Source organism: Paraburkholderia sp. BL25I1N1 (assembly GCF_003002025.1).
Taxonomy (GTDB): domain Bacteria; phylum Pseudomonadota; class Gammaproteobacteria; order Burkholderiales; family Burkholderiaceae; genus Paraburkholderia.
Genome location: NZ_PVZB01000011.1, coordinates 1 through 57,671, shown reverse-complemented (window position 1 = coordinate 57,671; position 57,671 = coordinate 1). Strand labels below are relative to the sequence as shown.

General features: G+C 58.4%; 47 protein-coding genes and 1 pseudogene (1 of these 48 running past the window's edge). 25 read left to right on the top strand and 23 right to left on the bottom strand.

Going from position 1 to position 57,671, the window contains the following annotated elements; genetic code table 11:
* The 5 genes from leuB to B0G73_RS17635 all read right to left on the bottom strand — a co-directional run.
* A protein-coding gene (gene leuB, locus B0G73_RS17655; RefSeq protein WP_106282610.1) for a 3-isopropylmalate dehydrogenase crosses the window boundary here: on the bottom strand, positions 1–89 show its 5' portion. 979 nt of this gene lie to the left of the window's left edge; 89 of the gene's 1,068 nt are visible here — the first part of the coding sequence; it begins with the start codon at positions 87–89; its stop codon lies off the left edge, out of view.
* A gap of 158 nt (positions 90–247) precedes the next feature.
* Positions 248–901: a 3-isopropylmalate dehydratase small subunit gene (gene leuD, locus B0G73_RS17650; RefSeq protein WP_106282609.1), complete on the bottom strand. Its 654-nt coding sequence runs from the start codon at positions 899–901 to the stop codon at positions 248–250.
* An 87-nt stretch (positions 902–988) separates the two neighbouring features.
* A complete protein-coding gene (locus tag B0G73_RS17645) occupies positions 989–1,147 on the bottom strand; it encodes an entericidin A/B family lipoprotein (RefSeq protein ID WP_028196115.1) in 159 nt (52 codons plus the stop codon).
* Between the two features lie 6 nt (positions 1,148–1,153).
* Positions 1,154–2,563 (bottom strand): 3-isopropylmalate dehydratase large subunit, encoded by a 1,410-nt coding sequence (gene leuC, locus B0G73_RS17640; RefSeq protein ID WP_106282608.1) that lies wholly within the window; start codon positions 2,561–2,563, stop codon positions 1,154–1,156.
* Positions 2,564–2,835: 272 nt separating this feature from the next.
* Positions 2,836–3,540 carry a Crp/Fnr family transcriptional regulator gene (locus B0G73_RS17635; protein WP_106282607.1) on the bottom strand — a complete coding sequence of 235 codons (705 nt, stop codon included), beginning with the start codon at positions 3,538–3,540 and terminating at the stop codon, positions 2,836–2,838.
* Between the two features lie 199 nt (positions 3,541–3,739).
* Between B0G73_RS17635 and B0G73_RS17630 the strand changes: the two genes are divergently transcribed.
* From B0G73_RS17630 to B0G73_RS41895, 3 genes are all read left to right on the top strand, one after another.
* Positions 3,740–4,630 carry a hypothetical protein gene (locus B0G73_RS17630; RefSeq protein WP_106282606.1) on the top strand — a complete coding sequence of 297 codons (891 nt, stop codon included), beginning with the start codon at positions 3,740–3,742 and terminating at the stop codon, positions 4,628–4,630.
* A gap of 122 nt (positions 4,631–4,752) precedes the next feature.
* Complete coding sequence (locus B0G73_RS40050) at positions 4,753–5,169, top strand: hypothetical protein (protein ID WP_146144195.1); 417 nt, start codon at positions 4,753–4,755, stop codon at positions 5,167–5,169.
* Positions 5,170–5,422: 253 nt separating this feature from the next.
* A complete protein-coding gene (locus B0G73_RS41895; protein WP_106282604.1) occupies positions 5,423–5,830 on the top strand; it encodes a PleD family two-component system response regulator in 408 nt (135 codons plus the stop codon).
* Between the two features lie 301 nt (positions 5,831–6,131).
* Here B0G73_RS41895 and B0G73_RS17615 read toward each other — a convergent pair whose 3' ends face one another.
* Entirely contained in the window at positions 6,132–6,587 is a 456-nt protein-coding gene (locus tag B0G73_RS17615; protein ID WP_106282603.1) for a helix-turn-helix domain-containing protein, read from the bottom strand.
* 239 nt (positions 6,588–6,826) lie between these two features.
* On the opposite strand from B0G73_RS17615, the gene B0G73_RS17610 reads away from it, so the two are divergent.
* Complete coding sequence (locus B0G73_RS17610) at positions 6,827–7,765, top strand: SDR family oxidoreductase (RefSeq protein ID WP_106282602.1); 939 nt, start codon at positions 6,827–6,829, stop codon at positions 7,763–7,765.
* A 200-nt stretch (positions 7,766–7,965) separates the two neighbouring features.
* Positions 7,966–8,586, top strand: coding sequence for an NADPH-dependent F420 reductase (locus B0G73_RS17605; protein WP_106282601.1), 621 nt, complete (start codon positions 7,966–7,968; stop codon positions 8,584–8,586).
* A gap of 51 nt (positions 8,587–8,637) precedes the next feature.
* On the opposite strand, the gene B0G73_RS17600 is transcribed toward B0G73_RS17605, so the two are convergent.
* A complete protein-coding gene (locus tag B0G73_RS17600; protein WP_106282600.1) occupies positions 8,638–9,006 on the bottom strand; it encodes a helix-turn-helix domain-containing protein in 369 nt (122 codons plus the stop codon).
* A gap of 111 nt (positions 9,007–9,117) precedes the next feature.
* Between B0G73_RS17600 and B0G73_RS17595 the strand changes: the two genes are divergently transcribed.
* From B0G73_RS17595 to B0G73_RS17585, 3 genes are all read left to right on the top strand, one after another.
* Positions 9,118–9,852, top strand: a complete 735-nt coding sequence (locus B0G73_RS17595) for an SDR family NAD(P)-dependent oxidoreductase (protein ID WP_106282599.1) — start codon at positions 9,118–9,120, stop codon at positions 9,850–9,852.
* A 67-nt stretch (positions 9,853–9,919) separates the two neighbouring features.
* Positions 9,920–10,522, top strand: a complete 603-nt coding sequence (locus B0G73_RS17590; protein ID WP_106282598.1) for an NADPH-dependent F420 reductase — start codon at positions 9,920–9,922, stop codon at positions 10,520–10,522.
* 220 nt (positions 10,523–10,742) lie between these two features.
* Positions 10,743–11,144, top strand: a complete 402-nt coding sequence (locus B0G73_RS17585; protein ID WP_106282597.1) for a nuclear transport factor 2 family protein — start codon at positions 10,743–10,745, stop codon at positions 11,142–11,144.
* A gap of 225 nt (positions 11,145–11,369) precedes the next feature.
* Here the strand turns inward: B0G73_RS17585 and B0G73_RS17580 are convergent, their stop codons facing one another.
* From B0G73_RS17580 to B0G73_RS17565, 4 genes are all read right to left on the bottom strand, one after another.
* Positions 11,370–12,176 (bottom strand): oxidoreductase, encoded by an 807-nt coding sequence (locus B0G73_RS17580; protein WP_106282596.1) that lies wholly within the window; start codon positions 12,174–12,176, stop codon positions 11,370–11,372.
* 35 nt (positions 12,177–12,211) lie between these two features.
* A complete protein-coding gene (locus tag B0G73_RS17575) occupies positions 12,212–15,352 on the bottom strand; it encodes an efflux RND transporter permease subunit (RefSeq protein ID WP_106282595.1) in 3,141 nt (1,046 codons plus the stop codon).
* Positions 15,349–16,464 (bottom strand): efflux RND transporter periplasmic adaptor subunit, encoded by a 1,116-nt coding sequence (locus B0G73_RS17570; RefSeq protein WP_106282594.1) that lies wholly within the window; start codon positions 16,462–16,464, stop codon positions 15,349–15,351. Before B0G73_RS17570 ends, B0G73_RS17575 begins: the two co-directional genes overlap by 4 nt.
* An 84-nt stretch (positions 16,465–16,548) precedes the next feature.
* Complete coding sequence (locus tag B0G73_RS17565; protein ID WP_106282593.1) at positions 16,549–17,166, bottom strand: TetR/AcrR family transcriptional regulator; 618 nt, start codon at positions 17,164–17,166, stop codon at positions 16,549–16,551.
* A gap of 75 nt (positions 17,167–17,241) precedes the next feature.
* Here B0G73_RS17565 and B0G73_RS17560 point away from each other — a divergent pair, with 75 nt between their 5' ends.
* Both B0G73_RS17560 and B0G73_RS17555 read left to right on the top strand, forming a co-directional pair.
* Positions 17,242–18,702, top strand: coding sequence for an efflux transporter outer membrane subunit (locus tag B0G73_RS17560; RefSeq protein ID WP_106282592.1), 1,461 nt, complete (start codon positions 17,242–17,244; stop codon positions 18,700–18,702).
* Between the two features lie 76 nt (positions 18,703–18,778).
* Positions 18,779–19,363: a TetR/AcrR family transcriptional regulator gene (locus B0G73_RS17555; protein WP_106282591.1), complete on the top strand. Its 585-nt coding sequence runs from the start codon at positions 18,779–18,781 to the stop codon at positions 19,361–19,363.
* Positions 19,364–19,676: 313 nt separating this feature from the next.
* Here B0G73_RS17555 and gltA read toward each other — a convergent pair whose 3' ends face one another.
* The 7 genes from gltA to B0G73_RS17520 all read right to left on the bottom strand — a co-directional run bounded on the left by gltA (position 19,677) and on the right by B0G73_RS17520 (position 25,599).
* On the bottom strand, positions 19,677–20,978 hold the full coding sequence (gltA, locus tag B0G73_RS17550) for a citrate synthase (RefSeq protein ID WP_012428642.1): 1,302 nt from the start codon (positions 20,976–20,978) through the stop codon (positions 19,677–19,679).
* A 91-nt stretch (positions 20,979–21,069) separates the two neighbouring features.
* A complete protein-coding gene (locus B0G73_RS17545; RefSeq protein ID WP_106282590.1) occupies positions 21,070–21,342 on the bottom strand; it encodes a succinate dehydrogenase assembly factor 2 in 273 nt (90 codons plus the stop codon).
* 1 nt (position 21,343) lies between these two features.
* On the bottom strand, positions 21,344–22,048 hold the full coding sequence (locus B0G73_RS17540) for a succinate dehydrogenase iron-sulfur subunit (RefSeq protein WP_012428644.1): 705 nt from the start codon (positions 22,046–22,048) through the stop codon (positions 21,344–21,346).
* 24 nt (positions 22,049–22,072) lie between these two features.
* Complete coding sequence (sdhA, locus tag B0G73_RS17535) at positions 22,073–23,848, bottom strand: succinate dehydrogenase flavoprotein subunit (protein WP_106282589.1); 1,776 nt, start codon at positions 23,846–23,848, stop codon at positions 22,073–22,075.
* A 4-nt stretch (positions 23,849–23,852) separates the two neighbouring features.
* Positions 23,853–24,221 (bottom strand): succinate dehydrogenase, hydrophobic membrane anchor protein, encoded by a 369-nt coding sequence (gene sdhD, locus B0G73_RS17530; RefSeq protein ID WP_106282588.1) that lies wholly within the window; start codon positions 24,219–24,221, stop codon positions 23,853–23,855.
* Between the two features lie 3 nt (positions 24,222–24,224).
* The gene (gene sdhC / locus B0G73_RS17525) at positions 24,225–24,641 is read right to left on the bottom strand and encodes a succinate dehydrogenase, cytochrome b556 subunit (protein ID WP_106282587.1); all 417 of its coding nucleotides are present in this window, start codon (positions 24,639–24,641) and stop codon (positions 24,225–24,227) included.
* A 157-nt stretch (positions 24,642–24,798) separates the two neighbouring features.
* Positions 24,799–25,599 (bottom strand): GntR family transcriptional regulator, encoded by an 801-nt coding sequence (locus B0G73_RS17520; RefSeq protein WP_106282586.1) that lies wholly within the window; start codon positions 25,597–25,599, stop codon positions 24,799–24,801.
* A gap of 494 nt (positions 25,600–26,093) precedes the next feature.
* Here B0G73_RS17520 and B0G73_RS17515 point away from each other — a divergent pair, with 494 nt between their 5' ends.
* The 6 genes from B0G73_RS17515 (at position 26,094) to acnA (ending at position 34,533) form a co-directional block, all read left to right on the top strand.
* Positions 26,094–27,077, top strand: a complete 984-nt coding sequence (locus B0G73_RS17515) for a malate dehydrogenase (protein ID WP_106282585.1) — start codon at positions 26,094–26,096, stop codon at positions 27,075–27,077.
* 246 nt (positions 27,078–27,323) lie between these two features.
* The gene (locus tag B0G73_RS17510; RefSeq protein WP_106282584.1) at positions 27,324–28,340 is read left to right on the top strand and encodes a CoA ester lyase; all 1,017 of its coding nucleotides are present in this window, start codon (positions 27,324–27,326) and stop codon (positions 28,338–28,340) included.
* A 160-nt stretch (positions 28,341–28,500) separates the two neighbouring features.
* Positions 28,501–29,688 (top strand): 2-methylcitrate synthase, encoded by a 1,188-nt coding sequence (prpC, locus tag B0G73_RS17505; RefSeq protein ID WP_106282583.1) that lies wholly within the window; start codon positions 28,501–28,503, stop codon positions 29,686–29,688.
* Positions 29,689–29,791: 103 nt separating this feature from the next.
* Complete coding sequence (locus tag B0G73_RS17500) at positions 29,792–30,298, top strand: hypothetical protein (protein WP_106282582.1); 507 nt, start codon at positions 29,792–29,794, stop codon at positions 30,296–30,298.
* A 25-nt stretch (positions 30,299–30,323) separates the two neighbouring features.
* Entirely contained in the window at positions 30,324–31,775 is a 1,452-nt protein-coding gene (locus B0G73_RS17495; RefSeq protein WP_106282581.1) for a bifunctional 2-methylcitrate dehydratase/aconitate hydratase, read from the top strand.
* Positions 31,776–31,815: 40 nt separating this feature from the next.
* Positions 31,816–34,533: an aconitate hydratase AcnA gene (gene acnA, locus B0G73_RS17490; protein WP_106282580.1), complete on the top strand. Its 2,718-nt coding sequence runs from the start codon at positions 31,816–31,818 to the stop codon at positions 34,531–34,533.
* A 111-nt stretch (positions 34,534–34,644) separates the two neighbouring features.
* Here the strand turns inward: acnA and B0G73_RS41245 are convergent, their stop codons facing one another.
* The 4 genes and pseudogenes from B0G73_RS41245 to B0G73_RS17470 all read right to left on the bottom strand — a co-directional run bounded on the left by B0G73_RS41245 (position 34,645) and on the right by B0G73_RS17470 (position 37,360).
* Positions 34,645–35,010, bottom strand: a complete 366-nt coding sequence (locus B0G73_RS41245; RefSeq protein WP_258193348.1) for a hypothetical protein — start codon at positions 35,008–35,010, stop codon at positions 34,645–34,647.
* Between the two features lie 722 nt (positions 35,011–35,732).
* Entirely contained in the window at positions 35,733–36,149 is a 417-nt protein-coding gene (locus B0G73_RS17480; RefSeq protein WP_106282578.1) for a hypothetical protein, read from the bottom strand.
* A 185-nt stretch (positions 36,150–36,334) separates the two neighbouring features.
* Positions 36,335–36,850: pseudogene (locus B0G73_RS17475) on the bottom strand (LuxR C-terminal-related transcriptional regulator); the annotation flags it as partial.
* Between the two features lie 258 nt (positions 36,851–37,108).
* Positions 37,109–37,360 carry a helix-turn-helix transcriptional regulator gene (locus B0G73_RS17470; protein ID WP_106282576.1) on the bottom strand — a complete coding sequence of 84 codons (252 nt, stop codon included), beginning with the start codon at positions 37,358–37,360 and terminating at the stop codon, positions 37,109–37,111.
* A 192-nt stretch (positions 37,361–37,552) separates the two neighbouring features.
* Between B0G73_RS17470 and B0G73_RS17465 the strand changes: the two genes are divergently transcribed.
* From B0G73_RS17465 to B0G73_RS40040, 4 genes are read left to right on the top strand one after another with little or no spacing between them, the layout of a single operon-like run.
* Positions 37,553–39,616 carry a hypothetical protein gene (locus B0G73_RS17465; protein WP_146144194.1) on the top strand — a complete coding sequence of 688 codons (2,064 nt, stop codon included), beginning with the start codon at positions 37,553–37,555 and terminating at the stop codon, positions 39,614–39,616.
* A 59-nt stretch (positions 39,617–39,675) separates the two neighbouring features.
* Positions 39,676–41,721, top strand: a complete 2,046-nt coding sequence (locus tag B0G73_RS17460) for a hypothetical protein (RefSeq protein WP_146144193.1) — start codon at positions 39,676–39,678, stop codon at positions 41,719–41,721.
* Entirely contained in the window at positions 41,718–42,242 is a 525-nt protein-coding gene (locus B0G73_RS40045) for a hypothetical protein (RefSeq protein WP_146144192.1), read from the top strand. Before B0G73_RS17460 ends, B0G73_RS40045 begins: the two co-directional genes overlap by 4 nt.
* Positions 42,243–43,439, top strand: coding sequence for a tyrosine-type recombinase/integrase (locus B0G73_RS40040; RefSeq protein WP_146144191.1), 1,197 nt, complete (start codon positions 42,243–42,245; stop codon positions 43,437–43,439).
* Positions 43,440–44,042: 603 nt separating this feature from the next.
* On the opposite strand, the gene B0G73_RS17445 is transcribed toward B0G73_RS40040, so the two are convergent.
* Positions 44,043–44,522, bottom strand: coding sequence for a hypothetical protein (locus tag B0G73_RS17445; RefSeq protein WP_106282571.1), 480 nt, complete (start codon positions 44,520–44,522; stop codon positions 44,043–44,045).
* A gap of 1,185 nt (positions 44,523–45,707) precedes the next feature.
* On the opposite strand from B0G73_RS17445, the gene B0G73_RS40510 reads away from it, so the two are divergent.
* The 5 genes from B0G73_RS40510 to B0G73_RS17410 all read left to right on the top strand — a co-directional run bounded on the left by B0G73_RS40510 (position 45,708) and on the right by B0G73_RS17410 (position 57,612).
* The gene (locus B0G73_RS40510; RefSeq protein WP_181196571.1) at positions 45,708–45,866 is read left to right on the top strand and encodes a hypothetical protein; all 159 of its coding nucleotides are present in this window, start codon (positions 45,708–45,710) and stop codon (positions 45,864–45,866) included.
* Positions 45,867–46,603: 737 nt separating this feature from the next.
* Positions 46,604–47,800, top strand: a complete 1,197-nt coding sequence (locus B0G73_RS17430) for a Druantia anti-phage system protein DruA (protein WP_106282568.1) — start codon at positions 46,604–46,606, stop codon at positions 47,798–47,800.
* 571 nt (positions 47,801–48,371) lie between these two features.
* Positions 48,372–49,508: a hypothetical protein gene (locus tag B0G73_RS17425; protein ID WP_146144190.1), complete on the top strand. Its 1,137-nt coding sequence runs from the start codon at positions 48,372–48,374 to the stop codon at positions 49,506–49,508.
* Positions 49,505–51,427 carry a hypothetical protein gene (locus B0G73_RS17420; RefSeq protein WP_106282566.1) on the top strand — a complete coding sequence of 641 codons (1,923 nt, stop codon included), beginning with the start codon at positions 49,505–49,507 and terminating at the stop codon, positions 51,425–51,427. The genes B0G73_RS17425 and B0G73_RS17420 overlap by 4 nt, the downstream gene beginning before the upstream one ends.
* A gap of 1,064 nt (positions 51,428–52,491) precedes the next feature.
* Entirely contained in the window at positions 52,492–57,612 is a 5,121-nt protein-coding gene (locus B0G73_RS17410; protein WP_106282564.1) for a DEAD/DEAH box helicase, read from the top strand.
* Positions 57,613–57,671: the final 59 nt, after the last annotated feature.

The window sequence follows — 57,671 nt, the reverse complement described above, 5'->3', positions numbered from 1 at the left end:
AACTTTTCGCCGAGCACGTTCAGAACCTTGACGGCTTCCTTGACGATTTCGGGACCGATGCCGTCGCCCGGCAACACTGCGATTTTCATGCGAATTCCTTGAGGTTTGCTTCGAGACTGTTGAGTGCCCCTGGACCCGTCGCTTCGCGCCAACCAGCCGCGCGGGACAAGAAAAGTCGGAGCGGCCTTGGCGTTTTTCTGGGAACTTGAATCAGCGGGCGGGCCTGGTTAGGCCCCGACGACCGCCCTTATCCGACGATGCGGTGATTCAGCCAGGGCTGCTTCGCAATACGCTCCGCTTCGAACTGGCGAATCTTGTCCGCGTGACGCAGCGTGAGGCCGATGTCGTCGAAGCCGTTCAGCAGGCAGTACTTGCGGAACGCCGCGACTTCGAACGGATATTCGGTGCCGCCGTCCGACGTGCGCACGACTTGCGCCTCGAGATCGACCGTCAGCTTGAAACCGTTGAACGCATACGTCTCGTTGAACAGGTGATCCACTTGCTGTTCGGTCAGCACGATCGGCAACACGCCGTTCTTGAAGCAGTTGTTATAGAAAATGTCGGCGAAACTCGGCGCGATCAGCGCGCGAAAGCCGTATTGCTCCAACGCCCAGGGCGCGTGCTCGCGCGAGCTGCCGCAACCGAAATTCTTGCGCGCCAGCAGCACCGAAGCGCCCTGGTAGCGCGGCTGGTTCAACACGAAATCCGGATTCAGCGGACGCTTCGAATTGTCCTGACCCGGCTCGCCGTGGTCGAGGTAGCGCCATTCGTCGAACGCGTTCGGGCCGAAACCGGTGCGCTTGATCGACTTCAGGAATTGCTTCGGAATGATCGCGTCCGTGTCGACGTTCTCGCGATCGAGCGGCGCCACGACGCCGGTGTGTACGATGAATTTATCCATGACGCTTGCGCCTGTTTCAAGACCGGGCAATGCGCGCGGCGGCCGGAAAGCCGCTCGGCGCATAGCCGGCAAAAAATCAAAAACCGCTTATTTATCAGCGTGGTTGCTGATCGAATTGCCGAGGTGCGACATGTCCTCGCCGAATCCGTGCACCGTGTTGCAACCGGCCAGACCGAGCAATAGCCCAGCCAGCGTACCGAGAGCGAAGCGGCGCAATAGAGTGGTGCGATTCATGTTCTTCATCATGCGTGTTTATCCAAGCTTGCGAATATCGACGAAATGCCCTTCGATGGCCGCAGCCGCGGCCATTGCGGGGCTCACGAGGTGGGTACGGCCACCGGCGCCCTGACGACCTTCGAAATTCCGATTCGACGTGGACGCGCAACGCTCGCCCGGATCCAGCCTGTCGGCGTTCATGGCGAGACACATCGAGCAACCCGGTTCACGCCATTCGAAACCGGCATCGGTAAAGACCTTGTCCAGGCCTTCACGTTCCGCCTGCGCCTTCACGAGACCCGAACCCGGCACCACCATGGCCAGACGAATGTTCGGCGCCACGCGGCGGCCCAGCTTCTTCACGACGTAAGCCGCGGCGCGAATGTCCTCAATGCGCGCGTTGGTGCACGACCCGATGAAGATTTTATCCGGCTTGATCGATTCGATCGGCGCATTCGGTTCGAGCGCCATGTATTTCAGCGCGCGCTCGATGGCGTCGCGCTTGACCGGGTCTTTCTCGCGATCCGGGTCCGGCACGTAGCCGTCCACGGCCGTGACCATTTCCGGCGACGTGCCCCACGTGACTTGCGGCACGATCTCGGCCGCGTTCAGTTCGACCACGCGATCGAATTGCGCGCCTTCGTCCGACTTGAACTGCTTCCAGTACTCGACCGCGTGATCCCACTCCACGCCTTCCGGCGAGAACGGGCGGCCTTTCAGATATTCGATAGTGGTGTCGTCGACCGCGACCATGCCGGCGCGCGCGCCTGCTTCGATCGCCATGTTGCAGACCGTCATGCGGCCTTCCATGGAGAGCGCGCGAATGGTCGAACCGCCGAACTCGATCGCGTAACCGGTGCCGCCTGCCGTGCCGATCTTGCCGATGATGGCCAGCACGATGTCTTTCGCGGTGCAGCCGCGCGGCAACGCGCCTTCGACCTTCACCAGCATATTCTTGCTCTTCTTCTGCAAGAGCGTTTGCGTGGCCAGCACGTGCTCGACTTCCGACGTGCCGATGCCATGCGCCAGCGCGCCGAATGCGCCGTGCGTGGACGTGTGCGAGTCGCCGCAGACGATCGTCATGCCCGGCAGCGTAGCGCCCTGCTCCGGCCCGATGATGTGCACGATGCCCTGACGCAGATCGTTCATCTTGAACTGCGTGATGCCGTAGGCGTCGCAGTTCGAATCGAGCGTATCGACTTGCAGCTTGGAAACCGGATCGGCAATGCCGTGGCTGCGGTCGGTGGTCGGCACGTTATGGTCCGAGACCGCCAGGTTCGCGCTAATACGCCACACCGGACGCTTGGCCAGCTTCAGGCCTTCGAACGCCTGAGGGCTGGTGACTTCGTGCAGCAGGTGACGGTCGATATAGAGAATCGTCGTGCCGTCTTCTTCCGTGTGGACCACGTGTGTGTTCCACAATTTGTCGTAGAGAGTCTGTGCCATGGTATGCGGGATAGTAATGACTTCGGGCTGACTGTGTCGGTCGATTATGCCACGCAGAACCTCGCTCCGGGCTGCTGAATTTCGCGAAAAACCGATAAAAAACAGGGAGTTGGGTGGTAGTGACGATACCTGTATCGGCGTTACCCGGCAAGGGCGCACGCGTAAGCCCGTTGCTTTCAAACGAAATCTGTTCCGGTGCGAACACACCTGTTCGTTGGAAATGGAACAAAGAAAGCTGTTCTGGCGGCAAGGATCCGTCTCTGACTTGCGCCTCAAGGACCGGGAGTTTCGATACTGGCAGCGTGCAGGCGATCAAAATCAAGAATAACGATTTCCCCGAATTTCAGATCGACGATACCCTGACTCTCGAGGTTCTTGAGCAGCTGGTTCGTCGTCTGCCGTGTAAGCGAAACCATTGAAGCCAAGGTGTCTTGCGAAAGCTTTATCCTGCTCCGTTCGGCATTAATCCCGCCGTAGCCACCGGCGATCAGCAATAAGCGACTTGCCAAGCGTTGAGCGGCCGGCAACAGTGTCATGGCTTCGTTGTTTTCGAAGGAGATTCGGATTTTTTGCGCCATCAACAAGCCAAAATTCCGCCAGTAAGCAGGGTTAGCCTTAAGCAGGCTTTCCAACGGTGCACCGGGTACGTGAAGCACGAGAGTGTCACTTATCGCTGAGGCATCGTGCGGACGAGGCAGCCCGTCGAACATCGAGATTTCCCCGATCCAGGCGGTTGGCCCAAGTACGGCGAGCAGAGCCTCTTTTCCATCCGCGCCGACAGTACCGATCGACAATGCGCCGTCGAGAACCGCGTACAGGCCGAACGACTTGTCGCCGCGCCGATAAAGCTGTTGCCCCTTCTTTAGCCGGAGCAGGTCAGATTGAGCGACAAGATAGTCCTGAAGCTCGATCGGTAAATCCTTGAACCACGGTGTTGTTGCCAGTTGTGGCCTATAGCTTTGTACATGGGAATTCATTTGGCGCCAATCTGTCGGGTAGCTGATAGATATTAGCCGGTTTCGACGACATGATCGGGGCTCATGTCTGACGGCGCGGAGAGGTTATCGCGGGCGTCGGCCCTGTTCGAGTGGCACGAGTGGCAGCAATGGCAAAATGCCTGGGGCATGCCGCACCACGCGAGTCGAACGAATCTCTTCCTTTACGAGGTACGCAGTCGTGGAACATAAACATATTCCGGGTCTTGTCGATGTCATCAAGGTAGATCAGCCTGCCAGCATCCTTCAAATCGCGCGTGACGGCACGCTCGACCGCGCCTTTGGGTCAGGCAAGCCATTGCTCAACAGTCTGTTGGTCCGCCGCATACTCGGGGTGCTGTCGTACAAAGGTCATCGATTCCCGACGATGAGCGCGAGAAAGGCAACTGGACGCGAGATCCAGCAGGACGCGTTGTGGCACAAACTCAACGCCGCCGCACCGGATATCCGCGCGGCCCCCGCCGACCTGGAGCCATTGGCAGCGTGGGTTCGCGGCACAAACACTGACGTTGCAGTCGGGCCGCTTGTGCAGCAGGTCATAGGTCGTTTATTCAGTCCCACCTTCGAAGCTGGCGAGGCCACCTGGGCCGCTGCGCAAGTGCTTGCTGCATCGCTCGCGCCGGGTAATGCGCTGCGTAATCTGGCTTGGAAAGTAACCGGCAAGGTGACGCGCGCCAAGGCGTTACTCGTTTCGATGGTCGGTGGAGACCTTGCGGGCGTCCACGCCGTCAGCGTAGCAATACACAATGTCGTAAAAGGCCTGAATCACATGCGTGGTCTTTATCTCGACGCCTCGGTGCGACAGACACTCACGGCCGAGGTGGCCAGCCATCGCTGCCTTTTCGCCCCAGGCGTGGTCCTTCGTCAAGCGACATCGAGTGGATCGGTCGGCGGCTGCCCTTACTCCGCGGGTACGCTGCTCTTGTTGGAGCTGGAGAAGGCTCGGCAGACGAGTGGCGACGAATCGATGATTTTCCTTGCCGACACCTGGAGTCGCTGCCCGGCCGAGCAATGGGTACCTGCGATGCTGGAAGGCGTATGGAGGCGAGCCACAAGCGCTCGCGAACAGTAAGATCCGCTTCGTTTGCACCGTAGCCGGTGTGTAGGCGTCGAGCAAGCATATCGGCAGTCGAGACATTCTCATGGTCATTCGGCCGCCGGTCTTCGTGAAGGCACCTGCTAGACTTTCTCTCCATGGACACTCTCGAACGAAACCGCCCGTTGTCTGCATCCGAGATGTCGCTCGCTCGTTGGATGCTTGAGCATGGCGAGCCAAAGGCGCAAGAGTTTCTCGAACAGCTCGCAGCGGCCGAGGTAACGCCTTCGCGCTGTCCTTGCGGCTGTGGGTCCATCAATTTCCAGATCAAGGGCCGCGAACCTGCACCACCGGGCGTACACATCCTCGGGGACTTCATTTTCGGCCCAGTCAATGCGCTGGCCGGAATATTCATATTCGAGAGCGGCGGTTTGTTGAGCGGCATTGAGGTCTACGGGCTGGCGACCGACGCTCCTGCACAGTTGCCCCGAGAAGAGACGCTTCGGCATTTCCCTACCGGTGGCGGTGTCATCGAAGGTCCAACCCCGCGATCGTCGAAATCGAGAAGCAGTTGACTCTGCAATCGATCTCAGTCGACCAGCTCGACGCCGCACTGCCCGCCGCCAAAATAGCAGGCAATCGATGCAAGCCGCGCCCGTCACATGCCCAGTGCGCCGCGATCCTGGCCTGGCACGCATGTCGAACTGGCTTATGCCTTTGGCGGCAGATCTCGCGTTTCGACACGGCAACTGAGGGCTGTCAGTTTGTAAGCGTCGTACGAGTTGGCACAGTCGTTGCGCGAAGGCAGAGACTAATAGGGCTCTTGCTATGTCTGTCATCCTGATCGTTGACGACGACTCGGATTCGTTATGGCTACTCCAGGTTGTTTTAGAGGGGCGCGGCCACCACGTCGTACTCGCTGACGATGGCCATCCGGCGTTGGAGATTGCAAGTCGTTACCTTCCCGATGTAATTGTCACTGACTGGAACATGCCATGCATGGACGGGGACGTCCTGTGCGAGCGGCTCAGGTGTTATCCGGCGCTGGCCCTGATTCCGATCATCATGACCTCGGCGCAATCTGCGCCATCAGATAGAACTGGGCTATGGAACATTTTTTTCCGCAAGCCTGTCGATATCGAGCTGCTTGCGACAACCGTCGACTCCCTGGCGGCGAAGCGCTTGGAAAACAGGTCAATCCGACCCCACTGCGGAGCCACGCCACTATGTAGGTGACCTGCGGAAGCTCTGAAGTACTGGGCATAGCAGCGTCGCATTTGAGGCGGCAGGCAGCAGTGACTTTCCAAGGATTGTCCTGCGTTTTCCAGCGGCGCTCGACCATCTCTTACACGATGGCAGCCCAGCAAACGAAAATCGGTGCCGCGTTCCGAGCAGGAGGAGTAAAGGACACGGGCAACTCGACATCGAGTGTCGTTCGCTATCCAAGGCGTGAGGCCGGTAATTCACCAAAGACACCGTCCACCTGTCAGCTCGACCACCGCGCAAAATCTACAAAGAATGACCAAGTGCGTCTTGCTCATTCCTTGCTCTCAGGAAAGAGACATCCGCCATTGCGGACCAGCGCCTTTATCTCTTCGCCCACCTGCAACGGGCTTCCGCGTAAACGAGCAACGAAATCCTTGCGACGCCGCACATACGACTTCGAATCATGCTTCGCGCTCCAAAGGACGATGGCAAGGACGATGGGAATGAGATCCAGGCCCTTCTCGGTTAGCGTGTAAAAGTCCTTGCGCCTGTCGTCGGGGTTGGGCGCCCTCGAGAGAATGCCTTGCTCGTCAAGAAAGGCAAGGCGCGAAGCAAGCACATTGGTCGCGATCCCTTCTTCCGATTTCAGGAACTCGCCATACGTCTTCTTGCCGACGAAAACGATATCGCGAATGATCAGCAGCGACCACCGGTCGCCGAAGATCTCCACGCCGTAGTTCACCGCGCAATGGGACCGAACGTCTTCTTTGGATGTCGTCGTCTTCATGGCTGGATTTTAACATCACTTGCGTAACGCAAGTAAATTCCGTTGTTTACTTGTTTTTTGCAAGTAATGTGGCTAGCATGGTCGTTCGGGGTACGGGCACCGCTTACCTCACCAGGAGACTGCGTGACCACTATCAGCATCATCGGCGCAGGCGGCATGGCCGCGGCGATCGGCGGCCCTCGGCTTAGTGCGCCCGTACCACCACTTCTCGCATCACATCGCCTACAAGGAGCAATAACATGCACGTTTTCGTCACCGGCGGCACCGGTCATATCGGTCCGTACATCATCTCCGAGCTCATCGCCGCCGGCCACGAGGTCACCGGCTTAGCCAGGTCGGACAAGTCCGCTGCGGCGGTGTCCGCGCTCGGCGCCAAGGTGCGTCGCGGGGATATCTCAGACCTCGATGGGCTCAAGGCGGCTGCGGCGCAGGCCGACGGCGTCATCCACATCGCGCATAGGCAAGACCTGCTTCCCTCCGGCGGGCTTGACGCCGTGGCCGCTGCGGAACTCCAGATCATGCTCGCGTATGGCGAGGCACTGGCCGGAAGCGGAAAGCCGCTGGTCGTGTCGGCAAGCATCGGCTCCCCCGGGTGGGAAAACCTGGGCCGGCCAGCCACCGAGCAGGACCCGGCCCTTCCCGGCGGCGATGCGTACAAGGGGACTCTGCGAGTTCGCAATGTCGTGGAGCTCACCGTAGTCGGTCTCGCGGAGCGGGGCGTGCGGTCTTCGGTCGTGCGCATTCCTCCTATTGCACACAGCGCGACCGATACCGGCTTCCTCCCGCTGCTGATCGGGCTCGCGAAGGAGAAGGGCGTCGTCGGCTACCCCGGGGACGGCGCGAACCGGTGGCCTGCCGTGCACAGCCGCGATCTCGCTTCCTTGTTCCGCCTGGCGCTGGAGAAGGGTCCGGCTGGCAAAAGCTGGCACGGAATTGAGGGCGAGGGCATCCGGTTCCGCGAGATCGCCGAGGCCATTGGCAGCCGTCTGGGCCTGCCGGCGGTGAGTATTCCCGAGGACGTACTGATGTTGCCGGGATACTTTGGATTCCTCGCTAATCTGGTTACGCTGGACCTTCCGGCGTCCAACCTCATCACGCGCCAGACCCTCGGCTGGGAGCCTGCTCAGCCCGGCCTGCTAAAGGACCTCGACAATGGCCACTACTTCCCGGCCCTCTGAGTTGAGCTGAGGCAGGAAGCCGAGTCGCAACGAGCCCGGCGGGCAGCAATGTCGCGACGCCGTGATTCATCCGCGAAGACTCTGCCGACCCAAGGATGGCATGAGGGACGGCCAACGCGGCTCGGCGCACACAAAACATTCACCGGGGGATGCCCCGTTTTGAAAGTACGAGCACCGCTTAACTGACCAGGAGACTGCACATGAGCACTATCAGCATCATCGGCACAGGTGGCATGGCCACGGCGATCGGCGACCGCATCGCCAAGGCTGGACACACCGTCGAGGTGATATCCCGCGACGCTGCCAGGGCGCGGGCGCTGGCCGACAAGCTCGCAGCTGGGGCGACCACAGGGACGTACGGCGTCGCGCCGGCGGGCGACATCGTCATCCTCGCCGTGCCGTACGGCAATGCGGCGGCGGTGGTGACCGAGTTCGGCGAGGCGCTCAGCGGCAAGGTGATTCTCGACATCACCAACCCGATCGCCCCCGACCTCACGGGCCTCGTCACCCCCCACGGCAGTTCTGGTGCGCAGGAGATCGCCAGGAGCGCCCCCGCCAGCGCGCATGTCGTGAAGGCGCTCAACACCCTCTTCGGCCCGGTACTTGCGCGGCGTGGACGCCTCGACGCGTTCATCGCCGCTGACGATCCGGAGGCCAAGGCGCGGGTTTCTGCCTTCCTGGAAAGTCTCGGGCTGCGCCCGTTCGATGTCGGCGGCCTGCACATGGCCTCGACGCTCGAGTCGCTCGGCCTGATGCTCATCGGCCTGGCCAAAAACGGCGCCGGTACCTTCGACATCGCCTTGAACGTCGATGTCGGCTGAATCAACGCCAACGCGGAGGGCCGTCCAACTCCACGGTTCTTCAGCATCCCGCTAAAGCAACCGGTCCCGCTCGGCAAGCATGCTCACCATTTCCGCCATGTTCTCGGTGCCCCAGGTACACAGCGGGACAATCTTGTCGGCCAGACTGCGGCCGAGCGGGGTCAGCGCGTAGTCCACGCGCGGTGGCACCTCCTTGTAGTCGGTCCGCGCCAGCACATGATCGGCCTCCAGTTCCTTCAATTGCTGGATCAGCACCTTGGCGCTCACGCCGTGGACGTTGCGCTTGAGCTCGCCGTAGCGCTTCGGGCCGTCGAGCAGGAAGTACAGGATCAGCGGCTTCCACTTGCCCGAGATGATGCTGAGGGTGGCGGCCAGCCCGTAGGAGTAGCGCCCGCCGCAGTTTTGAGAACAGTCAGTCATTTTCGTGGTTACCAAAAGGTGCATACTTGTTCTTAGGTTATCAGAACTGCATACTCGTCTCAAGTAAGCAGTTCCCCTGCTTCCGTACAACTCCAAGGAAGGATGCACCTCATGACCAGGTTGAATGGAAAGACCGCAGTGATCACCGGCGGCGCTACCGGCATCGGCCGCGCCGCAGCAAAGCGCTTTATCGAGGAAGGCGCCTTCGTCTTCATCTTCGGCCGCCGGCAGGAAGCGCTCGACGCCGCTCTGGCCGAGCTCGGGCCTAATGCCCGCGCGGTGAAGGGCTCGGTCTCGGAAGAGGCCGACCTCGCCCGACTCTACGCGGCGGTGAAGACCGAGCGCGCAAGCTTGGACATCGTCTTCGCCAATGCCGGGGCAGGAAGCCAGCTTGCGCTCGGCAAGATCACCGCCGAGCACATCGACGAAACCTTCGACACCAATGTGAAAGGCACGATCTTCACGGTCCAGCAGGCGCTGCCGCTGATGGGCGAAGGCGGTTCGATAATCCTGACCGGATCGAGCGCCGGCACCACGGGCGCCCCGGCAATGAGCGCCTACAGCGCGAGCAAGGCGGCCGTGCGCAACCTCGCCCGGACTTGGGCAGAGGAACTGAAGGGCACCGGCATCCGCGTGAACGTGCTGTCGCCCGGGGCAACGGCGACCGAACTCGCGAAGGAAGCGCTAGGCGAGGAAGGCCAGAAGGTCTTCGCCTCGATGACTCCGCTCCAGCGCATGGCCGATCCGGCGGAGATCGCAGCGGTGGCCGCCTTCCTCGCGTCGCCGGACAGCAGCTTCATGACCGCCAGCGAGGTCGCCGTCGACGGCGGCCTGGCGCAAATCTGACGCTACGCCCTACGGCGCTCCACTCGATCCGGAGCGCCGTAGGGCTCGGTAAACCAAAGGAAAATCTATGAGCTACGCAATCATCGGCTTCGGCAAGATCGGCCAGGCCTTGGCCAAGGCGTTTGCCCGCAACGGCATGGAAGTATCCGTTGCGACCACTCGCGACCCGGAAAGCTTTGCATCCGCTGCGGCCGCAATCGGACCTGAGATCATTCCCAAAAAGCTGGCGGAAGCCGTCAAGGCGGACGTCATCTTTTTGGCTGTCCGTTTCGAGTCGCACCCGGATGTCGCGAAAGCGCTGCCCACCTGGCAGGGGAAGACCATCGTCGATGTGACCAATGCCTACGGCGTGCCTCCTGAGGAACTGGGAGGACAGCCCTCTTCCAGGGTCGTCGCGCACGCCTTCACTGGCGCAAGACTGGTCAAGGGTTTCAATCATCTGGGCGCTGCTGTACTTGAACAGGATCCGGCCGTGCATGGTGGCAGGAGAGTCGTGTTCCTCGCGAGCGACGATGACGGCGCCGCAGCGGAGATCGGTGCGCTTGCGGAAAATCTCGGTTTCTCGCCGATCAAACTTGGTGGGCTTTCCGAAGGTGGACTGCTTGTGCAGGCGCGCGGAAATAGCTGGGGTCAACTGATCTTCAAGGACCTGGTCAAGTTCGACCGATAAATCGTTATCGCGAATCTTTATGCGATCCTGGCTCGCGGACAAACGGCGGCCACCGCCTTATTGAGGGGCACACGTCTCTCACGTCGTTCAACCCGGAAAACCTGTCGCGGGTCGAGGGAATAGAGACTGTCCGACTTCAGGGACGCGATCGTTCCCTCGCTTGCTTCAGTCGCGGGTCTATTTCGATCGTATCCGATGCAACAGTAATGGAGAGAGTTCGATGAGCACGCAAGAGAATGTCCAGATTGTGAAGGATTTTTTTGCAGCAATGGGCCGCGGCGATAAGCAAGGTCTGCTGGCGATTTCTGCCGAAAACATTGAGTGGATCATTCCGGGCGAGTGGCCGCTGGCCGGTACGCATCGCAGACACGCCGGATTGGCGGATTTGCTTCAGAAAGCTTCGGAAACGGTGGAAACGTCATACCCAAAGCCCCCTGAATTTGTAGCGCAGGACGACAGGGTTCTGGCCGTCGGCTTCGCCACGGGCAGAATCAAAGCCACGAACAGGAGTTTTGAAGACCATTGGGTCTTCGCCATCACCATTCAGAATGGCAAAGTAAGGAAGATCCGGGAGTACATCGACACACTTGCACTGGCGCGGGCCTCCGAACCTAAAAGCTGAAGCTGGCGATGAATCCAACAACAATAACAACAGCCAATCGGTTGGGTCAAACTGAGTACGCCGATATCGCGGGCAGGCGCGTTAGTGCGGTTACTTACCTCGTTGAGACGCGAACCCATCGAGCTTCACGTGTGTGATTCACACTGATCGTTTTAACTAAAATGGGGCGTTCAAAAACAGGGGCTCGTCGAACCCTGGTCACCGTGTGACGCGCGGACGAGCGCTTCAACCAAGTCCGAACGTTTTTCTCAAGCTTGAATCGACGGGACCAGCGGGCATGAAGCGGCGCAACTTGCTCAGCAACGACGCCTGTCCGGCAGGCGTGCGACGCATCCGCCAGACGCCAAGCGCCGCTTCGACAATGGTGTTTGCCACGCCCTCGGGCTCGGGCGCACCTTTGACACTGTTCACGACTGCGCTCGATGCAAGGGCACGCTCGCGGTCATAGTCGGCGATTTTCGAACCCGCCTGGGGCGCATTGATGTCGAGATTGGTTCTGGTAAAGGACGGCTCGACCACCGTTGCGCGTATGCCGAACTGACGCACTTCATGATCCAGGGTTTCGGTCAGCCCCTCGACGGCATGCTTGGACGCCGAATAAAGACCCATATACGGAGCCGGTAAAAAGCCGAGCACCGAACTGACATTGACGATCCTTCCGCCACGTTGTGCCCGCATGTGGGGAAGTACCGCGCGTATTGTGCGCAGGATGCTGAATACATTGGTGTCGAACAGCGCCGCAGCCTCGGTAACCGAGGCCTCCTCCACCGCACCGATCAGACTCGTTCCCGCATTGTTGACGAGTACATCGATACGCCCCGCGCGATCGAAGATGATCTGGAGTCCGGATTGAACAGAGGCATCGTCGCGAACATCCATCTCGACAAGCTCGACGCCGGAGATAGGCGTCGCTTTTGCGATGCTTCGCACGGTGCCGAACACGCGGCAACCGCGGCTGGCAAACTTCTCGGCGGTGGCGCGTCCGATACCGGATGACACACCGGTCACGACGACAACGGTAGAGTTCGACATTGCAATTTCCTTCGATACAGTGAATTGATTGTGTTTTAGCCGCGCACGTCGAGCGCATCCTGTGGCAACTGTTCGGAAGGCGATGTCCGCTCATGCCGGCCTTGTTGCGAACCTGCGGCATGGTCGGGCCTGATCCTGAACCAGATCGAATACATGGCCGGCAGGAAGACCAGGGTCAGAATCGTTCCTGCAAAAGTGCCGCCGATCAGCGTGTACGCAAGGGTTCCCCAGAACACCGAATGCGTCAGCGGAATGAACGCAAGAACCGCCGCCATGGCGGTCAGGATCACCGGGCGGGCACGCTGCACGGTGGCTTCGACAACGGCATGGAACGGATCCAGTCCGGCGTGCTCATTCTGGTGAATCTGCCCAATCAGGATCAGCGTGTTTCGCATCAGAATCCCCGACAGCGCGATGAGTCCGACCAACGCGTTGATGCCGAACGGCTGCCGGAACAGAATCAGCGTCGGCACCACGCCGATCAAACCGAGCGGGCTCGTGAGGAACACCATCACCATTGCGGAGATCGAGCGCACCTGGAAAATGATGATGATGAGCGTAACTGCCAGCATGATGGGGAAGAGCGGCAACATCGCTTTCGTCGCTTTAGCCGATTCCTCGATGGAGCCCGCCTCTTCGATACGGTAGCCGGGCGGAAGCCTGGCGATGACAGGTTGCAACTGCCTAGTGATTGCAGTCGATACGTCCGGCGGCTGCAGATTGTCGGCAATGTCGCCGCGTACCGTGATCGTCGGCACACGATCGCGCCAGCGCATGATCGGCTCCTCCATGCGCACGTCCACCTTGCCCACCTGCGATAGCGGAATGCGTTGCCCGTTCGCGCCGGCCAGCGTGAAGTCGCCGAGCCGTGCCGGGTCGAGACGCACATCGCCGGCCGAACGCGCGACGACTTGCACCGTTCGAATATCCTCACGCACGGCGGTGACAGGCACGCCGGTAAGGAGGAATTGCAGTTGCTGCGCCACGGTGCTGGACGTCAGCCCCACCGCCTGCAAACGATCCTGCTGCAACGTGAAGTGCAGCGTGGGCGAGCGCGTACCCCAGTCAGCGTTGACCGTGCGCATCATCGGGCTGGCCTCCATGCCCTGCTCAACTTCTCCCGCAATACCGCGCAGCTTGTCCGGGTCGGGACCGGAGATACGGTAGGCGACCGGGTATGGCGAATACGGACCGAATACGAGTTGCGTGACCCGCACGCGCGCCTCGGAGGCTAGACCGTTGGCGACTGCTTGACGCAGTCGCTGCTTCAATGCGTCGCGTTCATCCTGGCTGTCCGTTCGCACTACGATCTTGGCAAACGACGGATCGGGCAGTTCCGGTCCCATCGCCAGGTAAAAGCGGGGCGCGCCTTGCCCGACGTACGCGGTGACGATCCTGGCTTCCTTCTGCTTCGCTAGCCACGCTTCGACCTTCGTCGTGGCGGCGCTGGTTTGCGAGATCGACGTGCCATAGGGCATCTGCACTTCGACCAGCACTTCCGGACGGTCGGAGATCGGGAAAAACTGTTTTTTGACCACGCCCATGCCGAGGATGGCCAGGACGAAGAGGCCCACGACCGAACCGGCAACCAACCATTTGCGCGCGATGACGCGCGTGAGCAACTGACGGAAGCGGTTGTAGCGCGGCGTGTCGTAGATCGCGTCGTGACCGCCTTCGACCTTTTTGAAGTCGGGCAGCATCTTCACACCCAGATAGGGCGTGAAGACCACCGCGACGACCCACGATGCGATCAACGCAATGCCGACGATCCAGAACATATTGCTGGTGTATTCGCCGGCCGTGGAGCGCGCGAAGCCGTTGGGCATGAAACCGACGGCGGTCACCAGCGTGCCCGCCAGCATCGGGGCGGCCGTATGACTCCACGCGTAGGCGGAGGCGGCGATGCGGCTGTAGCCTTCCTCCATCTTCACCACCATCATTTCAATCGCGATGATCGCGTCGTCCACCAGCAGGCCGAGCGCCAGGATCAGGCACCCCAACGTGATGCGGTCAAAGTTTTTGCCGGTTGCCGCCATCACGACGAACACGACCGCGAGTGTCAGCGGTACGGCCGCGGCAACGACCAGGCCGACACGCCAGCCCATGCTGACAAAGCTCACCAGCATGACCACCAGCAGCGCGACGAAAAACTTCACCATGAACTCGTCGACCGCCGAATGAATGTTGACGGCCTGATCGGTGACTTTGGTCAGGCTCATGCCCAGCGGCAGCCCGGCGTTGACGGCGCCGACCTCGCCGTCCAGCGCCTTGCCGAGATCGAGCCCGTTCCAGCCTTCGCGCATGACGATGCCCAGCAGCAGTGCGGGTTCGCCGTCGTTGCGGATCATGAACGTCGCCGGATCTTCATAACCACGCGTAACCGTGGCAATGTCCGACAGCTTCAACGTGCGGCCCTGCGCGACGACCGGCGTGTCGCGGATTTTCTGCAGGTTGTCAAAGGCACCGTCCAGGCGAATGAACACCTCCGGACCTTTGGTCTCCACGGAGCCGGCCGGCGTCAGGGCGTTCTGACCGTTGAGTGCGGCGAATACGTCCTGGGGGCTCACGCCCAGCGTGGCCAGCCGGTCATGTGAGAGCTGGATATAGATCCGCTCCGACTGCTCGCCGATGATGTCGACCTTCTTCACGCCCGGCACATGCAGCAACCGTTGGCGCAGCGTCTCGGCATCGCGCACGAGCAGGCGCTGCGGCTCGCCCTTCGCCTTCAACGCGAACAGCGCGAAGGTGACATCGGCATATTCGTCGTTGACCAGCGGTCCGATCACGCCAGACGGAAGGTTGGCCGCCTCGTCGCTAATTTTTTTCCGGGCCTGGTAGAACTGCTCCTGCACTTCCGAAGGCGGCGTGCTGTCGAGCAAGGTCAAGGTCGTAAAGGCCAGCCCAGGCCGTGTGTAGGTTTCGGTCCGGTCGTACCAGCGCAGCTCCTGCATGCGCTTTTCGATCTTCTCGGCGACCTGATCGTGCATTTCCTGCGCCGTGGCTCCCGGCCAGGCGGTGATGATGGTCATCACCTTGACCGTGAACGCGGGGTCTTCCGCCCGGCCCAGCTTGAAGAACGAAACGAGGCCCGCCAGCGAGATCAGGCAGATCAGGAACAGGGTAATGGAGCGCTCGCGGACAGCGAGCGCCGACAGGTTGAAACGGCCTTCGCTCACGGACGGACTCCCTCGGAAGCGACGGCGACGGCTTGACTCGTCACCCGGACCTGCTCCCCTTCGCGCAGCAGTTGCGCGCCGAGCGCGACGATCCGGTCGCCTTGCGTGATCTTGCCGGCGACGCGGGCGCTATCGTCGTCAAGATGTTCGACAGTAACCGGCCGCCAGAAAACCTTTGCAGGTTCGCCGTTGATGACCCACACCCCTGGTCCCTTGCCCGCGTCGAACAGCGCGCCGATCGGCACCTGTAAACCGCCTGGGACCGCGGAACGCGCATCCGGAATCTGGACCGTCACCGTGGCGCCCAGTGGGGCGTCGGCCAGTTCTCCTTGCAGCACATACCGCGCTTCGAAGGTCCGGGTACGTGCATCCGCCGCCTCCGAGAGCTGGCGCAGCGTCGCCGGTACGCTCGCGCCGCCGTTGCCGAACAGCGTGGCCTGGGCGACCGAACCGACGGCGGGGCGCAAGGTTTCGGGTAACTGGATCACAGCCTCGCGGCGCCCGGCGTGAGCCAGGCGCACCACGGGCTGTCCGGCGCTGACGACCTGGCCCGGTTCCGCCAGCGTTTCCATCACGACGCCATCGCCGTCCGCTACCAGCCCGGCATAACCCGTCGCATTGCGCGCGACGCCGGCGTCCGCTTCGGCCGCACTGAGCTGAGCTTTGGCGGCATCGGCCGCCGCCTTGATCTGGTCATAGGCCGATGCCGATATCGCGCCGGTGCCGCGCAGGTCGCGGTAGCGCTCTTCGTCCTGCGAGGTCTGCTGCGCCCGGGCTCGCGCGGCGGTGACCGCGTCCTGCCGGGCCTGCGCGGCAAGCCTTAGATCGATGGGATCGATGCGCATCAGCGGCTGACCACGCTTGACGGTTTGCCCGGCATCCACCAGCCGCTCCAGCACCTTGCCGGAGACGCGAAATCCGAGATCGCTCTGCACGCGCGCGGCGACGGTTCCGGTAAACGAACGGGAGGCGGGGATCGCCGCCTGAGCGATGGCGGTGCGCACCAGGGGCGCCTCGGTGCGCGGATCGGACGGTGCTTTTGCGCCGCAGGCGACTAGCGCAAGTGGCACTGCACAGACGACTGTAGAGGTAGCAAGGCGACGCCGGAGCATGAAAGACCCATAGACGGAGTGATCGGGGCTTTCATTGTGGTTCTTGTGACCAAATTAGTCAATGGTCACAATGGAGAATTTCCGTCAAGGCGACAGACTGCGGAGCACAAGACTGGACAGTTGCGCAGGGGCGACCTTGGTGTAATCGAAGCTGTACTGCAGTAGCAATGGGTTGAGGTAGGGGCGCATCACCAGATAGATCGCCATCGCGGTCTCATCGAGAGGCGTTTTGCGCTCGAAGTCTCCGTTTTGTCTGCCCTCTTGCAGGACGTCCTGAAGCAGCTTCTGGATGCGCGCCTCGTACGAAACTACCGCCTGCCAGTTCTCCGTGGCAGCCGATGCGGCAATCTCGTAGAGCTTACGGTCCTGGAAAAAAAGCCGAAGGCTCGCGTCGGTGAATACGCTGAACATCCGCCGCAGCTTTTCTGGCGGCAGATCGGTCTGTGCGACGGCCGCCCTGACCTCGGTTTCGATCTCGTTCAGGCAGTTCGCGCAGATCATCTCGCCGATGGCCTGCTTGGACTCGAAGAACTTGTAGATGTAGGCCTTCGAAAAACCGATGGCTTTCGCGAGGTCGGAGACCGTCGTTTTCTCGTAGCCATACCGGCTGAAGTGCTCCGTGGCGGCGCCGACGATCTGGTCCCGCACTTCGTGGTCCGCTGGGCCGCGCGATGGGGTGGGAGGAGTGGTGGTGTTTTTCATGGGTATAGCATACAGGAGTAGACAACTAGTGACCATTTGGTATTATAGTCACATCTGGACCTCGCGAAGACGCTCATGCTACGTGTACACATCCTTGCCGCCGTCATGGCCGCCGGCCTCTCGGCAGGCTGCGCAGTAGGCCCCGATTATGTCCGGCCCAAGGTTGCCATGCCGGACCATTTCCAGGGCCAGGCCGCGGTGGATTACCGGCAAGCGGCGGCCAGTGCCGACCTTGTCACGTGGTGGACCGGCTTCGGCGATCCGCAACTTACACGATTCGTTACGCTCGCGCTGGAACAAAACCTGGACCTTGCGCAGGCCGCCGCTCGCGTCGCTCAGGCGCGCGCGGGCCTCGGGGCGGCGACTGCCGCGTTGCTGCCCTCCGGTAACGTCAGCGGCCAGGCGGCGAGAGTCTATCAATCTGTAGAGACCCCCTTGGGGCGGGTCCTGAATTCGACGCCCAATTTCGACCGTTACGGTAACGACTATGAGGCCAATTTCAACGCGAGCTGGGAACTGGACGTGTTCGGGGGACTGCGCCGCGGCCGGGAAGCGTCACTTGCCGAATATCAGGCTTCGGAAGCGGGCGCGGCGGCCACGCGCCTGGCTGTGGCGGCGGAGACTGCCGATATCTACATCACGATTCGTGGCTTGCAGGCTCGTCTGACGGTCGCCCGACGGCAGGTGCAGACGCAGCAGAATCTGCTTTCGACCATCAACCTCCTGTATAGCAAAGGATTGGCGGCCGACCTTCAGGTGAGCCAGGCTGAAGGTGCGCTATCGCAGGTTCAGGCATCCGTCCCGGTCCTCGAGGCGGGTCTGGATGCAGCGATGAACGCGCTGGATGTAATGCTGGGTTCACAGCCCGGCACGCATCGAGCCGAACTGGTCGACACTGGCGACATCCCGGTCGCCCCGCGCATCGCGGACACAGGATCCCCGGGAGAGCTGCTCAGGCGCCGGCCCGACCTGATCGTGGCCGAGCGTCGCCTGGCTGCATCGAACGCGCGCATCGGCGTGGCCGTCGCCGAGTATTACCCCAAGGTGTCGCTCAGTGGACTGCTCGGCAGCGCCACCTCGGTGGCCAGCGGCAACCTGTTCAGCACCGGCGCCAATCAGGCCGCCGGCGTGCTGGGGCTGCGCTGGCGTCTGTTCGATTTCGGCCGCATCAATGCGCAGGTCGAGCAGGCCAAGGGGCAGCAGGGGGAAATGCTGGCCGCGTATCGGCTCGCCGCGCTTCATGCAACCGAAGACGTCGAGAACTCGTTCTCGGCACTCGTCAAGCGGGAAGAAGAGGCCACGGTACTCGCGCAGGGAGTGAACTCGCTCGGCCGGGCGCGAGCCGCCTCCTTCGCGGCCTATCAAAAAGGCGTCGTCAGCCTGATCGAAGTCTTGCAGGCCGACGACAACCTGCTGCGCGCCTCCGATGAGCGGGTGCAGGCGCAAACGGAATCGGCACGCGCAGCGGTTGCCGCCTTCAAGGCGCTCGGCGGCGGATGGCAACCTCGCGAATCCGAAGCGGTCGCCGTCAAATAGCAACCCTACGCGCCCCACGATTTGCCGGTAGCGTGGATTCTGGCCATCGTTCTTTGCTATATGAGCGCTTTGCCGCATGCCACACAAACGAACGACGCGAGCCGAAAGTCGCGGGCGAACCCGGCGGCGCTTGCTCGACGCAGGAGCGTTGAGTATCACCGAAAAAGGGTTTGCCGCCACTAGCGTGGAGGATATCGCAGCCCAGGCCGGCTATAGCCGCGGCGCGTTCTACTCGAATTTCAGCAGCAAGAGCGAGCTATTCGTTGAACTGCTCCGGCTCGATCACCAGAACATGCAAGAAAGCTTGCAGAAGCTGCGAGACGCCGCACCGCCCGGCGAAAACCTGCAAGCACAGCTCACCTTGTTGTACGCGCAGTGCTATCGCGACAACAACAGCTGCATCATCTGGGCTGAGGCACGTTTGCATGCCATGCGTGATGCGAAATTCCGCCGACATGTGAACGCCCTATACCTGCAAAAGCACGAGATGGTCGCGTGCTTCCTTGAGCAGTTATGCAACCGCCTCAACATACAGTTGCCGGGTCCTTTCGCCGACCAGGCGCTCGGTGTTATCGCATTGATCGACGGCATCCTCTGCTTCAACATGACCATGCCCGATGGTCTGTTGGACGCTTCGGCCGAAGCAGAATCGCAGTGGTGATCCGACCGCGTCGCGAGACTCCGTGCTCGACCCATTTTCTGCGAGTTGAAACGTTGAAGGCCGCTGCAGATGTCAACGGCAATTGCGAGCAGCGATGGAGGCAACCTGCCGAGCGCCAGAGCAGATTTGGTTTGCAAAGAACCACCGCCGCCTGCTGCACCGCCGTGCAAATGCAGGCTCAGTGCGCGGGACAGGAAGCTGAAAACAAAACAAAACGCCCCGACGAAAAACCCGTCGGGGCGTCTTTATCAGCAGCCTCCGCCCTCACTCGCAGCGCACGCAGCCACTACGAATCAAGCGGACTCAAACCCGATCAACGCTGCGCGATCGGCTTCGCTTCACGCTGCGTGTCGCCGATGAACAACTGACGCGGACGGCCAATCTTCTGTTCCGGATCTGCAATCATTTCGTTCCACTGTGCAATCCAGCCGACCGTACGTGCCATCGCGAAGATACACGTGAACATCGACGTCGGGATGCCCAGCGCGCGCTGCACGATACCCGAGTAGAAATCGACGTTCGGGTACAGCTTGCGCGACACGAAGTATTCGTCTTCGAGCGCGATCTTTTCCAGCGCCATGGCCAGCTTGAACAGCGGGTCGTCGTGCAGACCCAGCTCTTCCAGCACTTCGTGGCAGGTTTCGCGCATCAGCTTCGCACGCGGGTCGTAGTTCTTGTAGACGCGGTGCCCGAAGCCCATCAGCTTCACGCCCGAGTTCTTGTCCTTCACCTGCTTGATGAACTCAGGAATGTTGTCGACCGAGCCGATTTCTTCCAGCATGTTCAATGCGGCTTCGTTCGCACCGCCGTGCGCCGGGCCCCACAGACACGCGATACCCGCTGCGATACACGCGAACGGGTTCGCGCCCGACGAACCGGCGAGACGCACGGTCGAGGTCGATGCATTCTGCTCGTGATCCGCGTGCAGGATCAGGATACGGTCCAGTGCGCGCACCAGCACGTCGTTGACCTTGTACTCTTCGCACGGGTTCGAGAACATCATGTGCATGAAGTTCGCGCTGTACGACAGGTCGTTCTTCGGGTACGCAAACGGCTGGCCGATGCTGTACTTGTACGCCATGGCGACCAGCGTCGGCAGCTTCGCGATCATGCGAATGGCCGACACTTCACGGTGACGCGGGTTGTTGATGTCGAGCGAGTCGTGATAGAACGCCGACAATGCGCCGACCGCGGCGACCAGAATCGCCATGGGGTGCGCGTCGCGACGGAAACCACGGAAGAAGAAGTGCATTTGCTCATGCACCATCGTGTGGTTCGTCACCGTCTTCACGAATTCGGCGTTCTGCTCCGCGTTCGGCAATTCGCCCTTCAGCAGCAGGTAGCAGGTTTCGAGGAAGTCGGCGTTCTGCGCCAGATTGTCGATCGGATAACCGCGATACAGCAGCTCGCCCTTGTCGCCGTCGATGTAGGTGATCGCCGAATTGCAAGCCGCCGTCGACATGAAGCCCGGGTCGTACGTGAACTTGCCGGTCTGGCCGTACAGTTTGCGGATGTCGATCACGTCCGGGCCGAGAGTGCCCTTGTAAATCGGCATTTCAACGCTCGGCGAATTGTCGCTGAACGATAGCGTGGCTTTAACATCTGACGGGGTCATAGCACATCCTCAATCGAAGTATGGAAACAGGGTTTCGATAATTGCACGCCTGGAACAACGGACAAGCTGCACTCAGAGCCGGTTATGCCGGTCAGGCATTCCGCAGCAGCTCCAGCACCCGGATTACATCCGGGTCGGCAAGGTCGCCTTCCGGTTCCTTGCGTACGAGCAGCAAGTCCATCAGGTCGTTATCGCTCAGCTCGAGCAGGCGCGTGAGGGCGCCCACATCTGCATCGCTGAGGTCATGCTCATATCGGCTGAAAAAACGCTCAAAGATCAGATCGTTTTCCAGCAGGCCCCGCCGCGCGCGCCAGCGAAGACGCGCGCGGCGGAGAGGGTCGGACTGATGCGATGTTGATTCCATCTCAGACAGCGCGGCGAACCATCAATTCCTTGATCTTGCCAATCGCCTTGGTCGGGTTCAGGCCCTTCGGGCAAACGTCGACACAGTTCATGATGGTATGGCAACGGAACAGACGGTACGGATCTTCCAGGTTGTCGAGCCGTTCGCCCGTCGCTTCGTCGCGGCTGTCCGCGATGAAACGATAGGCTTGCAGCAGGCCAGCCGGGCCGACGAACTTGTCCGGATTCCACCAGAAGCTCGGGCACGAAGTCGAGCAGCTAGCGCACAGAATACATTCGTACAGGCCGTCAAGCTCGTCGCGCTCTTCCGGCGACTGCAGACGCTCCTTCTCCGGCGGCGGCGTGTCGTTGATCAGGTACGGCTTGATCGAATGATACTGGTTGAAGAACTGCGTCATGTCGACGATCAGGTCGCGAATGACCGGCAGTCCCGGCAGCGGACGCAGCACGATCTTTTGCGGCAGATCGTTCATGTTCTGCAGGCAGGCCAGACCGTTCTTGCCGTTGATGTTCATGGCGTCCGAACCGCACACGCCTTCGCGGCACGAACGGCGGAACGACAGCGTCTCGTCAACTGCCTTCAACTTCAGCAGCGCGTCGAGCAGCATGCGTTCGTGCGAGTCGATCTCGATCTCGTACGTTTGCATGCGCGGCGCTGCGTCCTTGTCCGGGTCGTAGCGGTAAATTTCAAATGTACGCTTTGCCATTTCTGAATTCCTTTGACTTGTGCCTTAGAAGGTCCGCGCTTTCGGCGGAACCGATTCGACCGTCAGCGGTTGCATGTGAACCGGCTTGTAGTCGAGGCGATCGCCTTCGCTGAACCACAGCGTATGGCGCATCCAGTTTTCGTCGTCGCGGTGTTCGAAGTCGTTCTGCGCATGCGCGCCACGGCTTTCCTTACGCGCTTCGGCGGAAACCATCGTGGCGCGGGCCACTTCGATCAGGTTCGCCACTTCCAGCGCCTCGACGCGCGCCGTGTTGAACACCTTCGACTTGTCTTTCAGGTGGATGCTGTCGACGCGGTCAGCCACTTCGCGGATGCGCTCGACGCCCTCGGCCAGCAACGCCGAGGTGCGGAACACGCCGGCGTGTTTCTGCATCGTGCCGCGGATGTCGTTGGCAACCGATTGTGCGTACTCGCCCGAGGACGAGCTATCGAGCTTCGCCAGACGCGACAGCGCGAAATCAGCGGCGTCGGCCGGCAGCGGCTTGTGCTCCTTGATTTCCTTCACGTGCTTGACGATGTGGTTGCCGGCTGCGCGGCCGAACACCACCAGGTCGAGCAGCGAGTTCGTGCCGAGGCGGTTCGCGCCGTGCACCGACACGCACGAGCATTCGCCCACTGCGTAGAAACCGTTGACCGGCACTTCGTGACCCTTCGACGTGCCCACGACCTGGCCATGGATGTTCGTCGGAATACCACCCATCTGATAGTGGATGGTCGGCACGACCGGGATCGGCTCTTTAATGCAATCGACGTTCGCGAACTTCAGCGCGATTTCGCGGATCGACGGCAGACGCTTCATGATCGTCTCGGCGCCGATGTGCGACAGGTCGAGCAACACGTGATCCTTGTTCGGACCCACGCCGCGGCCTTCCTTGATTTCCTGGTCCATCGAGCGCGACACGAAGTCACGCGGCGCCAGATCCTTCAACGTAGGCGCGTAGCGTTCCATGAAACGCTCGCCGTTCGAGTTGCGCAGAATGCCGCCTTCGCCGCGCACGCCTTCGGTAATCAGCACGCCCGCGCCGGCCACGCCGGTGGGGTGGAACTGCCAGAATTCCATGTCTTGCAGCGCGATGCCCGAACGCGCCGCCATGCCCAGGCCGTCGCCGGTGTTGATGAACGCGTTGGTCGATGCCGCGAAGATCCGGCCCGCGCCGCCCGTGGCGAACAGCGTGGTCTTGCCTTCGAGAATGTAGACGTCGCCGGTTTCCATTTCCAGCGCGGTCACGCCGAGCACGTCGCCTTCGGCGTCGCGGATCAGATCCAGCGCCATCCATTCGACGAAGAACTGCGTCTTGGCCTCGACGTTTTGCTGATACAGCGTGTGCAGCAGCGCGTGACCGGTACGGTCAGCTGCGGCGCAAGCGCGTTGCACCGGCTTTTCACCGTAGTTCGCGGTGTGGCCGCCAAACGGGCGTTGATAGATCGTGCCGTCTGCGTTACGGTCGAACGGCATGCCGAAGTGTTCGAGTTCGTAGACGGCGTTCGGTGCTTCGCGGCACATGAACTCGATCGCGTCCTGGTCGCCGAGCCAGTCGGAACCCTTGATCGTGTCGTAGAAGTGGTAGTGCCAGTTGTCTTCGCTCATGTTGCCGAGCGATGCGCCGATGCCGCCTTGAGCAGCAACCGTGTGCGAACGCGTCGGGAACACCTTGGACAGCACGCAGACCGACAGACCGGCGCGCGCGAGTTGCAGCGAAGCGCGCATCCCCGAGCCGCCTGCGCCGACGATAACCACGTCAAACTTGCGACGCGGCAGAGAATTCTTGATTGCAGCCATTCTTTTACACTCTCCAGAGAATCTGCGCAGCGTAGCCCGCCGACGCGAGCAGCCAGACGATCGTCAGCGCTTGAAGCAACAGGCGGATGCCAACGGGCTTCACGTAGTCCATCCAGATGTCGCGGATACCCACCCACGCGTGATAGAACAGCGAAAGCAGCATGACGAACGTGGCAAGCTTCATCCATTGCGTGGCGAAGATCGACGCCCAGCCGTCGTACGAGAAATCGCGCGCGCCGAAGAACCAGGCGAGCAGGATGACGGTGTAGACGGCCATGATCGTGGCCGTGATGCGCTGCGCCAGCCAGTCGCGCAGACCGTAATGCGCGCCGACAACAAGACGCTTCGAACCGATTCGGTTATTTGATGACATTTTTTAGAATGCTCCGAACAGTTTTGCCGCGAATGCAATGGTGAGCAACGACGACACGACGAGAACGACGATGGAGGTCGACTTGCCCTTTTCCTTCGTCACTGCGTCGTGGTTCGTGTCCATCAGCAAGTGACGGACGCCGGCGCAGAAGTGAAACAGGAAGGCCCACGCGAGAACGAGCGTGATGAGCTTGACGATGATGTTGGAGAGGAAACCTTTGAAGACTTCGAAACTGAGTTCAGAAGTGAGGCTCTGATCGAAGAGGTACAGCAGGAACGGAAGAAAAACAAAAAGCAGACCACCGCTCAAGCGGTGCAAGATCGATACTCGCCCCGCTAGCGGTAGACGGTATGCCGTCAATATCTGCCCGATACCGATGTTCCGGAATTCCGGCCTCGGTTTTTTTACGGCTTCAGCCATGCTAGACCCCTACTATGTAGTCACACTAATCCGCAATTTTAGCGCCTTTTTATATCGCGCTGCAGCGAAAACCACGACAGGTCCGTTACAGCACGCGCGATAGAGGCGCCTTCAAACAGGCGCGCGTGTGGGACGCAGCGCCCTTATTCAGCCCGATTCAGCTTAGGTCGTTCTGATAGTAATACCCGGTTGTGACATACCAACCGCGGCGCACTTCAACTGGCCGGTCCCCATATGTATAGGACACGCGCTCGACCGATAGCAGCGGAAAACCCGCGGGCACATGCAGCAGATCGGCCACGGAAGGCTCGGCCGCGACCGCGCGGATCTTCTCCGTGGCGCGGATCATGCGGGTGCCGAACTCCGTCTCGAACATCGCGTAGAGGGGACCTTTATACTCCGACAGCCGCTCGAGCGTCAGGCCGCGGAACACGGCGCCCGGCAGCCAGATTTCGTCGAGTACCGTGACTTCGCCGTCGAACTGCAGCAAGCGCTTGATCAAGACGACGGGATCGGCCGGCTTCAGATCGAGTTGCCGGGCAATGTCCGCCGAAGCGCGCAAGCGCCGGCATTCGAGCAGACGGCTAACGTGCGGATGTTCCGCGCCGTCATCGGCCAGTAATCTGAGGAAGCGAAACTGGGCGCGGTCTTCGTTGTGCGTCGCAACAAACGTGCCCTTGCCCTGACGGCGCACCAGCAGGTTGTCGGCGGCAAGTTCGTCGATCGCTTTACGCACCGTTCCCTGACTGACCTTGTATCTGGCCGCCAATTCGACTTCACTAGGAATGATCTCGCCCGGCTTCCACTCGCCGCTTTCCAGGCTCTGCGTGATCAACCCTTTGATCTGCTGATACAAGGGGCTGAAAGTGGGCGATGCGGCCGTAGACGCAGCGGGTACACCCTCACCCGCCACCCCTTGGCCGCTCGGATTCGTGGTGTTCGCCGGGTTCGAATTCATGCGCGCATTTCATCATAAAGGGCTAGGTCGCGTCTAGGGTTTTCCCCGCAACAGATATGTCTTATATAAGACATAAGATAATGTTGACTTTGCCTCTGACGACTCCTACACTCCTTGTCGAGCAAGGGTTTGCGGGATTTTCGGCGGCTGTTTGATGCAGCGCCGCGACGCGCCGGCAGCCACTCTGCACCATGCTGTTCCCACGCAGTTCAGGTTTCGATTTCGCCGCCATTCGCTGGTCAGACGCTTGCCGAAACGCGCTGTTTGCAGGAGCCCGCACCGTGCAGCGGCTACCCGGCGCCTCGTATTCCCGCTCCCATGCTGTAGTTCAGGTTTCCGGCATGGCGGTCTCGCCGCAACACGCCGCTCGGCCTCGGCAGATTTCGAGGCAGTCCGCGACAGTGAATTCCGCCGTGTTTCATAACGCTTCGCTGAACGCGCATATAGAATGGCGTTTTCCCTAGCGTCTAACGCATCGTCCTGGAGATTTCTCAATGGCTAAGCCCGCAAAGCGCGTTGCCGTCACCGGCGCCGCAGGTCAAATCGCTTACTCCCTGCTGTTCCGCATCGCCAATGGCGATCTGCTCGGCAAGGATCAGCCGGTGGTCCTGCAACTGCTCGACCTGCCGCAAGCGCAAGGCGCCGTCAAAGGCGTCGTGATGGAACTGGATGATTGCGCATTCCCGCTGCTGTCGGGCGTCGTAATCACCGACGACCCCAAGGTTGCATTCAAGGATGCAGACGTCGCCCTGCTGGTCGGCGCGCGTCCGCGTTCGAAAGGCATGGAGCGTAAAGACCTGCTGTCGGCCAACGCCGAAATCTTCACGGTTCAGGGCAAGGCGCTGAACGAAGTCGCGAGCCGCGACGTGAAGGTGCTGGTGGTCGGCAACCCGGCCAACACGAACGCTTACATCGCCATGAAGTCGGCGCCGGATCTGCCGAAGAAGAACTTCACCGCCATGCTGCGTCTGGACCACAACCGCGCGCTGTCGCAACTGGCCGCGAAGTCGGGCAAGCCGGTCGCGTCGATCGAAAAGCTGGCTGTGTGGGGCAACCACTCGCCGACCATGTACCCGGACTTCCGCTTTGCAACGGCAGAAGGTCAAGACCTGACCAAGCTGATCAACGACGACGAGTGGAACCGCAACACGTTCATCCCGACCGTCGGCAAGCGTGGCGCAGCGATCATCGAAGCGCGCGGCCTGTCGTCGGCAGCGTCGGCGGCTAACGCGGCGATCGACCACGTGCGTGACTGGGTGCTCGGCACGAACGGCAAGTGGGTCACCATGGGTATTCCGTCGGACGGTTCGTACGGCATTCCGGAAGACATCATCTACGGTGTGCCCGTCACGTGCGAAAACGGCGAGTACAAGCGCGTCGAAGGTCTCGAAATCGACGCGTTCTCGCGCGAAAAGATGGACGGCACGCTGAACGAACTGCTGGAAGAGCGCGAAGGCGTTCAACATCTGCTCGGCTAAGCGGCTGAGCAGACGAACCGGAACTCGTGAGAGAACGCCAGGCTGTCCCCGGGGGCCTGGCGCGAAGCGAGAGTCTCGCGCGGCGCTTACCGGCGCCGCCGTGGCGGGTTCCGGTTATTTACATGCGAATGCTGCTATTCGCATCTGATCCGAGCGCGTTTTGCGCAGTTACCGCGATGGTCCGGCAGAGCGCGCCCGAATCGGATTTCTCCAAACCAAACATTACCCACGCTCCTGACGCCGAGAATGCGCGCCCTCACACCCGCCGAAGTGCTGTTTGACGGCGAAGTGCCGCCCGCCATGCTGCCTGCCTGCGATCACTACGCCGGCAGTGAAAAGCTGATGCTGAAATCGTTGGCCTTGCAGCAGCAGCTGGGCGCCGTATTCGACATCACGCTCGATTGCGAAGACGGCGCGCAGGTCGGCCGCGAAGCGGAGCACGCGGAGCTGGTCGCGTCGTTGCTGGGCAGCGAGCATGACCACTTCGGCCGCGTCGGCGTGCGGATTCACGACTTCGATCACGCGCACTGGCGCGACGACGTCCGTCTCATTCTCCGTGCCGCGAAGCGAGCGCCTGCTTACATCACCCTGCCGAAAATCCGCAACGTCCCCGATGCCGCCGAAATGGTCGCATTCATCGAGGCGACGCGGCGCGAACTCGGGATCGCGCAACCGGTGCCGGTGCAATTGCTGGTCGAAACGCACGGCGCGCTGACACGCGTGTTCGATCTGGCCGCGCTGCCCGGCGTGGAAGCGCTAAGCTTCGGCCTGATGGACTTCGTCTCCGCGCACAACGGCGCGATTCCCGATACCGCCATGCGCTCGCCCGGCCAGTTCGATCATCCGCTGGTGCAGCGCGCGAAGCTTGAAATCTCGGCTGCCTGCCATGCATACGGCAAAGTGCCTTCGCATAACGTCAGCACGGAGGTGCGCGACATGAGCGTGGTCGCCAACGACGCCGCGCGCGCCCGCAACGAGTTCGGCTATACGCGCATGTGGAGCATCCATCCGGCGCAGATCGAAGCAATCGTCGCCGCGTTCGCGCCGCGCGACGAAGAGATCGCCACCGCCACCGAAATCCTGCTCGCCGCCCAGTCCGCGCAGTGGGGCCCGACGCGCCATCACGACACGTTGCACGACCGCGCGAGCTATCGGTACTACTGGTCGGTGCTGCGTCGAGCGCAAGCGACGGGACGCGCCGTCCCGCAAGACGCCGCGCCGCTCTTCGCGAAAGTGGGCACTGACGTTCCAGCAGGGTCATAAGCGTGAAAGCCGCTGCGGCAATCGGCGCGGCTGTTGTGAGCGGTCTATCCACACGCCGTGAGGCAGTCGAAACAGCCCTCTGTGTGGCGCTGCGCGAGACGGGCGTTGAACGCACAGATCAATCAGAAGCATCGAGCAGGCACAAAGGAGATTGCGGGAGATGAGCGAAACGACGCAAACCGCTGGTGCACAAGGCGGCGACCAATCCCAAAGCGGCTTCAAACCGAAGAAATCCGTCGCCCTGTCCGGCGTGACAGCGGGCAACACGGCCCTCTGCACGGTCGGCAAGACCGGCAACGACCTGCACTACCGCGGCTACGACATTCTGGATATCGCGAGCGCCTGCGAATTCGAAGAAATCGCGTACCTGCTCGTGCACGAAAAGCTGCCGACCCAGGCCGAACTGACCGCGTACAAAACGAAGCTGAAGGCGCTGCGCGGTCTGCCCGCCAACGTCAAGGCCGCGCTCGAATGGATCCCGGCCGCCGCGCATCCGATGGACGTGATGCGCACCGGCGTGTCGGTGCTCGGCACCGTGCTGCCGGAGAAAGACGATCACAACCTGCCGGGCGCGCGCGACATCGCCGACAAGCTGATGGCCTCGCTCGGTTCGATGCTGCTCTACTGGTATCACTACTCGCACAACGGCAAGCGCATCGAGGTGGAAACCGACGACGACTCGATCGGCGGCCACTTCCTGCATCTGCTGCACGGCGCGGAGCCGTCGAAGGCTTGGGTCGACGCGATGCATGTGTCACTGAACCTGTACGCGGAGCACGAATTCAACGCATCGACCTTCACCGGCCGCGTGATCGCCGGCACGGGCTCGGACATCTATTCGGCGATCACCGGCGCGATCGGTGCGCTGCGCGGACCGAAGCACGGCGGCGCCAATGAAGTCGCGTTCGAGATCCAGTCGCGCTACCAGACGCCGGACGAAGCCGAAGCGGACATCAGAAAGCGCGTCGAGAACAAGGAAGTGGTGATCGGTTTCGGCCACCCGGTGTACACGATCTCCGATCCGCGCAACAAGGTCATCAAGGAAATCGCCAAAAAGCTCTCGAAGGAAGCCGGCAACAGCAAGCTGTTCAATATCGCCGAGCGGCTGGAGTCGGTGATGTGGGAGGCGAAGAAGATGTTCCCGAATCTGGACTGGTTTAGCGCGGTCTCGTATCACATGATGGGCGTGCCCACGGCAATGTTCACGCCGCTCTTCGTGATCGCGCGCACGGCCGGCTGGAGCGCGCACATCATCGAGCAGCGCGTCGACAACAAGATCATCCGTCCGAGCGCGAACTACACCGGACCCGAGAATTTGAAGTACCTGCCGCTAAATAGGAGAAAATAGCGGTCGCTGTGCGCTTTCAAAGCGCGTGCAGTTCAACCACGCGGTCGCCAGGACCGGTAGCCCGCGGAATGTTTAACTGAAACTAGATAGAAAGGTTTTCTCTATGAAAAAGCTGATGATCGCCGCCGTGATTGGCGCCCTGTCCACGACGATGCTGTCCGTCGCGACTGACGCCGTCGCGCAAACGGCGACCACCACGAAGCCGGTTGCCAAGGCTACTGCAAAGCGCCCGCAACCGAAACGCCTGATCAAGCGCAAAGCGAACCCGGCCAAGGAAGCGAAGGTCGATCCGGTGCCGGATGGCGCGGAAAAGTGGTCGTGCAACGAAGGCCTGGCTTTCGAATTGAAGGGTGACATGAAGCGTGACCAGATCGTCACGGTTCACTGGGCTAACAAAAATTACAATCTGCCGCGCGAAGCGACCACCACGGGCGCGGACCGCTTCCACGACGCCGCAACCGGCATGGACCTGGTCGTGATCCCGACGAAGGCAATGTTGTTCTCGGACAAGGACAGCTCGCGTCTGGCCGACGAATGCAAGACGGCAGCCATGGCGCAAGGCGCGCCGGCTCCGACGCAATCGAACGCGATCGACAAGACCAGCAACTAAATATCGTCATCAGGAAAGCTCCCCGATGTCCGCTCCGATTTCCAACGTGCGACCCGCTCCGGACCCAGTCCTGACCGATATCGTCGACTACGTTCTGGATTATCAGGTCGACAGCACGCTCGCGCTGGAAACCGCGCGTCACTGCCTGATCGATACGCTCGGCTGCGGACTCGAGGCGCTCACCTACCCGGCCTGCACCAAGCTGATGGGACCGATCGTGCCGGGCACGATCGTCCCCAACGGCGCGAAGGTGCCGGGCACGTCGTTCCAGTTGGACCCGGTTCAGGCCGCCTTCAATATCGGCGCCATGATCCGCTGGCTGGACTTTAACGACACCTGGCTTGCCGCCGAATGGGGGCATCCGTCGGATAACCTCGGCGGAATTCTGGCGACGGCCGACTGGCTCTCGCGCAGCGCCATCGCAGCGGGCAAAACGCCGCTGGCGATGAAAGACGTGTTGATCGCCATGATCAAGGCGCACGAAATTCAAGGCTGTATCGCGCTCGAAAACTCCTTCAACAAGGTTGGGCTCGATCATGTATTGCTGGTGAAGCTGGCGTCGACCGCGGTGGTCGGCCAGCTGATCGGCCTCACGCGCGACGAACTGATCAACGCGGTGTCGCAGGCGTTTGTCGATGGGCACGCGCTGCGCACGTACCGCCACGCGCCGAATACTGGCTCGCGCAAGTCGTGGGCGGCGGGCGACGCGACCTCGCGCGCCGTGCGTCTCGCGCTAATCGCGAAGACCGGCGAGATGGGCTATCCGTCGGTGCTGACCGCGAAGACCTGGGGCTTTTACGACGTGCTCTTCAAGGGCAACGCATTCAAGTTCCAGCGTCCGTACGGTTCGTACGTGATGGAAAACGTGCTCTTCAAGATTTCTTTTCCGGCAGAATTCCATGCGCAAACGGCGGTGGAAGCCGCCATGAAGTTGCATGAGCAACTCGCCGCGGCGGGAAAGCGCGTGGAAGACATCCGCAAGATCACGATCCGCACGCACGAGGCCGCGATTCGCATCATCGATAAAAAAGGTCCGCTGAACAATCCGGCCGACCGCGATCATTGCATTCAGTACATGATCGCTGTGCCGCTGATCCACGGCCGCCTGACGGCCGCGGATTATGAAGATTCGATCGCGCAGGACGCTCGCATCGATGTGCTGCGCGCGAAAATGGAATGCGTCGAAGACGCGCAATTCACGCAGGATTACCACGATCCGGAGAAGCGTTCGATCGCCAATGCACTGACGATCGAATTCAACGACGGCTCGACATTCGACGAGGTCGTAGTCGAATACCCGATCGGTCATAAGCGTCGTCGCGAAGAAGGCATACCGTTGCTGGTCGAGAAGTTCAGGACCAACCTCGCGCGCCGCTTTCCGGTCAAGCAACAACTGGCGATTCTCGACGTGTCGCTCGATCAGGCAAGGCTCGAAGCCATGCCGGTCAATGAATACGTCGATCTTTACGTCATCTAGTTATGTACTGTAGTTCCGCGATCAAACCAAGGAAAACACCATGGCCCACAACCTCCACAAAACGCTCAAGGAATTCGACAGCGGTTCCGGCAAAGGCAAGTTCTACTCCCTGCCGCAACTCGGCAAGGCGCTGAACATCAAGATCGACCGCCTGCCGGTTTCGATCCGAATCGTGCTGGAATCGGTGCTGCGTAACTACGACGGCAAGAAAATCGCCGAAGAACACATCGAGCAACTCGCCAACTGGAAGCCGACCGCAGCGCGCGTCGACGAAATCCCGTTCGTCGTGTCGCGCGTCGTGCTGCAAGACTTTACCGGCGTGCCGCTGCTCGCCGACATCGCGGCAATGCGCGGTGTCGCGAAACACATGGGCAAGAATCCGAAGTCGATCGAACCGCTGGTCCCGGTCGATCTGGTCGTCGATCACTCGGTGCAGATCGATCACTTCCGCGAAAAGAACGCGCTCGACCTGAACATGAAACTGGAATTCCAGCGCAACAACGAGCGCTACCAGTTCATGAAGTGGGGCATGCAGGCATTCGACACGTTCAAGGTCGTGCCGCCGGGCGTCGGTATCGTTCACCAGGTGAACCTGGAATACCTCGCACGCGGCGTGCACAAGAAGGCTGAAGGCGCGGACACGGTCTACTACCCGGATTCGCTGGTCGGCACGGACAGCCACACCACCATGATCAACGGCATCGGCGTGGTGGGCTGGGGCGTGGGCGGTATCGAGGCGGAAGCCGGCATGCTCGGCCAGCCGGTGTACTTCCTGACGCCGGACGTGGTCGGCGTCGAACTGAAGGGCAAGCTGCGCGAAGGCCTGACGGCGACCGACCTGGTTCTGACCGTCACCGAACTGCTGCGCAAGGAAAAGGTGGTCGGCAAGTTCGTCGAATTCTTCGGCGAAGGCACGGCATCGCTGTCGCTGCCCGACCGCGCGACGATCGGCAACATGGCGCCGGAGTACGGCGCAACCATGGGCTTCTTCCCGGTCGACGAAAAGACGATCGACTATTTCAAGGGCACGGGCCGCACCGACGCCGAAATCGCCGCCTTCGAAAACTATTTCAAGGCGCAAGGTCTGTTCGGTATTCCGAAGGCTGGCCAGATCGACTACACCAAGGTCGTCACGCTGGATCTCGGCACGGTGACGCCGTCGCTGGCAGGTCCGAAGCGCCCGCAAGACCGTATCGAAATCGGTCACGTCAAGTCGACCTTCAGCGACCTGTTCTCGAAGCCGGTGGCGGAAAATGGCTTCGCGAAGAAGGCCGACGAACTCGAAGCGCAATACACCACGAGCAACGGCGTCGACGTGAAGAACGGCGACATCCTGATCGCGGCTATTACGTCGTGCACGAACACCTCGAACCCGAGCGTGCTGCTGGCCGCCGGCCTGCTGGCGAAGAAGGCTGTCGAAGCCGGCCTCACGGTCGCGCCGCACATCAAGACCTCGCTGGCGCCGGGATCGCGCATCGTCACGGAATACCTGACGAAGACCGACTTGATGAAGTACCTCGACAAGCTCGGCTTCACGCTGGCCGCTTACGGTTGCACGACCTGTATCGGCAACGCGGGCGATCTGACGCCGGAACTGAACGAAGCGATCACGAAGAACGACATCGTCGCGGCAGCGGTGCTGTCGGGCAACCGTAACTTCGAAGCGCGCATTCACCCGAACATCCGCGCCAACTTCCTGGCCTCGCCGCCGCTGGTCGTCGCTTATGCGATCGCCGGCAACATCACGCGCGACCTGATGACCGAACCGGTCGGCAAGGGCAAGGGCGGCAAGGACATCTACCTGGGCGACATCTGGCCGACCAGCGAAGAAGTCAACGAACTGCTCAAGTTCGCGCTGGACGCCGACGCGTTCCGCAAGAACTACTCGGCGCTGACCAAGAAGGGCGATCTGTGGAGCAAGATCGAGGGCGAAGAAGGTCAAGTCTACGACTGGCCGAAGTCGACCTACATCGCGGAGCCGCCGTTCTTCGGCAAGGACTTCTCGATGACGCCGGCCGACAGCATCGCCGCCGTCAAAGATGCACGCGCGCTGGGCATCTTCGGCGACTCGGTCACGACCGACCACATCAGCCCCGCTGGTTCGATCAAGGAAGACTCGCCGGCAGGCAAGTGGCTGAAGGAAAACGGCGTGCAGAAGGCCGATTTCAACAGCTACGGCTCGCGTCGCGGCAACCATGACGTGATGATGCGCGGCACGTTCGCGAACGTCCGCATCAAGAACCTGATGATCCCGACGAAGCCAGACGGCTCGCGCGTGGAAGGCGGCCTGACGATTCACCAGCCGGACGGCGAACAAATGTCGATCTACGACGCAGCGATGAAGTACATCGACGCCGGCACGCCGACCGTCGTGTTCGCGGGCGAAGAGTACGGCACGGGCTCGTCGCGTGACTGGGCTGCGAAGGGTACGCAACTGCTGGGCGTGAAAGCCGTGGTCGCACGCAGCTTCGAACGGATCCACCGTTCGAACCTGGTCGGCATGGGCGTTCTGCCGCTGCAGTTCATGGGCTCGGATAGCGTGCAATCGCTCGGCATCACCGGCGAAGAAACGTACGACATCGAAGGCCTGGGCGCGGACTTCAAGCCGCAACAGGAAGTGACGCTGGTGATCCGCGACAAGGACGGCAAGGAAAAGCGCGTGCAGGTGCTGCTGCGTATCGACACGCCGATCGAAGTCGACTACTACAAGCACGGCGGGATTCTGCCGTTCGTGCTGCGTTCGCTGCTGGCTGCTTGAGGTCTTTGCTTACCTGAGTAGTCGCTACGAGCTGTTTTGCAGGAGCTGCGTCCTTTGGAGGACGCAGCTGACTTTGAAGCCCGACCGGTGGTCGGGCTTTTTTTTGGCTGCTTACTTTTGGGCGCGGCCTGTCTGGAAGGCGTCGGGGCTGTCGGTGATGCGGCGCTGGGTCATGTGGGCGTTCCAGTCGGTGTCGCCTGGCGTGGTTGCGCCGACGCGCGTTGTGATGTTTGAACGACGCTGTTGTGCCGCCCAGTCGCGTAGCGCTGCGTGCTCGGCAGCGTCGGTTGCGGACGTGGGGCGTTCGGGCTGCTCAGTCCATGCGGTCCGTTCTGTCCGTTCAGACTGTTTCGACGCGGAAGGCTGCGTGGCAGGGTTAGTCGCGCGGCTGAGTACGAGACGTTTGTCGATTTGCAGTTTGCTGAGGCGTGCGATTGGCGCCTGGTAATGGGCCGTTGCGAGTCCGATCGGCGCCATGTGCCGTATGGACACGCGGCCGGTTGGCCGAGGCACGAGGTGTTCGACGTGTTGTGGCTTCGGCGTGCCGCGAACAGTCGTGTCACGTATCGCGTCGGATGACTTGGGAGCGCCGGGAGCAGCCGTTGACTTCGGCCCCGCGCTAGCGGCCGATGGCGCGCTCCGCGTGGTCGTCCCGGCGAATTCGGCCGACGGTTGCGCCGGTTTAGCTTGCTCTTGCGGACGAATAGCTGTCGCACTGCTGTCCGTCGACGCGACCGATTGTGTTTTTGCGCTGGCGGCGGCGGTCGGCCCGTCGGCATCATGCGTCGTACAGGTAACCAGCAACCAGGCCAGCGCGATGCTACAGCTCGCGAAAATTGCCGCGCCGAGGAGGTGATCGGATCGGGTCGAACTCGGACGCGCTCCGCCCATCCCAAGGTAGTACCGGGCTTCGGCCAACTGCTCCTCAAAACGATGCGAATGGTCGGGTTGCCGCGGCAACTTGTAAAGAAAGAGAACCTTGGCGCCGGGTGGAACCGGCCCACGACTCGCTGGCGACGCCGAACGCCGCATCGCATTCTGAATCGCCTGTTGCGCGGCGACGTGTGCAGCGGGTTGCGGTTCACGTCGCGCCGCAGTCCGCGCCTGACGACGCCACGAACCGAAAGGCGGCGGCAGGGCGTCGAAGGGCCGCAGACTCGGAAGCGCCAGATCGCCTTCGATCAAGGCAAGCGGTCGGTTCATTGTGAGCTGCTCCGGAAGGCGCGGGACGTGGCTTCAAGTTGCGCAACGAGGGTTCTGGCGCGCGCAGTTAGCGTGTCGATTGCCCCGGCGCCCTGTTCCGGCGGCGACAAGCTCGCGCGCTGCAACGCGTCCATCAAACTATGCGCGCCGACGAGCGCCACTGCTCCGCTCAGGCGATGCAGCACACTATGGAAATGGTCGAAGTCGCCATCACGAGGTAACGCGTCGAGGCGCGCAAGGTCGTCATTCATTGCTTGACGCCAGTGGTTGATAAACGCGTTGAGGTCGACGCCCTCTTCGGACAACGCGTCCAGGAAACGCGTTTCAAAGGGCTCAAAAGGAACGCTTGATGAGCTGTCCGATGACTGCGCGACGCGGGCAAAAAAAGACACCGGTGTGTTGCCGTTAGCCATTTCTACGGATAACTCCCGTTGTTCGACGGTGAACGGCGCGTTGAAGATCGCGCGCGTTCGTCGCTCTGTCTTTGAAGACAAATACGCAGGAATCCGCGGACGCCGAATCCAGTAGATCGCTTATCGTTTGGTTTCCTATGCACCGAGCGGAGCGAGACAGGCACACCGTTTTCATAGCCGCGAACCTACTCGACCAACCGGTGCAAAGTCGCGAACTCAATGAGTCCTGCCAACGACGTCAGGCCGAGTTTCTCCTGGATACGACTCTTGTATGTGCTGACGGTTTTATCGCTGATAAACAGGGCGTCTCCAATCGCCTTGTTCGACATGCCTTTTGAAAGCATCTGCAAAATCACCAGCTCTTTATCCGACAGCAAACCGATTCTCGCCTCCTCGCCTCCCCGGCCATCGACGAGCGCAATACCGCCGCCGTGCTTCGTCACCGGGAACACGGTGTAGCCGGCGAGCACCGCTTCGACGCCGCGCATGATTTCCTTCATCTCCTGCGACTTGCCGACAAAACCGTGGACACCCGAGCGCATCGCACGCGGCGCGAACGTGGCCGGATCTTGCCCAGACAAGACCATTAGGCGGATCGGCGGATGAACGAGTTTGAGACGTGGAATCACATCGAGTCCACTGATGCGCGGAATGTCGAGATCCAGTATGGCGAGCTCCGGAGTATGGATTCGGGCCATATCTTTTTGACATGCAAACGTTACGGTCGGTTACCACAATGCCGCCGACCGTGCCTTCTAAGAATCTGAAGCGACCGTAACATTACACTCGGCAGCACTATAGTTTTTTTGCATGCACTGCGCTGCGAGCCCTCGATGAGGACGCTCTTTCGCAGCAGCTTCTCGTCTTGCAAGCACCCGGCTCCAACGCCGGAAATGTCCACCCAACGTGTGATGAGACGCGGGCGCCAACCGACGCACACGCGCGCGAGCGCTTCCTCATCATCGAAGCATGAAGTTCGGGTCCATCAGTTCATGGACCTCGCATCCGAGAGCGACCGCCAACTTGGCAAGAGTCTCAATTGATGCGTTGCGCTCCCCTCGCTCCAGGCCGCCGATGTAAGTTCGATGAAGGCCGACTAACGCTCCAAGCTGCTCTTGCTTAAGCCCTCTATACGCACGGGCGCTACGTAAGTTTGCTGCCAAAACTGCTCGTGCTCGAGCAGCGGACTGCTCTAAAGCGGATGTATTCATTGTGTCCTTGACATTCCGTTACACCCAGGATACTTTACAAATACTTTTTGATACTTATAGTCATCATGAAGTAATGAAAGAGTCCCCTATAGACTTTTTCAGACTGAAACTTTGTGCCATGAATTTTAGATTTTAGTTTAGATGGCTGGTTGAAATTTAAGATTACTCCAAGCAGTCGCATAGGAGCAGAAGATGTCCAAGCCCAAGAGACCGAGTTTTCAAGTTAGCCGAGACGCAGCGCCTCGCGTAACTTCCTTGGTAGTACATACGGCTGGACTTATCTTCGAAATACCTGCTTTCAGACGAGCGTTCGACTTCAGCTTCTTATTGACTGTCTTCGGGAGTTCGCTGGCAACAACAATTGCGACGACACTGACTAAAGCTTTTGCGACAAACGGAACGAAACGAACAAACGAAGGAAGGTTCTTCAGCATCAGAGAATTCATTAGTTCAATCGCTGCTGTCAGAGTTAGGAGATTCCGACTAGCAAAGGCCTGCAGCAAGACAAGGTTAGAAGGGACTGAGGCGTGGGCTGAATGCATAAAGCTTTGGTACGAGGACAAAAAGCGTCAGGAATACCCTCAGTCAGCTAACACGCTCGCCGAGCGGCTGAATTCTCTCCGCTGGTGCCAGCGCACTCTCGAGCGGGCAGGGATTGTAGAAAAAGTTGTTCTTCCGAAGATGCCCGTCAACTATCATCGACATGGCGGACGGAAGAAATCACTTGTGGAATCAGGTCGCCGAAATGAGCTCTGCGAGGAAATCGTATCCGAGTTAAGAACAGTGACTGAACAGTATGGGACGCCATTCCCTAGTGACGCCGAGAGCTTCATTAGAGCGCTAGCAGACGAAATGCCACCGGAATTGCTCAAGTCAGATGAAGCCTTCCGAAGTGCAATCCAACGGGCCAACGCCCAGAAGCTCGGCCAGATTCGGTCCATCGCTGAGAAAGCGCTTTTGCAGTCAAAGACTCTGTTTGAGTGCGGCCAATCGCTTGTCCGGAGCGTCCCTGCTGATTTACCTGAAAAAATCAACAATGCAATCCAAACCTTCAAGCGAAATCGACCGGAAGGCCTAGATGTCTTCTTCCCACCGGACAACATTGCTGAGTCCACGGCGGCCCTACTAGCCTATAGTTGCGAGAAGACCGGGGGCTTAATACAGGAGGAATCCCGCTACACTGTATATGGGGTGCCGGAGTACATGAGGCGCTTGTACCTTCGACTGGGCGGTAAGCGTCAACTTACTGCGATGCTCGGCGGCGACCCTACCGCAGTAGCTGCGACTATTCTTATCTACCTAGTCGATTCGGGAGACAACGAATCGGTCGCTCTCGCTCTGTCACCAACCTGCATAGAAGAAACTGACGACAGTAATAAAGTTCGGATTAGGTCGTACAAAGCTCGCGCAAATTGGTCGCCAATCGTGGATACATTCGAGGTCGAGGATGAAACTGCGGCTATCACGGTCCCGCAAGCGATTAGATTGGTCATAGAAATGACCAATAAATTTAGGGCCAACGACCCCGAACTCGCCGACTCTTTATTTATCTTTCGACATTTCAACGACGTGTCCGTCGCAGGTGAACCATTCGTGCGAAACCGCCTGCGCATCCTGCTGCGCGATAACGGAATCTCTGGCGACGGCATGCATCCGGGCGCCATTCGCGAGTCGTTTCTTATCGACAGAACGCTCATGTCTGATGGCAGTACACGAATTGCGGCGCTGTTAGCCGGCCATTCTTCAGATGGCCGAGGCGTTACTCGCGGGTACACGGAACGTTGGCCTATCAAAATACTCTACGTAGCAAAGATTCGAACATTCCAAACTCTTCTAGATGCTGACTTGGTATTCAATGGTCTTGGGCTGGAGAAGGCTTTAGGAACAACCAAGTCGGCCGCGCGAGCTCTCCTGGCTCAAGCTGAGAGAACCGGAAACGGCCTCCGCTGCCGTGACCCGATGCGTGGCGCGGGACCTACATCGAAGCCTGACAACGACTGCGAAGATGCGGGTGCGCACTGTCTCCAGTGTTCGATGCGGTTGGTCGTTGTTGACGCAGAGACCATCGAGGACATGCTGCGCACGAAAGCCACGCTTGAACTTGCATGCCCGGAGAGCGAAGCGACAAATGCCTTGCGCTGGCAAAACGAAATGCTCCCTCAGCTCGCCTTTGCTACTGCAGCGCTCATTAAATTACGCCGCAGCCCTCATGCGGCCTTGCTACGAAAAGTCGAACAACGACTTGCAAACGAGTAACCACCAATCCAACGCCGAAAGAAAACCTTTGACGAGGATATTCGCTAGGAGCCCTACTTGTGGAAGCTATAAAGCTTAACCAAAAACCCGACCAAGCACCACTTTCTGCGGGGATTTGCTCGTCGGATGACGGACGGATATGGGAAGTGACGGACGCGATGGGTAACAAAAAAACTCTCCGATTCGACAAGCCACTATCCAACGGCACCCTTTTGTCATCATCCGAAAACGGAAACCTCCTAACAACTATACAAAATTCCCTGCTGAGCGTATTTTCAGGCGTTAACGCAACAATCACCTCGTCCGAAAAGCTGGCCGCAGTATACGGCGACCAGTATGCGTTTGTGTACTGGATGGTCGACCATGACATCGATAGCTTCGATAGTACCTCCGAGCTAGACCTTGAAGCGTTTCTTGAGGATGCAGCACAGGGTATCGACGTGATATTCGGAAGCCGCGAGAAAGTATGGGACGCAATGCTCAAGCTTAAAATGCAGAAAGCAAACGTCAATGCATACAGTACTAGCGAAATCCTCACGCTGTCGAATCTGTTCGCTCATCCAAGCTCATTTCCAGGAGCATGTGAAGCAATAAAAGATTTCAAAGCAAAGAGAACAAAACTAAGGAAAAGCAAACCCCGTAAAGGAGTGTCACAGGGGAAACTTTATAACCGCACGCGTGCCATTTCTATACTACATGCGTACAGCGCAAAAGATGACGACAAGTTTCCTTTCATCCCTTTCGAAGACGGCTCTGGAAGTCTGGTTCTTCAGTTGGGCAGGGACGGTGGGAGGACGCCGCTGATTCCGGCGCCAGCAGCCCTCACACTTATGGAACAGGCGGCAAATTGGGTTTTAAATATCGCACCGGCATTGTTGAAACTTCGAACCGCATTTGCAGACACGTACAGAACTCAAAAAACGTCGGCCTCGACACGACGAGAAAAACAAGAATCCCTGTTAAAAGCTTTCAATGACAAATACCGCCACGCATTGCCGGAGCCCGTGGTACTTGACCACAGCCTTACAAACGGAGGCCTCAGTCTCTGGCTTGCACTCAACTGCTTTCTTCCTTCAGCTTGCTACATCTGCGCCACAACCCTAACTGGCCGGCGGAACATGGAAGTATCCTCCATTGAAGCCGGTGCGTGCAGCGGAACAAATGCTAGTGGGTTTTGGATTAAAACATATATCGCCAAAACATTGCGCAAGGTCGATTATACCCCGTGTTCGAGGCTTGTCGTTGAGGCCATTGAAGTCCTTCAAATGAACAATGAAAAACTGCGAGAAACGTCGGGCTCGAACAAACTTTTCAATATCCCAACTCTGTGCGACGACTCCAAAGGGGTCTGGTTTGATGCTGCAAGTCACATTGACAGGTTTGCGAGGTACGTGGGCGCATCAAATCTGGGGATGGTTGGTAACACACCGTGGCATATAGCGCCGCACCAACTGCGCAAGCTTTTCGCAGTGCTCTACATTTGGCGATATGACGGCGGTGACCTGGATGCGCTCAGCTATCATTTGCGACATTTCGACTTGAATATGACGGTTCGCTACTGCGGAGACCGAGAGCTTTTTGGGGAACTTGCGAGGCAAGCATTTTCCCTCACGAAGAAAAAAATACAAACAATGGCGGAAAAATCCCAAAAATTCGCTGGCACATTTGCGAAGAAACTATCTAAATTGGTAACACGCTTTATTTCGGAGATTGAGTTTTCGACATCAGAAAATCTCGAGAAATCAATAGAAAATTTAATAATCGAAAGAGGTATTACCCTCAAGGCGACTCCTTGGGGTTTTTGCGGGTGCAAGAACAGCAAATCCAATCTTAAGAGAGCCGCCTGCCAGCAAGAGTCAAATGCATCAAGAGGTGTTGATTGGGACGGGGCTCCAAATCCGTCCGGCTCTGACGAGGTCAGATGTGCGAAATGCATGTTCTTCGCATCTGATGAAACCCGCGTTATTCACTGGACAAAGCAATGCGTAAAGACAAAGGACGCTGTTGCCAGCGCGACAACCGTTCGACTGCAGAGAGTCAAGTTGGAGAAGCATCTTCACATTCTTGAGTCGTTCACGTTGGCGCTGTCAGGAGGCAAATCATGAAGACCCGAGGTTCTAACGAAGAGTGCAAAGTCGCAATGAAAAAAACAATCAAAGCGCGATTGACTTTGATTGACAGGTTTTTAACGGGAGAAGACTGCGACGGATTCATTCCACCTCGAAGCGTCTCCGAATTCAGACGAATGAATATCCCACAATTAAATATCTTTCCAATAGGAAGTCCATCAACTTTAAACGTTAAACAGACGCCACATCTCCGAGATGAAATATTGGACGTCTTCGATAGACTGGCCAAACTAAATGATATTCGTCATAAAAAACGTATCACTCCAAAGAGACCGACACTGTCTGAAGAAAATAGAAGGCTGAGGAGGGCAGTTCGAAGCGGTAAACTCACTATTGCAGGACTTGCCAAAAGTTATGCTGAATTTGGTTCACAGATTGACATTTTGAAGAAACAACTTAAAGCAGCTTCAGCGGAGCGGGATAAGCTGCGGCTGGAGAACTCGGAGCTTCGCGTTCGAATTGATAAATCTCCGTTGCATATCGTAAGAGCGAAGTAAATGGCCTACATTCGATTTTCTTCAGACCAGTGCATACTCAACGGGGCAACGTATCAGCGAGTACCAGTCGTTCTTGCGCGCAATCACCGCCCCGTACATTCAATCAACACACATCTTCGCTATAGAATTCGAAGCCGCAACTCACTTCCGTCCACGGCTATTGCCAAAGGCTACATCTTGACCAATTTCTGTTCGTTTCTCGAGAGTGACGAACTCGTAATTGCAGCGAAGGAGAAAAGAAGAGCAGTCAGAGATTTGCCTTATCTACTTCATTCGATAGACGACGCTGTGCTTGAAAGATGGCGTAATCGCGATGAATTGGCCGGCCTGCACCCTCGCGTAATCAATTCAAAAATATCTACGGTATTACAATTCCTGTGGTGGGCTCGAAAAATTGACGATATGCCACATAGAATAGGTGAAGAACCAGGTAGTCCTGTTCTGGTCTGGCGAGAGAAGAGGCAGTATAAAACTGTTCTCTGCAGCGAACTCCTTTTTAAGGGCGGCCGACTGTTCCGTAAACCTAAGGGCGTACCTAATGCCCACGAGATGGACAACGCTTACGTCCGAGCGAGCGACACCCGCGAGGACCTAGCAATTCGGGATAATCTAATAATCCGCACTGCCGAAGAATGCGGACTTCGATGCGCAGAGATACTAGGGCTGCGCGCAGAGCAAGTTCCGTCGTTGGATGAAATCGAATCTGCGGAGCAAAATGAGACGCAACTTTGCATATCGGTAATGGGCAAGGGACAGAAGGAACGTGACACTCCTTTCCCAACGGGTTTGTTGCGCGAAATTTTAGCTTACGTGAATATTACTCGCGCTAGCGTGATGGCATCGCCACGATGTACTGCGGCGCATACCCGCATATTCGTGAGTCACAAAAATGGTACTCCGTTGAACGAGCAGTATATTAGCCGTCGACTGTCGGATTGTTTTCGCGACGCTGCTGCGGAGCGCCGTCTCTCCTTGCAGCGCGTCAGGGCTCGGTTTGCAAATGAAACTATACGAACGCTGGTGGACGAGGAGATTGCCAGGAGCGGAAGCATAAAGGATATCCGAGAAGAAAATATATTAAATATTACGGCAGAGCTCATGGGTCAGTCCAACAAGCGGTCACTGCGCGACTATCTGGAGACCGAACTTAAGGCAAGGGTTTCACACCAAATGCGAAAACTTCATAGAAAATCTTAAGGCCATCATTTTTACAATTATCTAGCCTCGTGCGCTGATTGTTTTCTTTTTATGCAATCTGTCGAGGAAAACTCAAGAGTCAGATGCAAGGATAGAGTCGGCAAGCAGGGCGGGTTCTTTTGAAGCCGAAGACGCCCCAATCGGCACTTCTTTGCGTAGGGTTCGACGCTTTCCGTCAAACATAGTCAACGCGCGTGAGGTGACCTATGAGCAACAGCAGCGGCAGCGGCAGCAAAGGTGGGCAATCAGGCAACAACCATTCCGCGGGCAGCGGTTCAAAGACTGTAAATCCGGGTGGCGGCCGTGGTCCCAATGGCTTTCCAGGCGGCAACTGGCCAAGCACTACCGGTGCAAAGTCTGGTGGCAATCGAGGAAATGCGACGCCGTCCGGCACTGAGAGGTAACGCGGCACATGTCCCGAGCTCTCAAGTAAGTGTTCCGGCTGCCGCTAGCGTAGGCGGGTTATCACAAAAAGAGAGAAGCAAGGGGCGCGAATACACCGCAGAATCTTGTTCTCGTTGCTTTTTCTTCGACCGCCACCGGTTCCCTGCCTATAGGCTCACGCCCTCAAGCGGCGGTAGAACCGGGGCGGGACCGTGGGCTTCACAGACGCAAATGATGCGTCGTGCCAGCTCGCCCGCTGTAACATCGGTATGGCGCGTAGCGGTCAGCGCTATCGGCTGCCTTGCTCGGACGGATGACCAGTTGCCGGAGACGTCCTTGCCTACCTCGGGCAGCAGCGTCATCGGTATGAACCATGTTGGAGACAAAGCGCGTTAGCTCTTCCTCGAAGAGCGCTGCTACAAGGTAGCCGCGTCGAGCGTCATTGAACGTGGTTTTCCGAATCTGGAAATGGACGACGTTGCCACGTTCCTCAGAGTTGCGCTTGCGGATGGAGACTGTGCGGCACTTCAACTGGATTGCGACAGAGTTGTCCGTTTTTTTGTCATGGAAGAGCACGTCACGCCCTGCATCATCGGCATGAGGCTGGAACGGTGACAGCCGACCGTCGCTCGCCATCATCACCGCGTTGACCAGCAGATGTTCTCCGATTGCTCCGATTTGGGCGGAGGACAGGGGCATTCGTCCACTCCTCGCAATTAAACGCGAACATTCTCCCGCGAGCCGTGTCGTTGCCAAGGGCCGGGCGATGTGACGGGCCGAACCTGTTCATTGCCCGGCAAGTTCGCCTGCTATCAGCCACTCCACCGCCCCGGCCGGATACTCCTCCGGCCACTCCCTTGCCAGCAGTCCCACCGCTTCCCGCACCCGCAACTCGGCTGTTGCGCCATCCCGTCGTCGCTCGCCCCCACGCTCCACGCCCCCAATGTTTCCAGAACCCGTTGCGCACCAGCGACCCGGTCCATCGCTCGGCGCAGTCGGACGAAACTGGCGTCAGAAAGCCCCGAGTCACGTGCAGCGACTTCTACGTCGTTGGTAACGTCGGCAAGCAGAATCGAAAGCAGTTCAACCGCTTTGTGCTCAATGTAAGTGGGCGCTAACTTTCTGTAGTACATCTGCAGGTCGAGGTTCGTGGATTCCATTGGCCGTAAAGCGATGTGACTTAAACGCGCTAGTTGCGGGTTGCGTCGAGTCGGTACTGGCAATCGCGGCCGAGCCCAGCCGACCCGGTCCCCCAACTGTCGACTCGATTGCTTCCAGACTGGGGCCTCTTTGACAGCATGCTGCCTATGACCTTAGATGTATGTCAGGCAAGTGCTGTCTGACGGACGACGGCCAACGTACCGTGAGGTGGGCTATGAACAAGAGCGGTGGCAGCAAAGGCGGGCAGACGGCGGGCGGTCAGTCCGCGGGAAGTGGTTCGAAGATGCGTAGCCCCGGTCGATGCCGGGCGGGCAACGAGTTCGTCGGCGGAAACTGGCCGAGCACGACTGGCGGCAAGGGGGGAATGCGGTTCCGTCTGGCCCCAAGAGGTGAACGCCTATCGGGGAAGACCTCGCCCGGAATGCAGACTCAACGCCGGACCGGGTAAGCCAGCACCCGACGGGATGGACGCTCGCGGCGCAAGCGTGTTCGGCTTTCGATATGCTTTTAAGCCGCGCACGGAGTCCCAATGCAAAATGAGCCTAGGTCATTCCCTCTCCTTGGCGCGCTGACAGCCCTCATTGCTGGCCTTGCTCCTCTTGTGAAGGAAATTTCGTCGCTCGTTGCCGCGGCACATCCAAGCCAGACTGCAATTGCAGTTGCGGTTCAAAATGTGGGCGCTTCTTGGGTATGCGGCACAAAGCAATTGTCAGGTATGTCGCCATGCCCGCCGACGTCCCTGCCGCCGTCGCCGCAAGGACAAACGCAAACATCGTCGTCAATGCCGAAGCCGCCACCGTCAAGATTCCCGAACAAAACGCTTGGCTGGATGGAACAGCAAATCCCAATAAGCCGAACGGCGTGGACTCTGCAGGCAACTGAGATTCCCAGGGTGGTTCACTTTGACATGAGGGTTGAAGCGTGCGCGAGCCGAAAAGGTGGAAACAGGCGTCTATTCGATTACTCTTCGACGGGAAGACAGGTCTGTCTGCGCCGTCCGGTTCGACAGCGGCGGTGCGCCCTCGGGACCTGTAGCCCAAGCCAAAGCATGCGATGACAACGTGCCGGAGAACGAGCAGCACGTTTATTCAGTAACAGTCGAACCGCCTTCCAAGGCGGTTGCGGTTACGATGAACGCGCGCGCAACGTCCAAACTAGGCAGATACAGCGACAAGCGCTTAAACGAAAACATTCAAGCGAACGGCGGGGGGGACGCATTTCCCGGACGGTCCATTTCGCAAAGATGGGCGAAGCACCGCGTCGCCCGTCTGTCATCACGCAACGACAGGGGAAATTCCCGTCCCGTTACATGAGCGCCGCTTTCTGCTGCGCATCAACGCGCGCGCACGTCAAACTAGCTTGTTGTGTGAACGAAACGCGCGCGACAGCCGCTGGCTATAAAGGCGGCGACCGCATTGCAACGTGCGATGAAGAAGAACCCGACACTTTCTTCGGAAAGCCGGGACAGCTCCTGAGCGGCGGCAATTACAATACGCAGATTTGTTGGCCAGCTTTCGGCGATGCTGACGGGTGAGCCGTGGGCGTCCTCTGGCGCCGCCTCATTTCCGGCTAAGCGGCGCGGCCACGAATCCAACCCATAAATTCCTGGCATCAGGACAATGACTAAACTGCTCGAGCTGAACATGAGAGAGGCGCAACTCAAACGGAGGCTGCGCCGGCACTTGTCCTCTCTCGGCTATACGCGCTCGCAGAACGGCAATCTCTTTCTGCAAGACGTCGGAAAAGAAACAATTCGGCAGCTCCATGCTCCACAGCGCGCGGCTATCTTGAAATCTCAGCGCGAATTTATATCGGCAAGGCTGCCGGCGCTGCAGCAGTACTTCGCGTCAGGCAACCAAGTTGACCCCGCGGACATCCGAGTCAGGGTTGAACGGGTGGATAGCGGTACGTGGCAGGGTGACCTATTCAGGCTCGCCACTTTAACTTGGTCGGTACCGGTCTCGAACGGCTTTGGCCGGCGCCTGCGTTATCTCGTCTGGGACGACTCGAATGAAAAACTGATAGGTATCTTTGCGATTGGCGACCCGGTGTTCAATCTGTCTGTGCGGGACAACTGCATCGGATGGTCGGGAGATGACCGCGCAGCCAGGCTTGTCAATTTGATGGATGCCTACGTCCTGGGCGCCGTACCTCCTTACAACATGTTGCTTGGCGGCAAGATGATTGCCTGCCTTATCCGCAGCACAGATGTCTACAAAGACTTTCAAAGCCATTATGGCGGTTCTAGGGGCATCATCTCCGGTGAACAAAAGGGCGCACGGCTTCTTGCGGTGACCACGTCATCGTCCATGGGGCGCTCTTCGATATATAACCGACTGAAGCTGGATGGCGTGGCCTACTTTCGGAGCGTCGGCTTCAGTGGTGGTTGGGGGCATTTCCACGTTCCTGACTCTCTTTTTGCCGACATGCGCGAGTATCTGCGCGACTCGGGTGATACGTCCCCTGATTTGCACGCATTTGGTCAGGGGCCTAACTGGAGAATCAGAACATTGCGCTCCGCGTTGAAAGCGCTGGGGTTCAAAGGCGACCTCCTCAAGCACGGCATACAACGCGAAGTGTTTATATCGCTTTTAGCCGATAACGCGACTAGAATACTTTGCACTGGCAAAGGTCGCCCCGATATCAAACGATTGTTATCCGTCGATGAAATCGGAGCGCTTGCCATCGAACGATGGATAGGCCGACGAGCTGTGACTCGACCGGAATATCTTGCTTGGAATTCCGCTCAATTACCGGAGCTAATCAATGCCTCATACAGGCAGAGACAAGCGGATATAAATATAAGGGCCGCTTAAAGTTAACGCGATAACCTAAAAAACTGATAGACCTTCGGGGCTGTAAATGGACGCCGCGCTTGATAGATGGACGCGTAAGCTTATTGGCGCTTCAGCCGCGCGAGCAGTCCCCTTTGGCTCATACATTTGTCCAAAATGCTATGAGCCGGTCCATCTAAGGGCGGGATTCGTACGGGCAGCCCATTTTGCGCATAACCAAGGCGCTGCGCGAGAAGAATGCGAGCTTTACGTCCAATCAATTTACAGGGCAGGTGCTCTGCACCCAGCACATCTGGACCAGAGCAGCCGAAGCGGAGAGCTGAGGCTTGGGCTGCGCCTGTACTTGAAAATGCGCCCCATGTCTTGGGGGCTTGAGCTGGACCTCAGCGTAAAGGACATCTCCGAAGGCCGGCTTTTGATAGACGTAGGAGGTCGAGAGGCGGCAGTTGACCTGACCGGCAACCGACTCTCAAGTTACACGGTAATCGTTGAGCCGCAGCAGACGGCTTACTGCGTCTTGTCCGTCTCCCCACATCACAGCGGGGCGACTATATTCGAGGGCCGGACTTGCGAGGGATTGCGTAGAACCGGGATGACTGCATTTACTGCAGTTGGGAGGGCCGGTTACGCCCTCTTTCATCGCGCGGGAAAAATTGAGGGTGGCAGGACATACGCAGTCGTTTGGCGAGACGACAAAGCCGTGCAGTTTCCTGACGAATGGGAAAATGAACCCTTGGAGAAAAGGGGTGAATTTTCAGCGGCCCTCGTATTCGTACCTAAGTTCTTGTCGCAAGCAAGTATCGAATGGATACAGGCGAATCTGCAACTCACTGCTGAGCACAAGGTTCCAAATATCGTCCAAGTTTGGCCACCAATATCAAATAGAATAACAACCCAGTCAATTCAGAGCGTTCGAGATAACCCGATTTTGATTGCGCTGGATGAAGTTGATGCACGTCAAGCACCAAGCATGTTCGTCCGTTGTGACAGCGACGAACGTGCAGCCGGGGGCATTTCAGGGGCGAGAACATTCTTTCGGTATGAGCCTGGTGGAAAACCAACGGCCCGCTTCCTGACGCCAGGCACGTATGGCGCGATGCTTGACGTGGAGTTTTCCCTTCCAATCTCAACGCCTTGGCATGCTCTAAACGCCATAGTGATGCTCAGAGCTACCTCCAACGAAGGCGGCACCATATCAGCGGTTTTACACAGTCGGCACGCCTCGCAGGTGCTCTTGGATATCAGGCACGCGCATGCCAAGTTAGATTACATTTCAATGCCTCCTGCAGCGCAAGGATGGGTACGCGTCAGGCAAGACGACACTGTTCTTGAGTACACCATATGCGCTTCGACTAGACGCGTTGCTGGCCATAAACACGGATTTCATCCCAACGATGAGGACGCTGCTCGGCTTGTCGATGACGTGTGCAAGTCTGACGCAGACGTCGTTATAGACTTTGGAGCCTTAGGTTTTGTCTCGCTGCCAGCGGCGACGGAAAGCAAGGGGAGTACTGCTGCTGTTGAGTTGCCAGAGCAAGTTCGGGCGTTGCTAAAAAAGTACCTTTTTCAGTTCGGTTCGACCTCCGTTTGGCCGCGCCCGGATATGCGAATGTCTGATTTCGAACTTGTTCACGTGTTTAATCGAAGTCGTTGGATAAAGGGTGATAGCGTGACAAGGCGATACCTTGCGCGTGAACTCACTCGCTATGTTGACGGGGTTGCAAAATGAATGCGAGAGAGCCACGGGCCGCATGGATATATTCTCAAGAATCGAAAGCGCGGATTGCCGAACTAGGAAGCAAGGTAATTGCCGGGTTCTTGGCAGAGGTTCCTCTTCCCGACAGGAAAAAAGCGTTTGCCTGCATCAAGACTGTTAGCGGGTTCCGCCCCGATACTGAGCTTGAGCTAAAGGAGAAAGGAAAGAGGTTTGTCTCCGCGCTCGCCCAAGGGCCGGATTCAAATTCTAAATCGCACGCTGCAGAGTGGGCCGCGTTCAGCTTTGCTTGGCTAAGCTGGGGGAAGCATAAATTTCAGTCGCAATTCCCTGAACCTCCGAGCGAGCCTATTGTCGATGAACATGAAGCACTGGTGTTGTTTCTGCGGAAACTTGTTCCTGAGCAAAACGTCACCGTCTGTCGAGAAGACGTTGAAAAGCTACTACTTTTCAGTGGCTTCCCGCTAACGGACACAACAACGGCTGATGTCAGTTGGATACCGACACGCAGTGCGCTCGAACAGGCAAAAAAGGCGGCAAGGATTCCTGCCGAACTTGAGTCCCTGAAGAGGCAAGTGAAGTCTCGCGAGAATGAAATCGTAGACCTGCGTGACTCTGCAAATGCCGTCCGAGCTCAAACCGAGAACTTGCATCGCAAGCTGGGAGATTCGCTCAGTCAGATTTCTGAGATTAAGTCCGATTTTTCGAAATTGAAATCGGCGCAGGATAGTGTGCAGTCGCGGAACAGCGAGATGGCACGGGCCTTTGAGCAGGACGTCAGCGAGCTCGAAAGAGGTCTGTCTACGGTAGCAGAGGAGTGGAAGTCGAGGTTTGGCGACATGACGGAGAAGGCCGAGTTCCTCACCTCAAATCTCGCGGCTAACCAAGAAGCGGTCCTCCGCCTGGAAAATGTCGTTGCGTCGCTGCAAGAACGAGCGGCCACGCCGGCTACTTCTTCGGCGACTCACGTTCTGGCGCCAGCCAGTGCGACGCTAACCAGACACCCGGATGTGCAGTATAGGTCACATGGGCTGGCCACAGAGCAATCGGATGTGACAGTTACATCGTTCAATGATGCCAGGACGGCACTTAGCGTAATTACGCGAAATCTATCGGCTATTGGCGTGCGTAAGGATGACTCAGTCCTCGTCGCCGCAACTGTGCTGACTGGCGTGGTGGCAGGTCAGTTGGTGCAGTTCGCAGGGTCCTTTGCTGAGTTGGTCCTCGAGGCAGTGGCTGCGGCGCTAAGTGATAGTCAGGCGCTCTTCTGGCGGGTCCCTCTTGGACTGCAAGACGGCTCGGAAACGGATTTCGTGTTCTCGCAATTCAAAAAAAACACGTCCCCCGCAGGATGCGTTGCTGTAGTCGGAGTGAACAAGTCAGCGTTCGAGATATACGGAGACAGGCTCGCAAACGCTGTCGCAAAGAGCCAACTTGGTATTAGAAGTTCCCTATCAGACATCCCTCTCTTGGCAACCTTCGTGAACGGCTCAGGTGTCTTACCGCCGGGTCCTGAGTTATGTTGTCTTGGTCCGGTTATAGATTCAGACGCGCTAATCTGGGGACGAGCTAACAAATACGCTACGGTTACGACGGGACGACTGAACTCTGCGAGCTGGAAGGAATTAGTGGAACCGGCCAAGACGGATGAAGATATCGAACAGATTATTCGTTCACTTCCGGACTTCAGCTTTTCCACCAAGCTTTGGGAACGCACTGCACGCAACGCTTTGCTTATCCTTCGCAGGTTGGACAAGCTTGCGGGCGTAGAACACTCAGAAAACTTCCTGATGCATTGGCTGCTCCCTTGGGCACGTACAAATGGAATGCCAATGGGCGTATTGCGAGACTTGCTGACGAGGACGGAGAGCAGTTGGCTTGACGAGAAGGTCATCGAAACAGTGCTTGCTCAAGCTTCAGACGCAAACCTATGAAATTCGAAGCAATCACGTTCGCATCGCTCTGTAGCTCGCTAGAGGCTGAGTTTAAGTACAGAGGTGTTCCAGAAGCAACGAAGGTTTCGCTGATTGCGGAGCACATTCGCGGCGTCGTTGATAGCGCATCAATCTCGGACGGGGAAGATGGTCCAGCAGAGGTCTCGTCTCAAAAGTTAGCGATGGAAGTTCGGCGTAGAGTCGCACCTCTCTTCGCGCATGCAGACGGAGATGGGCAGGAGTTCTCAGTATCCGGTGAAATTGATGCGATGGTTCATCTGGACGAGATATGGGGGGCCACGACGGGGGGGTATGCTGTGTCACCGCCAAGGCTTCTAGCTATCGACGACACAATGTCATTACTTATTGGCGGCGGAGCAACTCGCGTGCTACCTAAAGCTATACGCAAGGACATTGAGCAGGCAGGCCGAGCACGCATCCTGACTATGTCTAGCAGCTTGGACGCAGAGTTTGAAGGTGTACCGGAGCAAACACTCCAGAGCTGGTTGGGTCTACCCCGAGAGAGCGCCCACTCATGGAGCACGGACTTCCTTGAATCGATAAAGCTCACCGGACCGCTGGATGACGAAGCAGAGAATCTTCTCGTACTAAACGAGCGAAGCTGGGGGCCAGTAGCTAAGTGTACGGGTCCGCTGGGTCGCCGACTAGCGCGCCGCGCCGTGTCCATTTATGGCAATCCTTCGTTCCAATACTACCTTTGTAACCTGAAAGCGCGTGCCGGGAATTTCCCCGCTGTCGAGTCTCTTGCTCGAATAGATAGGCAGGAAGCGCGCCGGTTACAGCCTTTTATGAGCAGCAGTGAAAATTGCCGGCCGACGGTGCGATGCGAGACAAGTGGCCCCGAAATATGTATAGAACTATCGTGGCCATTGCCTGAGCCAGAGAACAAGCTTCTTCATCTCGGATGGATGTACCCAGTTCCAGAATGCGATAACCCTTGGCCGCAGAAGTATTACTTCTCTGCAAAACTATATCCATTTCTCGCTAATGCCCTTGACATATTGGGCTACAGCCTCAACATCCACACCAGCTAACCAAAAAAAATGCGCGAAGACCAAAACATCTCCGAGGGCGTCCATCAAACCGTATCTGGCCTCCACAGTGAATTGAAGCGTTACATCGAGGCGCAATACCACATCAAGGATTCCGCGCTTGTTGCAGAACGGTCGATGTTACTAGACCAAGCTTCTGTGATTGCTCAGAAAGCGTACGTCGAATCAACAGCCGTGTACGCCCAAGGACCTGCGTATGAGCAACTCGGCATACCACCCGTCGCAAAGAACGCGCTAACCAAAATTTCGTCTCTAAAGGGTGTTGGCCTGTACCCGAGGCCGTATGTGCATCAATGTGAGGCACTAACGGCATTCCTCGGCGACAGACAAGCCGACCTCGTGGTAGCGACAGGTACCGGTTCCGGTAAGACCGAAAGCTTCTTGATGCCTATCCTCGGCACTCTTGCGATAGAGAATCAGGACCGGCCTAATTCTTCAGCAATGCCGGGCTTCAGAGCATTGCTTTTGTACCCGATGAACGCGCTGGTTAATGACCAAGTTGCCCGCATTCGACGTTTGGTTGGAAATGAAGAGGCTAACAAGACGATTCGCGGGTCTCGCGAGCGACCGGTTCGCTTCGGGAGCTACACCGGGCGTACTCCATATCCGGGTGTTCGAAGCCCGAAGAAGGATGCCACGCACATCGCGCCACTTTTCGACGAGTTTTTCAACAAGCTCGAAGCGTCCCCGGAAGACAAAGCAAAACTGGAGTCTATCGGAAGATGGCCTAGCAAAGACATGATTGGTTTCTACGGCGAGAGTGCCATCGGACAACGCACAGTAGTTCGAGGTAAGTCGAAGGGACAGCTCGCGCCAGAGCCGAACTGGAGCAAGCGACTCAAGACTCAGCTAGGCGACCGAGAACTAATGACGCGAGACGAGATGCAACGAGAATGTCCAGACATTCTCGTCACCAACTACTCGATGCTCGAATACATGCTCATGCGTCCCATTGAGCGCGGAATTTTCGAGCAAACCTCAGATTGGTTGAAAGCAGACGACCGAAATGAACTAATTGTCGTTCTTGACGAAGCTCACATGTATCGTGGCGCGGGCGGTGCAGAGGTTGCCTTGCTTCTTCGGAGGCTAGTAGCGAGGCTCGGTGTCGGTCGAAACCGCGTACGCTTTATCTTGACAAGCGCAAGCTTGGGTAGCGGAGAGAAGGCAATAGAAGAAATCAAGGCCTTCGCGACAGACCTAACAGGAGCATCTGAAGGACAAGAATTTGTCGTTGTTACAGGAACACCGGAAGAGCGTCCACTGCCGGTCGCTGCGTCTGCGAAACAGTCTCACGTCTTAGCAAGCTTCGACCAATCTGCACTCTCCACTTATGCCGTCACACCCGAGGCAGCGTCGCAAGCCGTTGCGGACCTTTCCGTTGCGTTCGAATGGAAGAGGCCGGCTTCTAATATAGACGAGCTACGTGACTATCTGTTCGAGCATCTTTGGACGTTTGGACCGGCCCAATTGTTGATTTCCCTGGCGTCAGGACGTGCCGCGAGTCTGGCTGAACTCACTGCCGAGATTTTCCCTGACATCGCAACCGCTCAGGCTCAACAGGCGCTTGATTCCCTGCTGGCCCTGTGTGCCTTTGCGCGTCGAAGCAAAGACGGCCGCCCTCTACTCCCGGCGCGCCTACATCTTTTCTTCAGAGGCCTTCCTGGCTTGTATGCGTGCGTCGACCCGCACTGCAGCGGGCGACTTGCTGCCAGTGCACCCACCATCCTGGGTTCATTTCACACGAAGCCGTTGCTTTGTTGTGGCTGTCAACGACACGCCCGAGTTTTCGAATATTTGACGCATCGCGATTGCGGCGCGTCATTTATCAGAGGTTGGGTTGACGCAACGAAGACGTTCGTTTGGCACGAACCCGATAGGCTGTGGACGCCGGACTCGCAGCGTAGTCTGTACGAAGTCGAAATGTTCGTTGAGGAAAAGCCTCAGCCGGGAGTGAGGGCGGTTCAATACTGGCTACACATATCGACCGGCCGCCTAGAGGGAAAGCGGCCGCCAAGTCTTGAAGGATTTCGGTCAGTTTGGCTTCCCGACAAGGACCCGCTTGCCGAGAAATCCATGACGTTTGACGTGTGCCCGGCTTGCTCGAGAAAGACGCGCGCATCCAAAGACGACCCTTCGAAAATCATGGACCATGTGACGAAGGGCGAAGCTCCATTCGCCACGCTGGTTCGTGGGCAGATTAAGTATCAACCCGCGGCTAAAGCGCGTTCAGACCGCTTTCCAAATGAAGGTAGGAAGGTTCTTATATTCTCGGACGGTCGTCAGAAGGCGGCCCGGTTAGCGCGCGACATGCCACGCGACATGGAATTGGACCTCTTCCGGCAAACGATAGCACTTGCGGTCAAGGGACTGACTTCGCTTGGCCGTGAGGCTAAGCCGACCACCGGTAGCCTCTATCTTGCCTACATAGCGACGCTGGCAGAAAAAAATCTTTCGATGTTCGACGCGGATGGCGAAACTATCGACTCGCACGTAGATACGTACAAATCCGCGTGCGACACTTTGGAGGATGCATTCGAGGAGACGCATGACCCTGGACAGCCACCGTTCCGGTACAAAGCGGCCCTATTGAAACTGCTTTGCGGCGCATATTACTCGTTGGCAGGCACCACTGTCGGTTATGTTGAGCCGAGCCGGAATGCGTTGAAGAAAGTCACTGCGGCCTTATCGGAGTTCCAACTCAGCGAACAGGACGTCCGAAGTCTCAGCGTGGCCTGGATTGAGGAAATGCTGTCCGAATTTGCGTTCGACGCCGATATCCAAGAGTACGCTAGAACTAAAGCGTATGGCTTTTCTCGACAGAGCTGGGGAGGAAGCGGCAAGTTTTACTCGCGATTCAGAAACTCGGTTATTGGGCAAAGTATTTTGTCAGAGGCGGTGGTTCAGAAAATCGAGAACGCTATGTCGGCTGCGCTAGCGGTGGAGCGGTCCGGTCTATTCCTGAACCCAAACGCCTTGCAGTTGATTGTCGACCTCGATAAGACATGGTTTCAGTGTTCGTCCTGCACCTCGCTTTCGCCTCTCGTGTTCAAAGGAAGCTGCTTAAACTGCGGAGGTACTGAGGTTCGCGAGGCAGACCCGAAGCAGGACCGATATCTCGTGGCACGGAAGGGGTATTGGCGCCATCCTGTTATCGAAGCGCTATCGCCCAGTGGCAAAGTTGCCAACCTGTACGTCGAGGAACATACGGCTCAGCTATCCAACCGCGACCATAGAAGTGTTCATTCGACCACCGAAAAGCATGAATTGCGCTTCCAGGACATTCTGCTTACCGGCAAGGACAAGCCTATCGATGTTCTGAGCTGTACCACGACGATGGAAGTGGGCATTGATATTGGCTCTCTTGTCGCTGTTGCTCTGAGAAACGTGCCCCCGCAGCGCGAGAACTATCAACAGCGAGCTGGCCGGGCCGGTCGCCGCGGCGCTTCAGTTTCATCTGTGGTCACTTATTCGCAGAACGGCCCGCATGACAGTTTCTACTTCCTCAATCCGCGGTCGATGGTAAGAGGGGCGCCGCGCTCGCCAGAGCTAAAGGTTCAAAACGCCAAAATCGCCCGGCGTCACGTACATGCATATCTAATCCAAACCTTTTTCACCGAGCTCGAACACCAGGGCTCCGGGAGCGCGATGTTGCAAAAATCTCTCGGCGCGACGCGAGACTTCTTTGACGGCTCATCTAGCGAATCCCCCAATCTTCGCGGGTTCGAGCGTTGGATAAAAGACCGCATCGTCACGCCTCCGCACGAACTGCGAGATGCAATTGCTCAATGGCTTCCGCCGAACCTCGGGATTTCAACTAGCTCGTTAGCACAATGGGTAGCTGATGTTGCAGCTCAATTTGTAGAGAAGCTGTTTGCGTTAGCGAGCGCTGCAACAACTGAGACGGCCGCAGATATCGATTCGCTCGATGGCGAGCAAGACAATTCCGTCTCGGCAACTTTCGTAGACGAGCACGCAGACCTTTTGGAATTCCTGTTCTTCCATGGCCTGCTTCCGAGCTACGCGTTCCCGACCGAGCTATGTAGCTTCCAAGTCGAGAAGCGGGAGCCGAACGCCCGAGGTATTCCAGAGATTCGAGTGCTGCAGCGTCCTCAGCAATCGACCGGTCAAGCGTTAAGCGAATATGCTCCCGGACGTCTCGTCGTTATCAACAAAGCGACCTACCGGTCTGGAGGAGTTTTTGCGAGTACTCCACTTGGCGAGTTGAATCGAGCTCGAAAACTGTTTGAGAGCGCTAAAGAATTGATTGCGTGCATTGATTGCTCATTTGTCTACGACCCACATTCGAAGGGCGCAATTCCAGCGGTATGCCCTGTCTGCAGTCAGAAGCTTTTCCGGCAGAAGATGATTACGCCCGAGATTTTTGGTCCAGAGAATGCCAAGGAGCTAACCGAGGAGGACCGAGAGCAAGACGTCACCTACGCAACCATGGCGCAGTTTCCACAACCGACAAACGCGGAGGAGTTTGCGTTCAAGTCGGCGGGAGAGCGGCTTATTTACACGCATGCGGCAGACCGAAGGCTACTTACGGTGAATAAGGGTCTAACGCAGGGCGGCGAATCAAAAGGCTTTTTTGTGTGTTCTGATTGCGGTTGCGCGAGCGTTTTCGACGGCATCAAGCCGCAGGTTGGGAAACACAAGCGGCCCTACCTATATAACGCAAAACAAGCGCCGACGGAGTGTAATGGTGATTCTGAACACGTTTTTCTCGGGTACGACTTTCATACCGACTTGGTTTTACTTCGCTTTCAAATATCGTCACCGCTAGTGACAGACCTGTCTTCAAGAAGGGTCGTAAGGACGTTGGAGAGCGCCGCGTACTCCATAGCAGAAGCGCTCAGATTAGCGGCAAGTCGACATCCACAACTGGACCTCGACGCAACAGAGTTTGGAGCGGGGCACCGGTTGTTGCCAAAGGCGGGGAAAGACGGCGATGTTGTACTAGATGTCTTTCTCTACGATACATTAGCTGGTGGCGCGGGGTATTCCGAACTCGCGGAGAAGTATCTCGGAGAGATTCTCGAAACAACGGTTCAGTTGCTAGAACGCTGCTCGTGCGGAGCCTGTCAGATTTTCTGTGTGCCGAGGTCATGAGACGATAACGGAAATAACGTCCTATGACCGAAGCAACCGTGACAAAGAAGAACAGGAAC

Bases quoted from the DNA above. Each gene is read 5' to 3' on its own strand.
- leuD (WP_106282609.1), bottom strand. From the start codon at position 901: ATGGATAAATTCATCGTACACACCGGCGTCGTGGCGCCGCTCGATCGC.
- B0G73_RS17645 (WP_028196115.1), bottom strand. From the start codon at position 1,147: ATGATGAAGAACATGAATCGCACCACTCTATTGCGCCGCTTCGCTCTC.
- leuC (WP_106282608.1), bottom strand. From the start codon at position 2,563: ATGGCACAGACTCTCTACGACAAATTGTGGAACACACACGTGGTCCAC.
- B0G73_RS17635 (WP_106282607.1), bottom strand. From the start codon at position 3,540: ATGAATTCCCATGTACAAAGCTATAGGCCACAACTGGCAACAACACCG.
- B0G73_RS40050 (WP_146144195.1), top strand. From the start codon at position 4,753: ATGGACACTCTCGAACGAAACCGCCCGTTGTCTGCATCCGAGATGTCG.
- B0G73_RS41895 (WP_106282604.1), top strand. From the start codon at position 5,423: ATGTCTGTCATCCTGATCGTTGACGACGACTCGGATTCGTTATGGCTA.
- B0G73_RS17615 (WP_106282603.1), bottom strand. From the start codon at position 6,587: ATGAAGACGACGACATCCAAAGAAGACGTTCGGTCCCATTGCGCGGTG.
- B0G73_RS17610 (WP_106282602.1), top strand. From the start codon at position 6,827: ATGCACGTTTTCGTCACCGGCGGCACCGGTCATATCGGTCCGTACATC.
- B0G73_RS17605 (WP_106282601.1), top strand. From the start codon at position 7,966: ATGAGCACTATCAGCATCATCGGCACAGGTGGCATGGCCACGGCGATC.
- B0G73_RS17600 (WP_106282600.1), bottom strand. From the start codon at position 9,006: ATGACTGACTGTTCTCAAAACTGCGGCGGGCGCTACTCCTACGGGCTG.
- B0G73_RS17595 (WP_106282599.1), top strand. From the start codon at position 9,118: ATGACCAGGTTGAATGGAAAGACCGCAGTGATCACCGGCGGCGCTACC.
- B0G73_RS17590 (WP_106282598.1), top strand. From the start codon at position 9,920: ATGAGCTACGCAATCATCGGCTTCGGCAAGATCGGCCAGGCCTTGGCC.
- B0G73_RS17585 (WP_106282597.1), top strand. From the start codon at position 10,743: ATGAGCACGCAAGAGAATGTCCAGATTGTGAAGGATTTTTTTGCAGCA.
- B0G73_RS17580 (WP_106282596.1), bottom strand. From the start codon at position 12,176: ATGTCGAACTCTACCGTTGTCGTCGTGACCGGTGTGTCATCCGGTATC.
- B0G73_RS17570 (WP_106282594.1), bottom strand. From the start codon at position 16,464: ATGCTCCGGCGTCGCCTTGCTACCTCTACAGTCGTCTGTGCAGTGCCA.
- B0G73_RS17565 (WP_106282593.1), bottom strand. From the start codon at position 17,166: ATGAAAAACACCACCACTCCTCCCACCCCATCGCGCGGCCCAGCGGAC.
- B0G73_RS17560 (WP_106282592.1), top strand. From the start codon at position 17,242: ATGCTACGTGTACACATCCTTGCCGCCGTCATGGCCGCCGGCCTCTCG.
- B0G73_RS17555 (WP_106282591.1), top strand. From the start codon at position 18,779: ATGCCACACAAACGAACGACGCGAGCCGAAAGTCGCGGGCGAACCCGG.
- gltA (WP_012428642.1), bottom strand. From the start codon at position 20,978: ATGACCCCGTCAGATGTTAAAGCCACGCTATCGTTCAGCGACAATTCG.
- B0G73_RS17545 (WP_106282590.1), bottom strand. From the start codon at position 21,342: ATGGAATCAACATCGCATCAGTCCGACCCTCTCCGCCGCGCGCGTCTT.
- B0G73_RS17540 (WP_012428644.1), bottom strand. From the start codon at position 22,048: ATGGCAAAGCGTACATTTGAAATTTACCGCTACGACCCGGACAAGGAC.
- sdhA (WP_106282589.1), bottom strand. From the start codon at position 23,848: ATGGCTGCAATCAAGAATTCTCTGCCGCGTCGCAAGTTTGACGTGGTT.
- sdhD (WP_106282588.1), bottom strand. From the start codon at position 24,221: ATGTCATCAAATAACCGAATCGGTTCGAAGCGTCTTGTTGTCGGCGCG.
- sdhC (WP_106282587.1), bottom strand. From the start codon at position 24,641: ATGGCTGAAGCCGTAAAAAAACCGAGGCCGGAATTCCGGAACATCGGT.
- B0G73_RS17520 (WP_106282586.1), bottom strand. From the start codon at position 25,599: ATGAATTCGAACCCGGCGAACACCACGAATCCGAGCGGCCAAGGGGTG.
- B0G73_RS17515 (WP_106282585.1), top strand. From the start codon at position 26,094: ATGGCTAAGCCCGCAAAGCGCGTTGCCGTCACCGGCGCCGCAGGTCAA.
- B0G73_RS17510 (WP_106282584.1), top strand. From the start codon at position 27,324: ATGCGCGCCCTCACACCCGCCGAAGTGCTGTTTGACGGCGAAGTGCCG.
- prpC (WP_106282583.1), top strand. From the start codon at position 28,501: ATGAGCGAAACGACGCAAACCGCTGGTGCACAAGGCGGCGACCAATCC.
- B0G73_RS17500 (WP_106282582.1), top strand. From the start codon at position 29,792: ATGAAAAAGCTGATGATCGCCGCCGTGATTGGCGCCCTGTCCACGACG.
- B0G73_RS17495 (WP_106282581.1), top strand. From the start codon at position 30,324: ATGTCCGCTCCGATTTCCAACGTGCGACCCGCTCCGGACCCAGTCCTG.
- acnA (WP_106282580.1), top strand. From the start codon at position 31,816: ATGGCCCACAACCTCCACAAAACGCTCAAGGAATTCGACAGCGGTTCC.
- B0G73_RS41245 (WP_258193348.1), bottom strand. From the start codon at position 35,010: ATGGCGCCGATCGGACTCGCAACGGCCCATTACCAGGCGCCAATCGCA.
- B0G73_RS17480 (WP_106282578.1), bottom strand. From the start codon at position 36,149: ATGGCTAACGGCAACACACCGGTGTCTTTTTTTGCCCGCGTCGCGCAG.
- B0G73_RS17470 (WP_106282576.1), bottom strand. From the start codon at position 37,360: ATGAATACATCCGCTTTAGAGCAGTCCGCTGCTCGAGCACGAGCAGTT.
- B0G73_RS17465 (WP_146144194.1), top strand. From the start codon at position 37,553: ATGTCCAAGCCCAAGAGACCGAGTTTTCAAGTTAGCCGAGACGCAGCG.
- B0G73_RS40045 (WP_146144192.1), top strand. From the start codon at position 41,718: ATGAAGACCCGAGGTTCTAACGAAGAGTGCAAAGTCGCAATGAAAAAA.
- B0G73_RS40040 (WP_146144191.1), top strand. From the start codon at position 42,243: ATGGCCTACATTCGATTTTCTTCAGACCAGTGCATACTCAACGGGGCA.
- B0G73_RS17445 (WP_106282571.1), bottom strand. From the start codon at position 44,522: ATGCCCCTGTCCTCCGCCCAAATCGGAGCAATCGGAGAACATCTGCTG.
- B0G73_RS40510 (WP_181196571.1), top strand. From the start codon at position 45,708: ATGCCCGCCGACGTCCCTGCCGCCGTCGCCGCAAGGACAAACGCAAAC.
- B0G73_RS17430 (WP_106282568.1), top strand. From the start codon at position 46,604: ATGACTAAACTGCTCGAGCTGAACATGAGAGAGGCGCAACTCAAACGG.
- B0G73_RS17425 (WP_146144190.1), top strand. From the start codon at position 48,372: ATGACTGCATTTACTGCAGTTGGGAGGGCCGGTTACGCCCTCTTTCAT.
- B0G73_RS17420 (WP_106282566.1), top strand. From the start codon at position 49,505: ATGAATGCGAGAGAGCCACGGGCCGCATGGATATATTCTCAAGAATCG.
- B0G73_RS17410 (WP_106282564.1), top strand. From the start codon at position 52,492: ATGCGCGAAGACCAAAACATCTCCGAGGGCGTCCATCAAACCGTATCT.